Raw genomic sequence first — 57,387 nt, 5'->3', positions numbered from 1 at the left:
CTGCTGCATGCGCCGGTCGCTGCGGCCCGCGCGCGAGTCGGCGGCAGGCGTCGCGCCCGGTTCGTACTTGCCGGTCAGCACGCCGCGCGCAAGCGGGCTGTACGAAATCACGCCGAGCCCATAGCGGTGCGCCGCGCTCAACTGCTCCGCTTCGGCCTGGCGATTGGCGATGTTGTAGAGCGGCTGGCTCGCGACCGGCGCATCGAGCCCGAGCGCCTGCGCGGTATGGCTGAATTCGGCGATCTTCCACGCGCGATGGTTCGATAGCCCGTAGTAACGCAGCTTGCCTGCCCGGATCAGATCGTTGAGCGCACGCACCGTTTCTTCGACCGGCGTCTGATGATCTTCGCGATGAATGTAGAGCAGATCGATGTGATCGGTGTTCAGGCGCTTCAAACTCGCGTCGACCGCACGCACGATATGTTTGCGCGATGCGCCGCTTGCATTCACGTCGCCCTCCTGCAGCGGGTTGGCGAACTTGGTCGCAAGCACCCAGCGTTCACGCTGCGCGGCAATGCTGCGGCCCACCACGCGTTCCGATTCGCCTTTGACGTAGACGTCGGCAGTGTCGATCGAATTGACGCCCTGTTCCTGAGCGAGGTCGATGATGCGGGCCGCGGTGGGCTCGTCGGCGGGGCCGCCGAACATCATCGTGCCGAGCGTCAGTGTCGAGACCTTGATGCCGCTGCGGCCGAGCTGTCTGTATTCCATGTTTATCGGATTCCGTGAAAGTGTAAAGGGTGAGGTGGATCAACGTTGCAGCCAGAGATCGGCGAAACTCGCCGATACGCCATCGGGCGAAATCGTGTGGTTGTGCACCGCGCGCGCGTACACCGTGATGTATTGCGGTGACACCAGGTTGATGTCCGGCAGGTCGCGCTCCAGGATGCGCTGGATTTGCGAGAACAGCTGCTTGCGCGTCGACTCGTCGGTTTCTTCGGCCACGCGCGAAAACAACTGGTCGATCTCCGGATTGCTGTAGTGCGAGCCATTGGTGAACGGCACGCCGCGCCGGAAGTTGCCGGTTGTATAGAGCCGCGCGACGCCGACCACAGGATCGAACAGATTGCTCATGCCGTTGATGCTGAAATCGAAATCGCGGTCGGTATAAATTCGCTTCAGATAGGCCGGCAAATCCTGGCTGCGCACCGTCACGGCAATGCCCACGCGCGCCAGCGCGGACTTGACGTAGGCGGCGGTGCGGGCAGGCAGATCGCCGATCGGCAGCGGATCGACTGTCAGCGCAAAGCGGGTGCCGTCGGCTTTGCGCGGATAGCCAGCTTCGTCGAGCAATGCGTTCGCGTGTTCGACGTTGAACGGATAGGGCGTAGGCGCCGGGTCGTGATAGGGGCTCGACGGAATGATCGGACTGGCGAGCGGTGTTGCGTAACCGTAATAGATGACCTTGCGGAGCACTTCGCGATCGAGGGCCGATGCGATAGCCTGGCGCACCTTCGGATTCTTCAGCACCGGATTGTCGAGATTGAATTCGATGCGCGCCACGCCCGCCTGGAATTCGTAACCGCGCGACTCGATCCCGAGCTTCGGGTTGGCCTTCAGACGCGCAAGGTCGGACAGCGGCACCGGCGTATCGCCGCCCAGATCGACCGAGCCGTCTTCAAAGGCGACGGTGCGCGCAGCCGGATCGTTGATGACCTTGACGACGATCCTGTCGAGCCAGGGCTTGCCTTTGTCCCAGTAGTCGTCATTGCGCACATATTCGATGTAGCTGCCGCGCACCCATTTGACGAACCGGAAGGGGCCCGTGCCGATCGGCGCATTGTTGGCGGGATTGGTGAGGACGTCGGTACCGTCGTAGATATGCTTCGGCACGATCGGCGTTTCCGACGACGAGAACGCTTTGATCAGCCACGGTGCGGGTCTCGACAACGTGATGACGACCGTGTACGGATCGGGCGTCGAGATATCGGTGACATTGGCGAAGGTGGTTTTCGCACGCGGGTGGACTTGCCTGAGCGTCTGGATCGAGTACGCGACGTCCGCTGACGTGAAGGGCTTGCCGTCATGCCATTTCACGCCGTGGCGCAAATGGAAAACGTATTTGCGGCTGTCGTCGCTGATTTCCCATGAGGTCGCGAGCGAGGGTTTCGGTTCGAACTTGAAGTCGTACTCCAGCAGACCTTCGGTGACTTTGCCGCTGACCTTCAGCACGTTGGTCGCGGTGGTCGCCAGATCGACGAGCGCGGTCGGCTCCGGTGTGACGATGAAATTGAGCGTGCCGCCGCGCGTCTGTGCTTGCGCCGTGCGGGCGGCGAGCGCGACGGCGAGTGTCACGGCAAATGTCACTGCAATTGTCACTGCACTTGCGAATACTCCGCTGAAGACCTGCTTGCCGTAGCGACGCAGTGTGGCCTGCGTGGTGACATGTGCCATCTTTTCTTATTGGAGAGGAGGAGGGAAGGAGGATACGCAGACCGGTCAGACTGCCGATGCAGCCAGCGCATTGCGTCGTTCGAGTGCCGCGGCGAGCGGCGCTGGGTCGACCCACGCGTCGAAGTCGAAATCCGTCGCAATGAAGCCCCATTTGAACAGGAACTGTTTGAAATCGGCCAGAGCGGCAAGCGCTTGCGGATCGAGGCCGATCGCCAACTGCCGGTGCAGGCCGCCCGGATACGCGCGTTCGACCCAATGCTCGGCGCTGCGAACCTCGCGGGCGACATAACTCGCTACTTCCGCGGCGTGTGTGTCGGCCCAGTCGCCGGCGGCGAGGGTGCGAGCCAGCACGCGCTCCACGAGATCGGGGCGCTCGCGCAGCAGCTTCGCGTCGACAGTCAACGGACGCGGCGTGCCATTGTTCGCGTGCAGCACGCGATTGGATTGCGCGCCGATCTCCACAAGGATTTTCGCGCCGAGCAGATTCGCGATATCGAGTCCGGTCGCACCTTTGACGAACACGACATCGGCCTCGCCGCGCAGAAGCGCCTCTGCTTCGCGGGCGAATTCATGCGAACGTTGCGCGTCGAGCCACACGCCGAGCGGGGCGTCGCTAGCGGGCTTCGCGTCTTCGAGTCCGCGCGGCGTGTGCGGCAGTTCGACCAGATCGACATCTTCAAACTGCGCGCCGACTACATTGAGCAACGAAGAAAACCCGCGCAGCGCGGTGGCGCGATGAAAATCGACCACGTTCGCGCGCGTATTGCGCGGAAAACCGAAGCGACGTCCGGCGAGCGCGTGCGGTGTGGCGTCCAGTTGCCGGTCGAGCGTAATCAGCGCCTGGAATTCGTCGACCCAGCTCAGACCGATCAGGCGTGTATCGCTGCCCTGAGCGCGCGCCCACAGTGCCGGAATATTGCCGCCCTGGCGAAACGACCACGGCTGGCTATGTGTGAAGTGGGAGCGGCGGATCAGCACGTCGTCGGCATCCTGCAATGCTTTGACGTCGATGCCGTCGGCTGCGAACTCCTGCTGCAGCCAGCCTTTTTGCGCCGCGATGCCGAACGGGGTCGGTGCCGGGCAGCGCGTGTACCAGATTCGGCTCATGCGGATCACCTGCGAGGTTGAGTGCAATATCGTTAGGATGGTTGCCGCGTTCGCCGAACGCGGCGCGCCGACGCGATCAATAGCGCAAGCCGGCTTCGCGCAGTAATGGCAGCACGCGCTCGCCGAAGAATTCGAGGTCGGGTTTGAAATCGAAGAAGCTCAGTTGCACGCCGTCGACACCGGCGCGATGCAGCCGCACGATGTAGTCGGCAATTTGCTGCGGCGAGCCGACGATCGAAATGTTGCCGCCCACCGCGCGCGCTGCCGCCGAATTGCGTTGCTCAGCGCCGCCGCGCCATGCATGCGCGTCGCTGTCGAAGCGATGGAAACTGCCTTCGTCGCCGTGCGCGACGATTGCATCGTGGTAAGCGCGTGCTTCGGCGGGCGTCTCGCGGCAGATCACCATCGGGTTGATCAACGTGCGAATCTTGCGGCCATGCGCCTGCGCGGCGGCTTTCACGCGAGCGGTGTGCGCCGGCAGCGCGGCGAGCGCCGCTTCGATTTCCGAACCGGCCGGGCTCGTGATGAACACCACGTCCGAATAGCGCGCGGCGAAGTCGATGCCGGCGTCCGAGCCGGTCGCGTTGACGAGCAGCGGGCGTCCGTAGCGAGGCTTCGGCGTGACAAAAGCCTTGTCCAGTTTCCAGCTCGACAGTGCGGGCGCGAAACTGAAGTTATCCGGCTGCGACCACAATTGCTGCACGGCGTCGAGAAATTCGGCTGCCAGTTGATAGCGCCGGTCGTGGTCGATGCGATGCCAGCCGAACATCTCGTGTTCGATCGCGCGATGTCCGGTAACCACGTTGATGCCCCAACGACCCTTCGAGATGTGATCGAGCGTCGCGGTGAATTTGGCGAAATGCAGCGGATGCCACGGGCCATATAGCACGTGGCTGGTGGCAACAAGGATGATGCGTTCGGTACGCGCGGTCATCGCCGCGAGCGACATGAACGAATCGAGTGCCTCTCCGTTGAATACGCCGCCGTAGCCGCCCTTGGGCAACCATTGCGACAGGGCGAAGACCAGATCGAAGCCAAACGATTCCGCTTTCTGCACCAGCTCGAGGTTGTACTCGAAGTTCCAGTCCGTCGTGCGCGGCAACGTGGATGCGCTCCAGCCGCCGGCCTGAATCGGCAGGAACAGGCCGAGCAGCAAGGGCTGTTCGAAGGCGCGCGAAACAGGACTATCCGCAAAGGTGACGGGCGAACGGACTGCGACGAAAGGCGATGCATCGCGCGCACCGTCGGCTGGAGGTGTCGATGTGCGTGACGGTGGAGTGACGATTGAGTCGGGCACAGTGGAATTCCTTGCGATGCAAGTGTGAACGTATGCGTTGTCCGCGAGATCGCATGCGACGGGGCAGAACCTGGCGGTGCGAACAGTAGAGCACGTCGCTATCTGGACCTCCAAACAACGAAAACTGCTTTTAATCTGAAGTGCCAGGTGATGCGTGAAAGTGCTGCTCTAGCGCACTGGTTCGACGCATGAGCATGGTTTAAGCGCTATGCTTTCCAGACGATGTCGCGCACGTCGACCTTCTTTGGAATCAGCCCGAGGGTGAAAAGGCGATCTGCTGTCGCCTGCTGGCTGTCGAGCAAGCGCGCGCTGAGGGCAGTCACGTCGAAACTCGCATTGCGGTTCACGGCCGCCATCACATCGGGCGCGATGCCGGTGGCACTCGCCAGTACTTCAGTCACGTCCACCGGGTGTGCTTTGGCCCATTCGGCTGCCTGCTTCGAGCCTTCGATGTACTCGTTGACCAGATCGGGATGTGCCGCAGCAAACGTGCTGTTCGCCAGCAGAAAGCCGGAGCTCGACTCGATGTCGCCGCTATAGGCAAGCACACGTGAAGGCGTGTGTTTTTGCGCGAGCGTGAAGTAAGGGTCCCAGATTACCCACGCGTCGATATTTCCGCCTTCGTAAGCGAACGCGGCATCTGCTGCGCCGAGCGAGAAGGTTTCGATCTCCGACAATTTCACGCCGGCCTTTTCGAGCGCCGCGGCGATCAGATCGTGCGAACTGGAGCCTTTTGCATAGCCGACTTTCTTGCCGCGCAGATCGGCGAGCGTGCGTATGCCGGAGTCTGCCTTAACCAGAATGCCTTCGCTTTTCGCACCTGTCGGTTGCGCGGCGATGTAGTTGACGTGGCCTCCCGACGCCTGCAAAAAAATACAGCCGACGTTGCCGGAATTGCCGAATGCAATCACGCCCATATCGAGCGCCTGCAAAAGCGTCAGTCCCGACGGGAACTCGATCCATTTGACGCGGATGCCGCGTGGCTCGAAGCGCTTTTCGAATACCTTGAGTTGCCGCGCAACGAGGGGAATGCCCGTCTTCTGAAAGCCGAGACTGATCGTATCGGGCGTCGCCGCCGAGGCTTTGCGCGTCGACGTGGCGAATGCCGCGCCGGCGAGTGCGGCAGCGCTGGCGGCGAGAAATTGACGGCGTCCTGGCATGCAGGCATCTCCTGGAGAATGGACGGATAGCGAAACGGTGAAAGCCGCACGGTTAAGGGGCACGGCGTCCGCCTCAGGTCTGCCCGCTAGTAGGTGGCCTTTCGCCGTTGAGATAGAAGTTGCCGACCGCCGCGTATTTCCAGCGCGCGGCGTCATGCAATGTATGCACGCGGGCATTGCGCCAATACCGGTCGAGATTGAACGACGGATGCGTGGACCGCGTGCCTGCGAGTTCGAACAGCTTGTTGCTGGCTTCGATGGCGATTTCAGTCGTCAAGGCTTTGGCTTCGGCGACCGCGATCGACGCCTCGGCGATCGTGTCCGCGCCTGGGTCGGCGAGGCAACTGTCGATCGCGTGGCCGGCGCGGTCCATCATGGCTTCGGCCGCATGCAGACGCGTTTTCAGTTCGCCTAGCTGGTAGATCACATAGGGGTCCGTGCCGAGGGCAGCCGTGGACGGCGCGGAATCGGCGTCACGCTGCCGGATGAACGCGATCGTCGCGTCGATTGCGCCGCGCGCAATACCCGCGTCTATGCCGACGTGACTGATCTGCGAAATGGCGTTTTGCGGCCAGTCTTCGTAGCTGCGGTAGATCGGCAAGACATTCAGCGCAGGCACCCACACGTTGTCGAAGATCACCGTACCGCTCGCGGTGGTTTTCTGGCCAAAACTGTCCCAGTCGTCGGCGATCTTCATGCCCGGATGCCCCGCGGGCACAATGGCCACGACGCGGCGCCCTTGGGCGTCCTGGCCGATGGTCGAGACATAGTCGGCAAACAGCGCACCGGTCGAATAGATCTTGCGGCCGGACAGCCGGAAGCCGCCGTCGTCGGCTGCGATGGTCATGGCGGAGCCGGCCGGGCGCGGTCCGCCGACGTCGACGTTGGCGTTGCCAAAGCGTGCGCCGCACAGAATCTCGCCGAGGAAAAACGCGCGCTGCTGCTCCGTGCCTGTTTTCCAGAGCCAGAATACGGCGCTGTTATGGTTCTGCTGGATCTGCGCGATCGACGGGTCGGCCGCGGCGAGGATCGCGAACACGCGCCCGACGGTCACGTAGGAAACCTGTGCACCCCCATACGCTTTAGGCACGGTCATCGCCCACAGGCCAGCGTCCGACGCGGCATCGAGTTCTTCGTGCGGCAGGCTGCGGTCTCTGTCGCGACGCGCGGCATCGGCGGCGAAGCGGCTTGCGAGGTGCCGCGCGGTGGCGATCGCTTCTGCGTCGGACTCGATGACGTGAGCCGGTTTGCCGGAGCGCCGTGCGGGCGCGGCAGGGTCGGCGAACGCGACGTTCGACGTTTGAGTGGGCATCAAGGGCTCCGGAGCGATCGGTTCGGGATCGTGTTGAACAGAGATATTGGCGCGCATGAAGCGAGACTCGCTGCTTCGAGGTATCGGTAAAACGTCGAAAATTATGCGAAGAAAATGGATGATGGACAACGAACAATAATTGCTATTCTTAGCTGATTCCTGATGCGATCCATTCGACGGCTCCCTGTGCCGAGCGCGTAAGCATCGCGAACTTGCCGTGCTCATAACGTTATGAGTTTCGCTTCGTTGCCATTCGCCGCCTGCACGGCTAACGTCGGCTCCTTCGCTATCCAGATCACCCGCGAGCGCCGCGGCTCCAGGCCGGTCCAGAAGCGCACGCGGTGCGGACACATCGTCAACCCTTCTTCGCGGACCTCCATGAGCAGACGTAGCGGGCACTTGCACCTCGGCGCGTTTCTTTATCCATCGGGACATCACATCGCGGCGTGGCGGCATGCCGAGGCGCAGGCCGATGCCGGCGTCAATTTCCGCCATTACGTCCAGCTTGCCCAGGCGGCCGAAGCCGCGAAGTTCGACCTGGTGTTTCTGGCCGACGGTGTGGGTACGCGCGGCGACAACGTCGACTTTCTGAGCCGTACCGCGCACAGCTATGTCGCACAGTTCGAACCGATCACGCTGCTGTCGGCGCTGGCGGCGGTGACCGAACGCATCGGCCTGGTCGGGACAGCCTCGACGAGCTTCAACGAGCCGTATCACATCGCGCGCAAGTTCGCGTCGCTCGATCACATCAGCGGTGGACGTGCGGGCTGGAATCTGGTCACGTCGTCGAGCGAGCACGAGGCGAAGAACTTCAATCGCGACAAGCATTTCGATCACGCCGAACGCTACGAACGCGCGACCGAGTTTGCGCAAGTCACGCAAGGGCTTTGGGACAGTTGGGAAGACGATGCGTTTGTTCGCGACAAACCCAACGGACGTTTCTTCGACCCGAAAAAGCGGCATGTGCTCGATCATAAGGGACGCTTCTTTCAGGTCCGAGGTCCGCTGAACGTCGCACGCTCTCCGCAAGGGCATCCGGTCGTCGTGCAGGCGGGGTCGTCGGAAGCGGGCAGGGAATTGGCGGCGAGCACGGCCGAGGTGATCTTCACCGCGCAGCAAACGCTCGCGGACGCAGTCGCCTTTTACGCCGACGTGAAGGGACGCATGCAGGCTTATGGCCGCGAGCCCGACGATCTGAAGATCATGCCGGGCGTATTCCCGATTGCCGGACGCACCGCGAGCGAGGCGAACGAAAAGTTCGAGCAGTTGCAGTCGCTCGTCGATCCGAAGGTGGGACTCGCGCTGGTGTCTGGACTCACCGGTGGTGTCGATCTGTCGGACTATCCGCTCGACGGGCCGATTCCCGAGTTGCCGGAAACGAACGCGAGCAAGAGCCGGCAGTCGTTGACGATCGAGTTGGCGCGGCGCGAGAACCTGACGATACGCCAGCTCTATTTGCGGGTAGCGGGTGCGCGGGGTCACTGGCAACTTGTCGGGACTCCGGAGCAGATCGTCGATCAACTCGAAGAGCGCTTCGTGAACTATGGCGCAGACGGTTTCAATGTCATGCCGCCGGTGCTGCCGAACGGCCTGACCGATTTCGTCGAACTCGTGTTACCGGAGTTGCGCAGACGCGGCCTGTTCCGCAGCGAGTACGAAGGGCGCACGTTGCGCGAGAACCTCGGTTTGCGGCGGCCCGCGCATCGCGCTCGATAGGTGGCTTTCGTCGGGCCACGCGCTGTGTTGTGCGTGACGCGCCCACATCAGCGATGCTGCGATCGATATCACAATAGATTGTTTGGCGGGTTTGCGCTCGGTTGTTAGCATCACCGGCTTGCCTACGAGCCCACCAGTACGACAAAGCGCCGCCGCCATCATGAATGCCCGCATCCCGCCGCCGCATCCGTCGCCATCGCGCACTCGCCGCCGCCTGCTCGGGCGTCTCGCCGCAGGCGGCCTCGTCGCCTCGCACGCCGCGGCGGCCGCCGAACTGCTCAAGCCGCTCGACATCGCGCCGTCGAGCCGTGTGCCCGGTGCGCCCATACTCGAGCACCCGTACGGTGTGCCGTCGCCACACGAGGCGGACGTCGTGCGGCGCAGCGCGCGGGCGTGGCCGCTGCCCGGCGCGGCTTCATCGATGACGCCGCTTGCCGATCTGCACGGCACGCTCACGCCGAACGGTCTGGTCTATGAACGGCATCATGGAGGCGTGCCCGAGATCGACCCCGCTCAGCATCGGCTCGCGGTTCACGGACTGGTGCGTACGCCCAAGCTGTTCACGATGGACGACCTGCTGCGCCTGCCGTCCGAATCGCGCATCCATTTTCTCGAATGCTCGGGCAATACCGGCAATGAGTGGAATGGGCCGAGCGGCCTGCCGGTGCAACTCACGCATGGTCTGCTCTCGTGCTGCGAATGGACCGGCGTGCGCTTGTCGACCTTGCTGGAAGAAGTGGGCGGCCTGTCGAATCAGATCGATCCGGCGCGTGGCTGGCTGCTCGCCGAAGGCGCGGATGCCGCCGTGATGACGCGCAGTTTGCCGCTCGAACGGATACTCGAGCGCGCACTCGTCGTGTACGCGCAAAACGGCGAACGCCTGCGTCCGGAGAACGGTTATCCGCTGCGTCTGATCGTCCCCGGCTTCGAAGGCAATACGAACGTCAAGTGGCTGCGCCGTCTGAAGGTAGTCGATGCGCCGTTGCAAACGCGCGAGGAAACCTCGAAGTACACGAGCCTGCTCGCGAACGGCACCGCCCGTCAGTTCGCGTTCGAGATGGATGCGAAGTCGGTCATCACGCGGCCCTCGCCGGGGCATCGCCTCACCACGCACGGCTATTACCCGATCACGGGGCTCGCCTGGTCAGGGCGTGGAACCGTTCGCAAGGTCGAAGTATCGACCGATGGCGGGGCGACCTGGCGTCTTGCACGTCTCGATGGCGCGATTCACGATCGCGCGCTCACGCGCTTTCAGGCGGACTGGCGCTGGGACGGCGGCCCCGCCGCGATTCTCTCTCGCGCGACTGATTCGACCGGCTACGTGCAGCCCACACGCGCGGAACTCGTTGCCGCTCGCGGGCTGAACTCGCAGTACCACTACAACGCGATTCAGCAATGGCGGGTCGACGCGAACGGCGAGGTGCGTAATGCGTGATGCTCATTCGACACGCTGGCGAGTGCGCGCGGCGTTGGCCGCATGGCTCTCGCTATGCACGCTGGCCTCCTGTTCGTCGATCGCACCGGATGCGTCCAACGTTCAGGGCGCGGCGCCCGACCACGGCGTCGGCACGCCGCTCACCGAACGGGAGCTCGCTGCCTGGAACATCGACATCGCGCCGGATGGCCGCGGTTTGCCCGCGGGCAGCGGCGACGTCGCCACGGGCGCGCATCTGTTCGCCGCGAAGTGCGCGGCGTGCCACGGCGCACAGGGCCAGGGCGGGCTCGGCGATCCGCTGGTCGGCGGCCAGGGCACGCTGAGCAGTGCAAAGCCGAAGCGCACCGTGGGCAGCTACTGGCCCTATGCGACGACGCTGTTCGACTATATCCGCCGCGCGATGCCTTACAACGCGCCCGAATCGCTGTCCGCCGACGAGGTCTACGCGCTCAGCGCGTTCCTGCTGAACCAGAACGGCATCGTTGCAGCCGATGCGCGCCTCGACGCGGCGTCGCTGCCACGCGTGGTGATGCCCAACCGGCAGGGTTTCGTGGCCGATCCACGCCCCGGACGGCTATGACGCGCAGGCCCGCCGACGCGAAGGCCGAGGCGGCGCCCGCGAGTAAAGCGCCCGTGCCGCGCCGGAATGCGTTAAAGCATCGGGTTTATCACTCCAGCAGATAAACGTATCGGATTTGCTTCGTTGTCGCCGCGCGCGTGCGCCGGTACATTCGTTGGACTGCGCCCTCGACGGCGTCCTCCGAACAGATCAACGACGAGTTTCCTGTGACGACTGCCTTTGCCCCCATTGCTGCCGGCCATGACGGCCACGCCATTGAAGCCCAGCCCTTCGAGATTCGCGCGTTCGACGGTCCCGTCGGCGCGGAAGTCCTCGGGCTCGATCTCGGCAAGCCGCTGAGCCAGGACGATTTCGCGCGCATTCATCGCGCCCACCTCGATCACCATGTGCTGGTGTTCCGCGACCAACGCATCACGCCGGATCAGCAGATTGCTTTCAGCCGCCGATTCGGCCCGCTGCAGATTCATGTGCTGCATCAATTCCAGTTGCCGGGCTATCCGGAAGTGCTGGTGGTGTCGAACATCGTCGAGAACGGCAAGCCGATCGGTCTCGGCGATGCGGGTCATTACTGGCATTCCGATCTGTCGTACAAGGAAAAGCCGAGTCTCGGTTCGCTGCTGCATGCGCAGGAATTGCCAGCCGAAGGCGGCGACACGCTGTTCGCCAACATGCACCTCGCGTGGGACACCTTGCCCGCGCATTTGCGCACCGCCGTGGAAGCGCGTCAGGCCGAGCACACGTATCTCGCCAAATACGCGGAACTGCAGAAGCGCAGTCCGTGGCGGCCCAATCTGTCCGCTGAACAGATCGCCTCGGTGAAACCGGTCGTGCAGCCGATCGTACGCACGCATCCCGAGACCGGCCGCAAGGCGCTGTTCGTCAGCGAGCATTTCACGACCCGCGTGATCGGTTTGCCGGAAGACGAGAGCAAGGCGCTGCTCGACGAAATATTCGCCCATAGCGTTCGCCCCGAACATCTGTACCGGCATCAGTGGGCCGAGCACGACATGGTGTTCTGGGACAACCGCTCGCTGATGCATCTCGCGGCGGGCACACCGGACCATCTGCGCCGAAAACTATATCGCACGACGATCGAAGGTGACGCGCCGTTCTGACGGCACCGTTGCCCGCCTTGACCACACTACACGCTGACCGGAGTTCCAATGCTTGCCAGGTTTCGCCCGACCGCCGCGCGGCCGTCGTTTGTCCGCCGTTTTTCCGCGACTTTGCTGACCGTATCAATGGGCATCGCGGGCTTCGCGGCCACCGCCCCCGCGCATGCCGAGGGGCAGATTCGCGTCGCCGAACAGTTCGGCATTGTCTATCTGTTACTGAACGTCGCGCGTGACCAGCAATTCGTCGAGAAAGAAGGGCGTAAAGAGGGGCTCGATATCAAGGTCGACTGGGTGAAGCTCTCGGGCGGCGCTGCGGTCAATGACGCGTTGCTGTCCGGTGCGGTGGACATCGCGGGCGCCGGCGTCGGTCCGCTGCTGACGATCTGGGACCGCACGCACGGCAAGCAGAACGTCAAGGGCGTCGCGTCGCTCGGCAATCTGCCGTACTACCTCGTCAGCAACGATCCCAACGTGAAGACGATTGCCGACTTTACCGAGAAGGATCGCATTGCGGTGCCGGCCGTCAACGTGTCGGTGCAATCGCGCGTGCTGCAATATGCGGCCGCCAAGCGCTGGGGCGACAAGGATTACAACCGTCTCGACAAATTCACCCAGGCGTTGCCGCATCCTGACGCGGCCGCGGCGATCATTGCGGGCGGCACGGAAATCACCGGGCACTTCGGTAACCCGCCGTTTCAGGAGCAGGAACTGGCAGGCAATCCAAAAGCGCATATCGTGCTGAACTCATACGACGTGCTCGGTGGACCGAGTTCGGCGACCGTGCTTTACGCCACCGAAAAATTCCGTGACAACAATCCCAAGACGTACCGCGCATTCGTCGATGCATTGGCCGACGCCGCGCGTTTCGTCACGGCCAATCCCGAAGCCGCTGCCGATATCTATATCCGCACGAATCAATCGAAGATCGACCGCAATCTGCTCGTGAAGGTCATCAAGAATCCGCAGGTGCAATTCAAGGTGGCGCCGCAGAACACATTCGGGCTCGCCCAGTTCATGTATCGCGTGGGCGTGATCAAAAACGAGCCGAAGTCGTGGAAGGACTACTTCTTTGACGACCCCGCGACGGCGACGGGGAGCTGAACATGTTCATCATTGCGCGACATTTGCCGGCGCGTTTAGTCCACACACACGGAGCAATCTGATGGTGGCCAATCCCACGCTTCTGTTTCCGAACCGCGACGGGCAGACCGCCACGGCGACCAGCGAAAGACTGCTCGCGGTCGAAAACGTCAACCTCGAATACCGCACGCGCGAGCGCATCGTGCGCGCGACGCACGACGTCAGCTTCGACGTCTACGGCGGCGACCGCTTCGTACTGCTCGGGCCGTCGGGTTGCGGCAAGTCGACGTTGCTCAAGGCGGTGGCGGGTTTCATCCAGCCGACTTCGGGCAGCATTTCGCTCGACGGGCAGACCGTGCGCGGCCCCGGCGCCGATCGCATCGTCGTGTTTCAGGAGTTCGACCAGTTGCCGCCGTGGAAGACGGTGCTGCAGAACGTCGCGTTTCCTCTGCGTGTCGCGAAGAAGCTCTCTCGCGCCGAAGCGAACGGGCGCGCGCTGCACTATCTGGAGAAGGTGGGACTGGCTTCGTTTGCGAATGCTTATCCGCATACGCTGTCGGGCGGCATGAAGCAGCGGGTTGCGATTGCCCGCGCGCTGGCGATGCAGCCACGCGTGCTGCTGATGGACGAACCGTTTGCCGCGCTGGATGCGCTCACGCGCCGCAAGATGCAGGAAGAACTGCTGCGGCTATGGGAAGAGGTGAACTTCACGCTGCTCTTCGTCACGCATTCGATCGAGGAGGCGTTGGTGGTCGGCAACCGGATCCTGCTGCTGTCGCCGCATCCAGGCCGCGTGCGCGCCGAGCTCAACAGCCATCAGTATTCGCAGGATAGCTTCGGACGCAGCGATTTTCAGCGCAGCGTCGCACGTATTCATCACCTGTTGTTCGAGCAGACGGAGACCGTTCAATGAGCTCGCCTGTCACGTTGCTGCCGCCGGTTCGCGAGGAGTACGAACGCCCGCTCGAACCACTCGGCGAACTCGTTCTCGAAGCGCCGTTGCCGCTCGGCAAACGTGTCTTTGCGCAGGGCTGGTTGCGCAAGACGCTGATTGCGCTTGTGCTGATCGCCGGATGGGAGATCGCCGCGCGCCTGGTGGACAACGATTTGCTGCTGCCGACGTTCGGTGCGACGTTCAGCGCGTTCGTGCAAGGCATCTGGTCCGGCGAATTGCTGCAAAAAGCCGCGGTGTCGATGTCGGTGCTGCTGCGCGGTTATCTGCTCGGCGCGGCACTCGCCTTCGTGCTGACCTCGCTTGCCGTGTCGACGCGCGTAGGGCGCGACTTCCTGTCGATGCTGACCGCGATGTTCAACCCGTTGCCGTCGATCGCGCTTTTGCCGCTCGCGTTGTTGTGGTTCGGTCTCGGCACCGGCAGCTTGCTGTTCGTGCTGGTGCATGCGGTGCTGTGGCCGCTCGCGCTCAATACGTACTCCGGTTTTCAGTCGGTGCCCGCGACGCTGCGGATGACCGGGCGCAACTACGGCCTGACGGGCTTGCGCCACGTGCTGCTGATCCTCGTGCCCGCGGCGCTGCCATCGATTCTGGCGGGTTTGCGTGTGGGCTGGGCGTTTGCGTGGCGGACGCTGATCGCGGCTGAATTGGTGTTCGGCGCGAGTTCGGGCAGCGGCGGACTGGGCTGGTACATCTTCCAGAATCGCAATGAGCTGTACACCGACCGGGTTTTCGCCGGGCTAGCGGCGGTGATCGTGATCGGGTTGCTGATTGAACACCTGGTGTTCGATACGCTGGAGCGCGTCACGGTGCGGAGATGGGGTGTTCAGCAGTAGTGGGTTTTGCGGCGTAAGAGATTCATTTTGACGCTTCGCTCGGGTCGTCCAATGACGCTTATCCGACAGCGCAGGGTCGCGCGCAGTGCGAGAACGCATGTGCGGCGAATGGAGTTGCGTCGAAGCGGCAGGCGGAATGGGTTTCAACTTCCGCCTTATTTTTACGCCTTGGCGAATAAAGCAGAATTCGGGACAAATACTGGAACGTCCGAACGATATACGATTCTGTGCGCGACGTGCGGTTGAGGGCGCCAGCGCGTGCGGCATCGGGCGCGTTCGCCACGCAGGGTCTTCACCCGACACGTTCATACTGGCGCCAATCAGCGAACTACTACGCTTTCCTTAACAGTCAAATGTCGTTATTTACTTAAAATGTCACACACTGCATAAAAAAATAGTGGTGTTTTATGGAGCAAATATAAACGCAGAACGCGTAACGATTGGAATACAATCCCAGATTCCTGTGCGACCAGATACGGTCTATCGTGGAAAAATTCCTGCGCGATCAATTGAATTTAGCAAGGTCCAGGCTCGGCTGGAGTGTCCTCATTTTGGCGCTGTTCGGGTGCCGGGTTGCGATCGGCCAGACCAATACGCCCGTACCTGGCATTAACCTGGGCAGTGAAGTCAGCGACATCATCTTCCGGAATGCCGACAATCCGACTCAGGCAATCAGCAATTACATGGCTGGCCTGGCGGCGACAAAGGCCCGCTGGGTTCGCATCGTCATCAACTGGGAGCAAACCCAACCCTCGCCAACGATCATCAACGACAGCGATCCTAATCCGGGCGCCAGCAGTGGGTTGAGTTGGGGAGTGGCGGACACGATTATCCGGGCCGCCCGCAATAACGGCTTAAGAGTGCTGGGCGTGATTTTGCTGACCCCTCCATGGGCGGCGAGTTCGGCCTGTTCCAGCAGCTATCAGCAAGCGAATTACGTTCCATTCTGGCTGTGCGCGCCCGATCCGACTCTCTATACCAATTTCGCGCGGGCCGCTGCCAAGCATTACAGCAGCGATAGTTACGGTGGCCAGGTCGACGCGTGGGAGATCTGGAACGAGCCGAACTGCGGCGGTGATTTCATGCCTCACGATCCCGCTCTTTACACGACGATCCTGAAGAGTGTCTACCCGGCTATCAAGCAGGCAAATCCAGGCGCCTATGTATACGCTGGCGGTAGCGCAGGCTGTCCTACGTGGCCGAATAACGCGACCGGTGCTCTGCCGTCGAATGGCATTGTTGGGCTCGTCAATTCGACCAACCCCAGCTACCCGGCGCCAATGCAGTGGAACCCGCGCGACTGGCTGGCAGTGATGTACGCGAAGGGTGCGCACGGATATTTCGATGCGCTTGCCCATCATCCCTACTGTTATAGCGACGACTGGCAGTCGGCGCCCGACCAGTGCCCGAGCACGACGCTCAACTCGGCGTTCCCGCAATACTCGAATGCATTCAACATGATGTGGCATACGTTTTCGTCGCCATCGTACGGTTGGCCGGAAAGCGATGGAGGAAACACATTTGCGAGCTATACGGGCACGAGCCTGCGCGAACAGATGAACGCGCACGGCGACGGAGCGAAGGCGATCGCCCTCACCGAGTTCGGCGTGCCGACCACGGGTTCGGATGGCGCGACAAATTTCACGGGTTATTTGGGCGACGACCTAACCACGTACACGAACGCCAATTTTAAAGTCTGGACGGACCTCTCGTCTTACCTGACGCAGGCCAACCAGGCACGCGAATACAGTGCACTGATGGCTTGGGTTGGGCGTCAACCGAAGGGATGGTATGGTCCGGTCTACGTGTACAGCTATTCGGACCAGGCACTGTGGTTGCCGAGCAGCACGAACGTCTACGAACCGTACTTCGGCATCATGACGCTCGGCTCGACGACAGGATCGACGGGCAACACGGGTGCGGCGAAGATTGCTGGGAGTTCTCAGGCGCCGTCGAGTCACTACTATCCCGCATGGCCCAATTTTGGCGCCATGGCAGCGGCTGCCGCGACTGGCAGCGGGGGATACGCACCGATAGGTCCAGGCTGGTTCAACGCGCAGGGCAAGTAACTCGTCGTCGTGCCTCCAGATGACCGAATAGAGTCGGTCGCAGCACATCATTGCCGGCCACGCCGAAAGCGTGTGCAAGCGGGCGCGTCCCCACCGGCGTCTGTCGGCGGGCGCAGTGCGCCGAAGCCGCGTTCCTTGAGCGTCGTGATCTTCTCGCGCGGCAACCGATGATTCCGTTCCCGTTCCTCGGCAAGGAAACCTTGACCTTAAAGCTCACTTGAGAATTCTCGTGCGATCTGTTGCTGTGTTTCCTCACAGCGGAGGTGGAGGATCACTCGTGGTGGTTAAAATAATGCGGGTCGTCCCAGTCGGCGTAGAGCGAGCCTGTGCTGTAATACTTTTCGCCATTAAGACGCCAACGGCTATTGTCGGCCGGATCGCGCATCAGGTGACCCAGTTGTGAGTCGAACCCGTGCGTTCGGAAATGGCGGCGCCGAACAGCACACCATTCGCGGCCGGTCTGAGCCAACGTTCGCGCGATGCTTCGTCGCTGGTTTCGAGCCGCGTTTCGATGGAACCGAAATTGAGCCGCAGAATTTGCGGGAGATTCGAATTCGCTTCTCCCAACTTCACGAGCAGTCTGAAAAATTGTGGGAGCGTGATGCCGTCGCCGCCATATCGTTTCGGAACTCGCAGGGCGGTAAAGCCTGCATCGCGCAGCCATTGAATGGCTTCATAAGCGAGTTCGCGGTTCTGCTCACGTTCGACCGCGCCCGCTGCAACGCGCTCGAAGAGTTTGCTAAAGCTCGCTTCGAGAATGGCGTCGAGGTTTAGCGGAGTGTGAGTGTCGGCGGTTCGAGCAAGATCGGCGATCTGGGCCGGGTGCTTCGGCAAAGTGGACATGCTTGCCTGATCGGAGAGTCGTGGTAACCCGATACATTAAGCATCGCGAACCGTTTGAAAAAACAACAAAACGCCATAAGTTTATCGGCGTTTTGCGATGCAATTGTTCGAACGATGAATCACGTGCCATAGCGTGGAAAGCGTTTGATCAAGCGTCTTTGCTGGGTCTTTCCGACAGACCGCAATGTGGCGAGCGAACACGTTCACACCTGCTGCGCGCGCCTTTTGTCTCTCGACAGCTGCCGCACTTCGTCACGCAGTTGCCGCGCCGGGTGATGGTCCGGCAGCAGTGGTCCGCGTCCCGAGATCTTGTTGCGCAGAGTGCCCGGCGCATACTCGGTCTGCATCAAGCCGCGTTTTTGCAGCTCCGGCACGACCTGATCGACGAATTCAGTCCACCAGCCGCGCGTCGTCACCGGCACCACGTTGAAGCCGTCGACCCCCGCGTCCGCATACCGCTGCACTTCATCTGCGATCTGTTCGGGCGTGCCGGCAAAGCGGCCCGAAACGGTTTCCTTCAACAGGTCCGCGAACGTCACCGTGCGATCGGGCGCGGCTTCGATAAACGCGCGGACGTTGCCGCGAACGTGATTGTTCTGGAGCAGTTCGGAGAGCGGCTGGCCCGGATCGATGTTCGATAGATCCACCCCGAGTCCGCCGCTGTAGAACGATTGCAACGCGTCGACACTCAGCCACTCCTTCAACTCACGGCGCCGCGCGTGTGCCTCCGCCTCGGTCGAGCCAATCACCGGCGCGAGCGGCACGATGATTTTCAGCTCGTTGTCGCGGCGGCCGAGCGCGCGGGTTCGCGCGCGCAGATCGGCGACGTGATGCGCCGCGCTTTCGGGCGTGCGCGCGGCGATGAAGGTGGCCTCCGCGTGGCGCGCGGCGAAGCGGCGACCGGCTTCAGACCCGCCAGCCTGAAACAGCAGCGGCGTGCGTTGGGGCGAGGGCTCTGAAAGATGCGGGCCTTCCACCGAATAGCGCGCGCCGCGATGGTGAATCTTGTGCACTCTGGCAGGCTCGGCGAAGACGCCGCGCGTGGCGTCGGTGACAAGCGCGTCGTCTTCCCAGCTGGCCTCCCACAGCTTGTAGACGACGTCCACGTACTCTTCGGCCCAGCGATAGCGTTCGTCATGTTCTTCGAGCGCTGCGTGGCCGAAGTTGCGCGCCGCATTGTCGAGATACGACGTGACGATATTCCACGCGACGCGGCCGTCGGTCAGATGATCGAGCGTGGACAGCTTGCGTGCGAAGTCGAACGGATGGTCCTGAATCACCGAGCTGGTCACTGCGAAGCCGAGGTGCTCGGTCACGGCGCCGAGCGCCGACACGAGGCTCGCCGGATCGAGACTGGGAAACTGCATCGCGGTGCGGATCGACGTGTCGCCGTTGCCGCGAAACTTGTCGTAGACGCCCACTACGTCGGCCAGAAAAACGGTATCGAAGCGGCCGCGCTCGACTGTGCGCGCCAGATCGAGCCACGGTTGCAGACGTTTGTAGTCGAGTTGCCCCTGGCCGTCGGGATGTCGCCAGTAACCATGGCTATGGTGGTTCGGCGTGACGTGCGTGAAAGCGTTGTAGATCAGACGGCGGGTCATGTGAGCAGCTCGGCGGGGTGAGGGGCGGCGAGAAGGGTGCGCGGACGCACGGGCAGGACGGCGTCGAGCAGCCGGCGGGTCGAAGGTTGAACGGCGTTCGCGCTGAGGTCGGCGGCATCGAAGCTTTCGATGATGCGGCCTTGCTCCATCACCGCAACGCGATCGCACAGGAATTCGATCACAGGCAGGCTGTGGCCGATGAACAGATACGTCAGGTCGAGCGTCTCGCGCAACTCCAGCAGCAGATTAAGGATCTGCGCCTGGATCGAAACGTCGAGCGCGGAGGTCGGCTCGTCGAGCACGATGAATTCCGGCTTCACGACGAGCGCTCGCGCGATCCCGATGCGCTGGCGCTGTCCACCGGAAAACGCATGCGGGTAGCGATGCAGGTGACGGGCTTCGAGCCCGACGCGCTCCAGCGCTTGCCGCGCGAGTTCAAGAGCGTGGTCTTTGTCTTCCGCCACGCCGAGCCGCAACGCTGGATCACACAACTGATCGGAAAGCGTGCGGCGCGGATTGAGCGCCGAGGTGCTGTCCTGGAACACAAACTGGAACCGTTGGCGAAAGCGCTTCAGGGCAAGCCGATCGAATTGCGTCACCTCTTCGCCAGCGAAATGGACCGAGCCCTCGGTGGCCGGCGTCAATTGCGCGACGACCCGCGCGAGTGTCGACTTGCCGGAACCCGAGGCGCCGATCAGGCCGAAGATTTCGCCGCGTTTGACCTCGAAAGCGACCTCGCGCACGGCCTCCAGGGTATGGATGCGCGAAGGCCACCACGAGCGCCGTGTCACGAAAGCTTTGGATAAGCCTCGAACCTCGAGGAAAGGTGGCGCAGCATCAGCGTTTTGCGGCGAGGCTCGCTGAACCGGCGGGAAGCGAGCCTCTTTCACGAGGGGCCGGGCAGCGCCGCCCAGCCGCCGAGCCGGAGTCCGATCGGCGCGCCGCAAACCCAGCTCGGGCACGGCGTCGATCAGACGGGCGGTGTATGCATGGCGCGGCGCAGCCAGGACTCGAGCGGTCGCGCCCTGTTCGACGATACGGCCTGACTTCATCACCGCGACGCGGTCGCTCAGCCACGACACCACGCCGAAGTCGTGCGTGATGATGAGAATCGCCGTGCCGAACTCGCGATTCAGCTCCTTCAGTAGCGCGAGAATTTCTTTTTGCAGGACGGTGTCCAGCGCGGTGGTCGGCTCGTCGGCGATCAGCAGACGCGGCCGGTTCATCGCCGCGAGAGCGATCATCACGCGTTGTCGCATCCCGCCGCTCAACTGGTGCGGATAAGCACGCAACACGCGTTCGGTGTCCTGTATGCCGACGCGTTCGAGCCACTGCGCCGCGCTGGCTCGTGCCGAGGCCGCATCGAGATCACGACGGCGCAGGCGCGCCATCTCGATCAGCTGATCGCCGATACGAAACGACGGGTCAAGGGAACTCAGCGGATTCTGGAAGACCATGGCGATACCGCTGCCGCGTATCTGCTGGAGCGAGTCCTCGGTCAGATCGAGCAATGGTTGCCCGTCGAAGTGGATGTCGCCCCGTATCTCCACTTTGTCGTGCGGCAGCAGCCCGGTAATGGCTGCCGCAGTCACGCTCTTTCCCGACCCGGACTCGCCGACCAGCGCGACGATCTCGCCTGGCTCGATGGCGAGGCTGACGCCGCGCACGGCCGGCTCAGCGGCTCGCCGGCCGACGAAGTCGACCTCTAGATGTTCAATAGTGAGCAGCGTCACATTATCTCCTTGCAAGGCCTTAATCGCGCGGGTCGAGCGCATCGCGCAGACCGTCGCCCAACCAGTTGAAGGCGAGCGAGAGCACGACGATCGCGAGAGCCGGCAAAGTCGCGACATGAGCGCCGCCGAGCAGCATCAGGCGGGTACCTTCGCTGACCATGCGTCCCCAGTCGGCGGTCGGCGGCTGGACCCCGAGTCCGAGGAAGCTCAGGCCAGCCACGAACACGATCATCCCGCCAACAAGCGTCGTGCCGTAGACGACCAGGGGCGTCAGCACGTTCGGCAGAATCTCGCGGAGCACGATGTTGAACGACGACGCGCCAAGCGCCTGGGCGGCCTCGATATATTCCTTGTCTCGTTCGGCACGCACGCCGGCATAGACCACGCGCGTCAGATACGGCAGCGCGCTGAGCAGCACCGTAATGCCCACCGTGACGAACCCCGGACCGAGTGTCGTCGCCAGATTGATGGCGAGCAGGATCATCGGAAAAGCAAACAGTATGTCGATGAGCCGCATCACGAGCGCAGCGGCTCGGCCTCGTGCGAAGCCGGCATAAAGACCGATTGCGAGGCTCAGCACGCATGCGGTCGCGACCGCTATCACCACGACGGCGAGTGCGCTGCGTCCACCCCAGATGAGACGGCTGAGCAGATCGCGTCCCTGATCGTCGAGCCCGAGCCAGTGGCCCGGCGTGCCGATGCCCGCGAGCCGCAGAGTGGGATCGCCGAGGTTCGGATCGTAGGGCGCGAGCCATGGCGCCGCGACGGAGATGAACGTGACCAGCACGATCACCACCACGCCAATCGCGGCCAGCCGGTTGGAGCACAGACGCGCGAGCGCATCGTGCCCGCGCGGGGGCACGTCGAGCGCCACTTCGTCATGCGGCTCGGAGTCAGGGACGTGCGCGGCGTCCGCGGTATTGGCATAGGCGTGATACGCGCTTTTATGCAGAGCATCGAGATGAGTCATCTCACGGTCCTCGGTGAAGCGGCTGATAAGCTCGCCATGCTCAGGCCCGCAGGCGCGGATTGAGCAGATCGAGCGCGATATCGGTGAGCAGATTCATACCGACGAAACACGCGGCGATCAGCATGACGCCCGCTTGCGCCATCGGGTAGTCGCGGCCCGCGGCGGCGACGTACAGTTGTGTGCCGAGTCCCGGCCATGCGAACACGTTCTCCACCAGAATCACACCGCTTAGCAGATAGCCGATCTGCAGGCCGGTCACGTTGACGATCGGGCTGAGCAGATTGCGGCCAATATGCCTGCGCACGATGCTCGCCCGCGAAAACCCCAGGGAACGATAGGTACGGATGTAGTCGGTCTGCGCAATTTCGATAACGCTCGCGCGCACCAGCCTCGCGAGCAGCAGCATCGAAATCAGCGCGGCGGACGTTGCCGGTAGAACCAGATGTTTGAGCAGATCGAACGGTCCGCCATCGCCCCGCATGTCGGCAATGCCGGATGACGGCAGCCAGTGCAGCTTGAGCGCGAAAATCCACATCAGCACGAGGCCTAGCCAGAACACCGGCAGGTTGTGGCCGACCTGGATCACGAACATCGAAATCGAATCGATCCGCGATCTGCGATGCAAACCGGACGCTATGCCGATCGTCACGCCGAACAGCACACAGATCAGGACAGCGGCTGCCGTCAGGATCGCGGTGTTGAGGAAGGCGTGGCCAAGTACGCTCATCACCGGTACCTTCAGCACGATCGAGTCGCCCCAATGGCCCGACGCCAGATTCGCGAGCCAGATGAAGTACTGCTCGACGAGCGGACGGTCAAGGCCGTACGCATGTCGAAGCGCGTCGATCGACGCCTGAGGCATCTGTCCGGACAACGCGTTCGAGATTGGATCGCCTGGCGCAAGATGCGCCGACCCGAACACCAGCAACGAGATGGCGAGAAACACCGGAACCGACTGGAGCAGACGGTAAGCGATCGTGCGTATCATGCTGTCAGCCACACTTTGGAGAGGTCGTACCAGTTCTGCGCGGGCACGTTGAAGCCGTTCACTTTCGAGCTACTGGCGAAATAGCGGGTGAACGTCAGCAACGGTACGATACCGGCCTGCTTTTGCAACAGCACGTTCGCTTCTTTCCAGCGTTCGATCGCTCTCTTCTCGTCGGTTTCGAGCGAAGCGGTTTCAACTGCGTTTGCCACTTCAGGGCCCAGCAGATCTTTGCCGCCGCGCGCCACTACATAGCCCTGATACACGATGCGCAACCACAGTGGTGTGATAAAGCCCCACTCCATGCTGGCGAGAGCGATGTCGTCGGAGAGCTTCGGCAGGTTCGCGGTGTAGGTCAGCCACTCCTGCGAAAGAATGTCGACGTGAATGCCGACCTTCGCCAGGTCGCGCTGAATCCATTCAATGGTCGGCTGGTTGGCTTCGTCCGTGGCAATCGTGAAATGAATGTCGCCGTCCTTGAAGCCTGCATCGGCCAGTAGCTTTTGCGCCGCGGGAGGGTCGTAGCTGAAGTCACGCTGCGCGGGGTCGAACGCGACGTGTTCTGATTCAGAATGTTGTACGCCGGATCCGCGTGACCTTTGAACAGTGTCTTTGCCAGTCCTTCGCGATCGATAGCCTGGATGATCGCCTGACGCACCGGCAACTGCTTTGCAAAGCGGTTCTTGAAGTTCCAGCCCAGATAGAGGAGCCCCGCGCCGGCGCTTTCAGGCACAGTGTAGCCGCTGCCGGTCAGGGTATTGACGGCATCCGCCGGCGTACGGGTGAGGATGTCGATCTCGCCGGCCTGCAGTGCGGCGAGCCGGGTCGAGTCGGACACGATCGGCCGGAACACCACGCGCTCCACGTGCGCCGCTTGTCCCCAGTAGTGGTCGTTGCGCACGAGTTCAGTACGCTCGCCGTGAATCCGCTTGACGAGTCTGAATGGGCCCGTGCCGGCCGCGTGCTCCGCGAGTCCGTCCTGACCGTAGGTCTTTAGAGCCAGCGGACTGAAAATGCCTGATACGTAATTGCCTGCGGCAGCATGCGCGGAAAGTCGCGAAACGGCTTGTTGAAGGTGTAGCGCACGGTGTGATCGTCGATCAACTCGAAGCCTTTCAGATCGCCGTAGACCGCTTTCATGAACGCCGCCGCCTTCACGTCGTAGTACTCGAACTGCGGGTCGTGAAAGCGGCGCACGTTGAACTCGACTGCATGGGCGTCGAAATCGCTGCCGTCGTGGAATTTGACGTCCCGGCGCAACTTGAACGTGAACGTGGTGGCGTCGTCGCTGATCTGCCAGCTTTCGGCGAGTGCGGGGATCAGCTCGGGCGGACCTTCGTGCGCCGGCTTGGTCAGGTCCTCGGCAATCAGCGATTCATAGATATGGCGATCGACCCGATATGTTTCCCATGAGTATTGGTGATTCGGATCGTAGACGGTCGGCTCCTGATATTCGCCGATCACCAGCGTGCCACCCTGGCGCGGCGTTCCGCCGCCGGTGGCAGCCGGTCCCGGAACAGCGTCCTGCGCGCCGGGAGTGTGTCTCCCGTACAGGCCGTATGCGATCGCGCCGGCGCCGACGAGCGCTCCACCGATCAGGAAGCCGCGACGGCCGGAGTGAGTGGGAACGGCCGCCTTGGCGGCACGGCGGGTAGGACGCTCTGACATTGGGTATTTCCTGAACGCACGGAGACTGGAAACCAGGGAAGGCTGCCGCGCGGTCATTCCGGACAGCGGCGACAATCAGCAATGGCCTTCGAGGCTAAGGTTTGCATCCGTCTGAAGCAACCAATGAATTACGGAAAACTTATGATATCCGGCTGGTTAAGTCGGATGACTAACAAACGTAAAGCGTGACCGCACGCAGAAGGTAAGGTTGCAATTGCCACTACCTGCAGAGCGGGATCGTATGAGCCGTTAAGTCACGCGAACAACGACACCCCGGCCCGTTGCAGGGCAGGGGCCGGCCTCTTTAGAAGAGATGCTTGATACCCGCCGAGACGGAGACCTGTTTGCTGGTCGCAGACGGTGTCAGGTATCCGATCGCCGCCACCGCCGGACGTCCGAGAGAATCGGTGCCGCTCGCGTGCTGGAATGCACCCGTGAGATATAGGTCAGTCGCCTTGGAAAGCGAATACGCCGCGCCCAGATTAACCTGTTCGTACTTCGCGCCTTCCTTGCCGCTCGTGCTCCCGCCTTGCGTGTAGTCGAACGAAGTGCCGAAGCGCAGGAACGGCGTGGCCTGATAACGCAGGCTCGCGCCAACGGTATAGAAGCTTGCCGTGCCGTGGTATCCGAACGTGTTCAGCGCCGCATTCGTGCCGAGGCCGCGGAACTGTGTGTTCGAATAAGACACGCCGAAAATCGCCTGTCCTGCCGTATAGGTGCTCGCCACGGAAATGGTTTGCTGCGAATTGGCCGATGCGAACCCCGCAATAGCCGGGTTGGATTCGGCCGTCGTCGCGGAACCGGCGGAGCCGAGATTGTTACCCGTGGTGGTCGCGTTAGGATTGGTGCCATAGAGCGACACATTCGGATTGCGCGCGTCGAAGATCGACGCTGCAAGTGCGAACGACCCGCCGGTATAGCTCGCTCCCAGAGACCAGTACTGGTTTTGCGTGACATTGCCCGCTACGCCGCCAAGGCTGTACAAACCACCGAAACGAAAGCCGTTGTAGGTATCCGATAAGTACTTGAGCGCATTGTTGATACGGTGCGTGAAGTTGAGGTTGTCATAGTCCGCGGGATGGATGGCGAGATTGCCCCAGTACCAGCCGTAGATGAGCGGCGAGACGAATTCCACCGACGCGTCGCCCTGGCGGCCCAACGTGAACGTGCCGTAGCGCGGAGCAGAGAAGCCTACGTACGCCTGGCGGCCGAAGATGGCGCCCCCTTGTCCCAGCGCGCCATTATTGACGCTGAAACCATTTTCAAGCTGGAAGATAGCCTTCAATCCGCCACCGAGATCTTCTACGCCTTTCAGGCCCCAGCGGCTCGATGCGAGCCCCGACGAGCCGCTATCGAATTGCGCGACCTGCGCGCCGCCTCTCGGCCTGCCGGACGCTGAGGTGGCGGTGGTTTGTGCATTGTTGGTATAGGTCACATTGCCGGTCACGATCCCGTAGAGCGTGACGCTGCTTTGAGCACTGGCTGTGCCGATCATCAGAGAAGAAACGCTGAAGGCGAAAAGCAGTTTTTTCATAGTTGTATGGATCAATGTTGAGCGTGTATTCGGAGAAGTGATTGACTTGGTAAGACCTCTTGGAGTCGGCGTGAACGATAAGCAAAACGAATCTATCTACCAAACGATCAAATGCGATATTCATATCGAGTTTATGTTTGGAAAATGCGTTTAAACGGCGGTTGTCGAGCGATAGCACCGTCCATCGACGATAGATTTTCGATCGGCGTCCATGTGTCGTTGCTTCATTGACGATTGCTCTGCAACGTGTGATTCCGGACTGCGCAGAGCTTGCGCATAGAAAAGGAATTGGTAAGACGCGCGAGAAGGTTTGGCCGGCTTAATGTCGCGTTCGTGCAACAGGAGCTTGCGCTCACGCGACAGACATTCAAGGCGCCGGCTCAGTTGGAACGTTTGATACGCACGACGGAATCCAATCCACAAAACCTTGTTTGCGCTCCTTTCCGTTGAACGCTAGATTGGCGCACATCGCCAAGCCGGAACGCAAAGTGCCGAACAAACCGATCATTCTTAGCGCCTTCACGATGAACACCGCGTCCCATCTCAACTTTGGGCTATGGCGGCATCCCGCGGATCAGACTCATCGCTATACGGAGATCTCGTATTGGGTTGAACTCGCGAAGCTGCTCGACGGAGGCGGCTTCGATAACCTCTTTATCGCCGATGCACTCGGCCTGCTCGACGTCTATGCGGGCACACCGGAAGCGTCGTTGCGCACCGGCACGCAGTCGCCGGTCAACGATCCGACGCTGCTGGTCTCAGCAATGGCGGCGGCCACGCGTCAGCTGGGATTCGGCATCACCGTGTCGACGACCTATGAGCAGCCATATCTGCTCGCGCGCAAGTTCACCACGCTCGATCATCTGACGAACGGCCGCATTGCGTGGAACGTCGTAACCTCGCTGCTGGACAGCGCAGCGCGCAACCTGGGCCACGAACGCCAGGTGGCTCACGATGAGCGTTACGACATGGCCGACGAATTCCTCGAAGTGGTCTACAAGCTTTGGCAGCACTCGTGGAAGGAAGGGGCCGTGTTGCGCGATCCGGGCGATACGCGTCATTCGGGCGGTGTGTACACGGATCCGTCGCGAGTACGATCGATCAACCACCGTGGCAAGTATTTCACCGTGCCCGACGCGCATCTTTCCGAACCGTCGCCGCAACGTGTGCCCGTGCTCTTTCAGGCGGGCGGCTCGCCGCGCGGCCAGGCGTTTGCCGGCCGGCATGCAGAGGTCGTGTTCGTGGCCGGTGCGGACGCCGCCGGCATCCGCCGCAATGTCGCCCAGCTTCGAGAGGTCGCGCGCAAAAATGGACGCGCGCCGGATTCGATCCGGTTCATCAGCGGCGTGGTGGTCGTGACCGGCGAGAGCGATGCGGTGGCGCAGGCAAAGTTCGACGAATATCGGGCGTACTACAACGTCGAGGGCGCGGTCGCGCATTTCTCGTCGGGTGTGGGAGTCGACTTTTCGACGCAGCCGCTCGATACGCCGCTCAAATATCGCGAAACCGATTCGAGCCGCTCACTGCTGCGCATGTTCGACGATCCGGCATCGAGCAAGACGTGGACCTTGCGCGAAGCGCTGGCGCCCGAGCATGGCCTGGGGCGTAGCAAGACAATCGTCGGCGGTCCTGCGACGGTGGCCGACGGCATCGATCAATGGCTGGCCGATACGAATACCGACGGCATCAATCTTATCTACATGGTGAATCCCGGCAGCTTCGCCGATTTCGTCGAACACGTGGTGCCGGAACTCAGGCGTCGCGGCCGTCTGCATGAGCGCGGCACCGGCACGCTGCGCGAGCGGTTGTTCGAACACGGTTCGCGCTACCTCGCCACGGACCATCCGGCACACCGGTTACAGCTCGATGAAGCCGTAACCGCGTAGTTCGATGGTGGAAGCGCGCGACGCTCATGCCGTCGCCGCCGCGTCCTCCTGTTTCTCGTGAAGGTGACGGCTCACCGGCCGTGGCAAACTGAAGTGGTCGCGCAGCGTCCTGCCTTCGTATTCGGTCCGGAAAAGCCCACGTTTTTGCAACAGCGGCACCACGCCGTCGGCGAAATCCTGCAGACCACCAGGCAATACGTCGGGCATCAGATTGAAGCCGTCGGCGCCGCCGCCCCTGAACCAATGTTCGATGTCATCGGCGATCTGTTCGGGCGTGCCTACCACCACGCGATGGCCGCCGCCTCCCGCCAGGGCGCGGATCAACTGCCGCGCGGTGTATCCGTTGTTGCGCGCCTGCGCGAGCGTCGCGTAAAAGAACGTGTGATTGCCGTTGCCGCCGTTAGGTAGTGAAAGATCGGCGGGCAGGCGTTCGTCGAGTTTCAGATGCTCGACGCTCACGCCCAGAATGCCGGCGAGCCGGGTGAGGCTGTAGCTCCACGGGATCAGGTCGACCAGTTCATCGCGACGGCGCAGCGCTTGTGCTTCGGTCGCGCCGATGATCGTGGTGAGGCCAGGCAATACCCGGATCGCGTTGTCGCCGCGGCCTAGCGCAGCGGCGCGCGCCTTGAGGTCGCGCGCGTAGGCTGCTGCTTCATCAAACGACTGCGACGCGGAGAAAACCGCTTCCGCGTGACGGGCCGCGAGCGCTCTTCCGTCTCCCGAACCGCCCGCCTGGATCAGCACCGGATGCCCCTGGGCGCTACGCGGCAGATTGAAGGGCCCGTCGACGCTGAAATGTTTGCCGCGATGCTCGATCCGATGCACCTTCGCGGGATCGACGAAACGGCCGCTCGCCTTGTCGCCGATCAAAGCGTCGTCCTCCCAGCTATCCCATAGCGCTTTGACGACCTCGGTGAATTCAGCCGCACGCTCGTAGCGCGCCGCGTGACCGGGCACGGCTTCGTGACCGAAATTGCGGGCCGAGCCGAGGTCGGCGGTGGTCACGATGTTCCAGCCGGCGCGGCCCGCGCTCAGGTGATCGAGCGTGGCGAAGCGCCGCGCGATGTTATACGGCTCGTTATAGCTCGTGGACGCGGTGCCGATCACGCCGATATGCGTGGTGGCCGCGGCAATGCCGGCGAGCAGGACCGTCGGTTCGAGCGCCGTGATCGGGCGGAAGTCGATCTGGTCGGCGATCGACGCGTTGTCCGCGAGAAAGACCGCATCGAATTTTGCCGCCTCGGCGATTTGCGCGACACGCACATAGTGGGCGATATCGACGAAGGCGCGCGGATCCGCGTCTTCGGTGCGCCATGCGGAAGGAACGAAGCCGGAATGGAGGACGTTGATGTTCAGATGAAGTTGGCGTGGCGGTGCGATTGTCATAGGTCGTGTCGAATGCAGGATGGGCTGTCATTCTCATTGTCGATAAGTCCACGATTTCAGACAACGAACGAATTCTGACATCGATATGGCGGTCATGACTTGCAAAGCGTGGTGAGCTTCATAACCATATCGGAACTCGCTCTTTCTCAATTCCGACTATCTCTGCCATTCTGTATCGAGGGCATTTGCGCGGCAGCTGCGAGGCGTCGATACATTCTGATGGAGTGAACAATCCCGATGAGCATGGACCCACTGATCGACAGTTTGATGCTGAAGCTGCGGCACAACCGTGTCTACACGGCGAGCACGTTGGCGCGCCTGTTCGGTGTATCGGAGAAAGCGGTCGAGGCCGCGCTCGCCACGCCGCTTGTGCCGCGCCGCTTCGACGGTGCCCTCGCCGGATACGACGGGCGGCTCCGCGAGCATCGCTCACTGGCGATGCTCGTGCGTCGCTGATGTACGCGCTCGTTCTTCGATAGCGCCGGTCGACATCCAGCTGATCTCATTCATTTCGTTACTCCGCTTATCCAGATATCGAAAGCAAATTTGCTTCGTTGTTGTCTGCTCCGATTGAAACGTATTCTCGTGGATCATTTCTTCGAGATGCCATACCTATGACCGCGCATGTATTGGCCGACGCAAACTCGCCGAGGTCGTTCGCTAAATGAAAGCCCTTCACATGTCTCTGGCTGGGCTCGTCGCCGTGGCCTGCGCTTCGATCCTCGGCGGCTGCAATAAATCCGATCCGGTGCCGACCGTCCAGGCGGCGCAGGCAGCGAAGCCTGTGTCTGGTGGCACGCTCACGTGGGGCGTGACGACCGAGCCCGCCTGTTTCGACCCGCACCGCTCGTCGCAACAGAACGCCTTCTGGGTCGAGCGCAATTACATCGACTCGCTCATCAGCAAGAAAGCCGACGGCACCTACGCACCGTGGCTCGCGAAGTCGTGGAGCGTGGCCGACGACGGCAAGAGCTACACCTTCGATCTGCGCGACGACGTTCACTTTACCGATGGCACGCCGTTCAATGCCGCCGCCGTCAAGGCCAATTTCGATTACATCCTGAACAATGTCAGCACCACGTCGGCGTCGGCGTCGCTGCTGGTTCACTATGACCACGCCGAAGTCGTCTCGCCCTATGTCGTGCGTCTCGTCATGAAGCAACCCGACTCGACCACGCTCGAATCGCTGTCCAGCGTGAAGCTCGGCTTTATTTCGCCGGAAGCGTTGGCTGAAAATCGTGACCTGTGTGGCGGCGGCCCCGGCGTGGTGGGCACGGGCCCGTTCGTGTTCAACGCCTATCAACGAGGCCAGTCGGCGGTCTTTACACGCAATGCTGCCTACAATTGGGGGCCGGGCAATGCACAGCATCAAGGCGCGGCGTATCTCGACCGGGTGACCTATCGGTTCCTGCCCGAAGCCGCGGTGCGTACGGGCGCATTGAGTTCGGGTCAGGTCGATCTGATCGAAGGCGTACAGCCCACGGATGCGAGTGTGTTCGACAAGGTCGAAGGCTTCCAGTACTTCACGGGCCCATCGGCTACGACGTCGTTCACGTTGAACGTAAACTACACGGTTGCTCCCGCCAGCGACGTGCGCGTTCGGCGCGCGCTGCGCGACGGCTTCGATCTCGATGCGATCGTGAAGAGCGTGTATCTCGGCACGGTGCAGCGAGCCTGGTCGAACATCGGCCCGGACAACGCGGACTATAACGCCGCGCTCAAGGGTTCGTGGGGCAATGACGTAGCCGCGGCAAACAAGCTGCTGGACGAAGCCGGTTGGACGCAACGCGACAGCGAAGGCTTTCGCACGAAAGACGGTAAGCGTCTGTCGGTCGAAATCGGTTATCCGCAACCGTATGTGCGCGACAGCCGCGATGTTCTGATCCGCGCTGTGCAGTCGGCGTTGCGGCAGAACATCGGCCTCGACCTCGGCTTGCGCATCACCACCGCGGGTGATTTCGCGAATCAGAAGGCCACCGGCAACTGGACGATCTATCCGAACACCGACAATCCGTCCGACGTCGCGATGGAGCTGTGGGACATGCTCGGCGATCAGGGTTTCCTGTATAACGCGATCAGGAATCCGGACCCGACCATCACCAGCGCGATCAACCGCTCGCGCCTGCTACCGGTCGGCGACGAGCGGCGCAAGCTACTCGCCGACATTCAGAAGCGCGCCGTCGATGAGGCCTATATCGTGCCGCTGTTCGCGCCAGCTTATCACCTGGCGGCGAAGTCGTCGGTGCATGGCATTGGTTTCGAACCGGAACTCGACGGTCCGGCCAGCTCGTACGACATCTGGGTCGACAAGCAGGGAGGGTGACGTGCTCAGGAAAATTGCCACACGTCTGCTGACCGGACTGCTCGTGCTGTGGCTTGCCGCCAGTGCGGCCTTCGTTGCGATTCACGCGCTGCCGGGGCGTATCGAAGACGTGCTCGCGGGCGATCTCGCGTACCCGGGACTGCGCGAGTCGATCGCCGCGCAGTGGGGACTCGATCACAGCCTGCCCTGGCAGTACGCGCAGTTCCTGCTGCGCCTTGCTCACGGCGATCTGGGCACCTCGTTTGTGCTGCAGCAACCGGTGCTCGCCGTCCTCGGCAGCCAGCTCTGGCCGACCGTGCAACTCGCGGTGGCGGCTGGGGTGCTGGCTATCTTGCTGGCGCTGGTGGTTGCCACCTCGACGGCCGGATTGCGCGGCGGGGGCGGTGTCTGGGCCAGCCGCGTCGCCTCGACGCTCGAACTCGCCTTTACGTCGACACCCGTGTTCTGGCTCGGCATGTTGCTGCTGATCGCGTTTTCGTTTCACTGGCGTTTTTTTCCAGTCTCCGGTGCGGCGGGCTGGCGCTCGCTGGTTCTGCCCGCAGTGACGCTCGCACTGCCCACGGCGGGCGTGCTGTCGCAAGTCATGCGCGAAGCGTTGGAGGCGACGCTCGACAAGCCGTTCGTGCTCACCGTGCGCTCGCGTGGCGTCTCCGAAGCTGCGTTGCGTGTGCGTCACGTGCTGCGTCATGCGCTGCTGCCCGTCGTGACGCTCGGTGGCTGGTTGATTGGCGGTTTGCTCGGCGGAGCGGTCATTACGGAAAAGATGTTCGGGCGGCCCGGCATCGGCAGCGTCACGCTGGCTGCGGTGACGTCACAGGACGTGCCGGTCGTGCTGGCCGTCGTTCTGCTCGCGGCTTTCGTCCACGTGGCCATGTCGACGTTGCTCGACGTGGCCTATCTCTTCATCGACCCGAGGCTGCGCAACTCATGAGCGACGTGCCGCTTTCTCCTGTTTCGTCGATCGCGCGTGCGGGTTGGGTCCCGCGTATTCCGTTGACGGTTTGGCTCGCCATCGCGTTTCTGCTCGTGCTCGCGTTTTCGATGGCGTTTGCGCGTGTCGTGACGCCATATGACCCACTCGTCAGCGACGTCGCGCACGCGATGCAGCCACCCGACGCGAGGCACTGGTTCGGCACGGACCGAATCGGCCGCGACGTGTTTGCGCGGGTGATTTACGGCGCTCGCTATTCGCTGCTCATCGGTCTGTCGAGCATGATCGTCGCGCTCGTGATCGGTCTCGTGCTGGGCATGACGGCCGGCCTCGGCGGCCGCGCAGTCGATGAAGGCGCGTCGCGCATCTTCGACGTGCTGTCGGCCTTTCCACCCGTCCTGCTGTCGTTGTTCGTCGTCACGTTCCTCGGTCAGGGGATTGTGAACATCGCGATTGCGGTCGGCATCGCGGGGATTCCGAAGTTCGGACGCGTGCTGCGTGCGCAAACCCTCATCGTGAGACGAGCCGATTACGTGACCCATGCGGTGACGTACGGCGTGCCGCGTGCCCGCGTGTTCATGCGGCATATTCTGCCGAACGTGCTTGCCACGGTGCCCGTAATCGCCACGATCGATATCGGCAGCGCGATTATTGCCGTGTCGGCCCTGAGCTTTCTCGGCCTTGGACCTCAACCGCCGACGCCCGAGTGGGGCGTGATGCTTGCCGAAGGACGCGACGTGTTGCGTGTCGCGTGGTGGCCGAGCGTGTTCCCGGGCCTTGCGATTACGCTGTGCGTGATGGCGTTTTCGCTGATCGGCAAGTTTCTGTCTCGCGTCTATGGAGTGCGCACGCGATGAAAACCGATATACGGCACCTGCATCTGAATCCGCAGTTGCTCGTCGATATACGCGGGCTGAACATCCGTTTTCCGCATGCCAATGAAGGTAAGCCCCTGGTATGTGGCGTCGATCTGTCGATACACGCGGGCGAATGCGTCGCGCTGGTCGGTGAGTCCGGTTCTGGCAAAAGCCTGACCGCTCGCAGTCTGATCGGTCTCGCCGGACAAGGTGCGCAGATCGATGCGCAACGCTTCGATATCGAGGGCCGCTCGGCGCTGAGCTTTCGGGAACGCGACTGGCGTGCGCTACGCGGTGCGTTTGCGGGACTCGTCATGCAGGACGCGCTCGTGTCGCTCGATCCATTGAGGACGATTGGCGCGGAGATCGGCGAGTCTGTTGCATTGCACGCTGGGCTACGCTCGCGCGGCGAGCGTTCGGCGCGTTTGCGGGCTGTCATGAGCGACGTGGGGATTGCCGAACCCGAGCGGCGTGTGCATCAATATGCGCATGAATTGTCGGGCGGCTTGCGTCAGCGTGCGTTGATCGCGTCGGCGATTGCGGCGGGGCCGAAACTCGTCATCGCCGACGAGCCCACCACAGCGCTCGATGTGACGGTGCAGATGCAGATCCTCTCGGTTTTGGCGGCCCGTTTGCGCGACGGCATTGGCGTGTTGCTGATCTCGCACGATCTCGCGGTGGTGGCGGATATCGCCGACCGCGTATTGGTGATGCATCGGGGCGAAGTGGTCGATAGCGGCACGACCGAAAACGTACTGAGCCGGCCGTCTCATCCCTATACGCGGCAATTGCTCGCGGCCCAGCCATCTGCGCAGTCGCGCGGGCACAAGCTCGCGTCAGCGCGGATGGTGACCGACGCGCGAGGCGCGAGCGGAGGCCGCGAATCGACTATTTTTCGGGAACCTCTGCCAGCCCGGCCGGCGCCATCGGACGAACTCGTGCTGAAGGTCGATGCGATCGGCAAATACTATGCAAAGCGTGGCGCAGCCAGCCGCAATGTATTCACCGCACTCGACGACGTATCGTTCGACGTACGCAAAGGCGAGGTGGTGGGGATCGTCGGCGAGTCCGGGTCAGGGAAAAGCACTTGTGCGAATATCGTGCTCGGACTCGCCACGCCCTCGGCGGGCACTGTCGATTTCCTCGGCACGCATTGGAACGGCGTGGATTTCAAGGAAGGTGCGCGTCACGCATTACGGACTCGTCTTCAATATATTCCGCAAGACCCACTCAGTTCGTTCGATCCCAGGCACAGTGTGCAGCAATTACTGGAGGAAGCGTTGTTCTCGTCGAAGCTGTCGAAACACGCGGTGATCGAGCGGAGTGTCGAATTGCTCGAACAGGTAGGACTCGACGCAGGCTATCTCGGACGGCAGCCCTCGACGCTCTCCGGAGGACAACGTCAACGCGTGGCCATTGCGCGAGCGATTGCGCCCGAGCCCGCTTTGATCGTGTGCGACGAACCGGTTTCGGCGCTCGACGTGTATGTGCAGGCTCAGGTGCTGGATTTACTGGGCTCGTTGCAGGTGCGGCTCGGTATGTCTCTGCTGTTCATTTCGCACGACCTGGACGTCGTGCGTCATCTCGCCGATCGCGTGCTCGTGTTCAAGGAAGGGAGGGTTGTGGAGGCGGGGAAGACGGAGCGCGTCTTTGTCTGTCCGCAGCATGCGTACACTCGTGAGTTGATGGCCGCGTCGCGCTCGTTGCGAGGGTCGGACCGGCCGCTTGAACTGATGCGGGCTTAAGGGGTTTGCTCTGCGCCGCAGATGAACAAAAGAATAAGCATCAACCAGACTGACGGAGTATCTAAGTTCTGCGTGACGCTATCGAATGTTCACGATCACATCTTTGACGTTCACCTGCTTCGGGATGATCGAACTGCGATAGGCGAGGTCGGCGGTCGCCTGCTGGGCGGCGATGACGTCATTCGTCAACGGGTAGTGCACGCCCCATTCGAGGCGCGGGAGCGCCTTCGTCCACACGTCCGTTGGCACGCCGGTACTGCGCGACAGGAAAGCGATCGTTTGCTCCGGATGCGCGAGCTCGTTTGCCGTTTGCCGGTCCAGCACGTCGAACAGCAGTCGCAAAGCCGCCGGATGCTGCTGCGCGAATTCACGCGTCCCGATATAGAACTGGCCGAAGCTTCAACATCTTCTGCGCGAACGGCCGGAACTGCGCATCGAAATAATTAACGACTACGGCCTGTCCAATATCGTGGAGGAGCGTTTTGATGTGGGCGTACGTTTGGGAGATCAAGTTGAAAAGGACATGATCGCTGTGCGGATTGCACCGGACGAAACGCTGGCGATCGTCGCCACACCCGAGTATCTGAACCGAAGATCTGCGCCGACCGCCCCGCAGGATCTCGTCGCCCATAACTGCATCAACCTGAGGTTGCCGACCAGAGACTCACTCATGCCATGGGAGCTTCACAAAGGCCGGCGTCGCATGGAAATCAAAGTGAGTGGTCAACTTGTTTTTAATAATTCGTATCAGATGCTAGACGCAGCGCTAAAAGGCTTTGGTCTCGCCTACATTCCCAAAGCGCTCGCGGAGCCAGACGTGAAGGCCGGCCGGCTTTGCTGGGTTCTGGAAGAATGGTTTCCGACATTTACAGGTCATCATGCCTACTATGCGACGCGTCGCCAATCTTCGCTCGCCGTCCGCCTGGTTATCGAGGCCCTGCGCGGCGCGCACACCCGATAGCGCGATGAGACGACAGTATTCAACGTTCGCCATTCGCGCTTGAGCCGTCATTCGATTGGCCCTTGCCGAATGTCCCAACGGGTCGAAATTGCCTATCGACTTGACTCCTGGGCCGACTCCGTCCGCTGCCGCGTTCGTTCAGTACGCGGTCTACCGGCGTCGTGCTGACTCCGGCGAGCTTTGCGATCTCGACGATTCGTGCAGTGCGCTTACGCCATCGCGATGGCGTTTCGTGTGCCACGTTGCCCTCCCACTGCCGTCCGTGCTGGGAGATCTCACGACGCTGACGCTTCCTACCCTATAAAAATAACGAATTTCGTCAATCTTCCCTTTGAGGCACCTCGTCCTATCGACTACTTTTCTTGGATGAAGCGCCGCATCGTTCGGAACGGCGCCCAATGAGACAGGAGATGCGGGTGAGCGATACGGACGAAAACACAAAAGCATATGGACCTTCTGCAGCGCGCGACGCTTACCGGCTGGTCGGCGGGGCGGGCGAGCGCGCGCGTGCCGCAGGCCTTGTCAATGCGCAGTGGTACAGGAGTCCGGTGGCCCGGCCGGTGATGAAGCAATTGATGCAGCGCAGCGACGCGCGCGCGATCTGCGACACGTTGCTCTGGTACGCGGCGATCATCGCAAGCGGCGTCCTCGCCGGATGGGCCTGGCACGCGCATTCGTGGTGGGCGATGCCGGCGTTTTTCCTGTACGGCACACTCTATTGCAGTCCCGCCGATTCTCGTTGGCATGAGTCGGGCCACGGTACGGCGTTCAGGACGCGCTGGATGAACGATCTGCTTTACCAGATCGCATCGTTCCAGGTGTTCCGCCGCGCGACGGTCTGGCGTTGGAGCCATGCTCGCCACCACACGGATACGCTTGTTGTCGGGCGTGATCCGGAAATTGCCGCACCCCGGCCCACCGACTGGCTTGCACTCGCGCTCAACGTGTTCGCGCTCAAGCACGTCTTTCACGAACTCCCGAAGATGGTCAGCGCGGCATTCGGCCATGTCGGCGCGGCAGAAGAGACCTTCGTCCCTGCCTGCGAATGGCCGAAAGTGGTCCGTGAGGCTCGCCTCAGTCTGAGCGTCTACGCACTCGTGATGGCTGCGTGCATCGGTTTGCGGTCGGTGTTACCGCTGCTCTATGTCGGCTTGCCGAGCCTGTACGGTGCGTGGCTCTATCTCTACTTCGGTCTTACCCAGCACGCCGGCATGCCGGAGAACGTGCTCGATCATCGGCGCAATTGCCGCACGGTGATGATGAATCCGCTGTTCCGCTTTCTCTACTGGAACATGAACTATCACGTCGAACATCACATGTTTCCGATGGTGCCGTTCCATGCGTTGCCGCAATTGCATGAGGTGGTGAAGGCGGACATGCCGCCGCCGTATCGCAGTAGCCTGGCTGCGTACGCGGAAATCATTCCAGCGCTGATACGGCAGACGCGTGACCCGTCGTATGCGGTCGTGCGGCCGGTGCCCAGTAGTGCGCAAGCTTGACCCGGCGCGAACTCACAACACGAGGGAGACAAGATGACACAGTGGATCGATGCAGCAGCACTGGACGATATAGAAGACGAAGATGTCATGCGCTTTGATCACGCAGGCCATACGTATGCGATCTATCGGATCGACGACGGTGTCTACGCAAGCGATGGATTATGCACCCATGAACAGGTCCACCTGAGCGATGGGCTCGTGATGGGTTTCGTGATCGAGTGTCCGAAGCACAATGGCCGCTTCGACGTCCGCGATGGCCGACCGCTGTGCGCGCCGGTGTGCGAAAAGCTGCAGACCTATCCTGCGAAGGTTGAAGCCGGTCGCATTCTGATCGAAGTCCGACGCGATGGCGGCCGATAGGGTGATGGCCGATAGCATGCGGTGTCACGCCGGTCACGATCTGCGCCAGGCGCTCGCTCAGGCGGATGTCGTGTCGGTGCCCATGCCGAAGTCAGCAGAGGGCCCGTTTTGATGCGCTTCTGACTGCGCTACGCGAGGGCGCAACGATGCCGGTAACTCCAAGGGACGGCCGTCAGGCGTTGCGACTCGCCAACTGCGCGCCAAGAACATTGAATCTCGTCAGGTCCGAAAACATACGGGTGAATCAATCATGCAAGAAATTGGCGTTGGAATCATCGGGACCGGGTTCATGGGAAAGACCCACGCTCTGGCCTATCGCGCGGTGGCGGGCGTGTTTCCGGAATCGCTCCGTCCGAAACTCGTTGCGGTCGCCGATATTGACGAAGACGCCGCGAAACGCGCTGCGGCGCAGTTCGGATTTGCGCGAGCGAGCTCGGACTGGAAGTCACTCGTCACCGATCCCGCCGTTGAGGTGGTATCTATCACGACGCCCAATCGGGTGCACAAGGAGCAGGCGCTCGCGGCGATCGCTGCGGGCAAGCACGTGCATTGCGAGAAGCCTATTGCGCCGCGCGCTGCGGACGCGAAGATCATGATGGAGGCCGCGGAGGCCGCCGGGGTGGTGACACAGGTGGGCTTCAACTACATCAAGAACCCGATTCTGGGTCTCGCACGCTCCATGATCGTGGCAGGCGAACTCGGGGACATCGTGAGTTTTCGCGGCATTCATGCTGAAGACTACATGGCCGACGCCGACGTGCCATACAACTGGCGCGTGGATCCGTCGGGCGGCGGCGGGGCGATTGCCGATATCGGTAGCCATATCATCGGAATGTCGCGCTTCCTGCTGGGGCCGATCGTGGAGGTGATCGCCGATCTGAGGACGGTTGTGGGGAGCCGGCCGGTCAGTCCGGGGGCGGCCGAGCGAAGGAAGGTCGAGGTCGACGACATCGGTCGGGCGATCGTTCGATTCGAACGCGGCTGCAGCGGCAGCATCGAGGCGAACTGGGTCGCGCTCGGCAGGAAGATGCAACTGGGTTTCGAAGTGACGGGCACGAAGGGAACGCTCGTGTTTTCGCAGGAACGCCTGAACGAACTGCATTTCTATCGTGCCGGTGCAAATCCGCGAGAGGCAGGATTTGTCCGCATCGAGGCGGGACCGCAACACGCGCCATACGGGAACTTCATTGTGGCGCCTGGGCACCAGCTCGGTTTCAACGAACTCAAAACGATCGAAGTTGCCGATTTTCTGCGGGCCATTGCGGGCGGTGAGCAGAAGGGGCCTGATTTCCGCGAGGCATGGGAAATTCAGAAAATCATCGACACCGCTATTCAGTCCTCGAAGGAGAGGCGCTGGCTCGCCGTTTCGTAAAGTGCGCCGGTGTGCCCCTCCAGGAAGCGGCTTGAGCCGAGCGAGACCGGCCATGTCAGGTCCGCACTAGCCGCGGTCGTAGGGCGACCTGGCCACCAGATTCTCAAAGCATCAGGTCGACGACAACCCGGATAGACGTGAGGTCATCGGTCAGCGCAGCCAAAGCGGCGACGCCCACCCGGACGCTGAGGCTCAGGCTTGCAGGAGGCGAATACTGGTGGCATCGTTTGCCTGACAGCCCCTAACAGGGACATGCGGCGCACGCGGAACGACGAGCGAAAAGAAACCGAAGACGGCCAAAGAAGCGATTGCCGAGCAGATTGTCCCAGAAGAGAACCAGGAGGGGACCGTCAGCAGGTAGCGCGGTTTTTCACGCAGAATCCCAACGTGGTGGCGCTGGAGCTCGGTGCCGTCGCGCTGATGACGTCACTCAAGCACCCGTTGATGATCCTGTCGACAAGTCTCGCGCCCGCGCTCGCTACGGGCAATAGCGTCGTAATCAAGGCGTCGGAACAGACGCCGCTCACGACGGTGCGGCTCGTGTGTCTGCTGAATGAAGCAGGCGTGCCGAAGTGTGTCGTCCACGGTGAAGGAATCGGCGAAGAACGCGGCTGCATCCGTTCCGGATAGCCGATAAGCCACCGCATTTCGAACGGCGGCGGCTATCACGGCCTGTTCGCGCCGCAAGTCTTCAATGGGCTTGCCGGTGTCCCAATTCTCCGAAAATTTTCGACAGCCCGTTCGGGCGACGCCTGAGCCAGGTGTCTTTCGAACAACACCCGATCGGCTCGATTATTCCCATAAAAAGTCGCGATGCCCGTGGCGCCCTGCCAGCAGGGCGATGTGTCTTGTTGCGGATGGTTGAGCGGCGTTTCGCCAGCCTTGGCCGACAAAGCGCGACCCGGACTTACCCGCCGACAATCGTTATGCGATCGTCCTCCGCTCAGAGATGGTTGTGGTGGATGCGCGGTTTGGCATCGGGGCGAACTGATCGCAATGACACCTTTCCGCGGCTGGCCGGTTTCAGCATGGTCACCGTCGCGGCGTACGCGTGATTGAACGGCGCCGAGAGACCTTCGTCGCGGAACATCACCGGACCCATTTGAAGTTGGCAGTCGGGTACACGCGTATCGCCGCAACTCGAGAGGAATACGCCGCCTTCCGCTTCCGCCGACGGTCGCGGCACTGGTCGCCGCGTGCTGGCCGGGGTATGAGCCGCGCCCACCTTTTTGATCGCGCCCGGCGCCTGGTTCTGCGCATTTCATTGCGCGCGCGACCTGAAGCCGGGCCCGACGGCGTATGGCTGTATTCGCTGGTGCTGGTGGCTGGCGAGGTATCGGCGAAACTCGTCGCCCATGTGCGATGCTTCGCGCGTCGGCGCTCCGGTCGTCGCGCGAAGGCTTCGCTGCCGGCACCGAAGGATGTGCGGCAGCAGGGGCTGTTTTCCTGGGTGGTGAGCAACCGCGGTTTGGCCGCGATGCTTTTGCGCCTTGATTCCAGACTTGAACTGGCCGAAAAGCTGACCGGCACATGCCCAGATCATCGGGCATGGGGCCTGACTTTGGCGCAGGTTGCGCAAGTGCTTGAAAAGCTGCGCGCGACGGAAGATCTAACTGAGGGTCGACGGTGGCGACGATGAGATGCCCGCGTGAGGCGCTCGTCGCTGGGGTCGAGTTGGCGCCGCGTCAGCTAAAAGTATGTCCGTTATCTATCAAGGGCCGGTCGAACATTTACTTCCGAAACGCACTTACCTTCACTTCGTCCGACGTCAGAGTGAATAGAGGGATCGGTTGGCCATGTGGGAGGGAAAGCGGTGAACCGGTCGATGGAAAGGCCCGCCGGCTCCTGGATTGAGTGCGACGACCCCAAGATTTCGGGCATTAAACGCAGTGGTGAGAATTGCAGATATCACTCGCCCCGGAATTCTCCGCGACAGGTCGGGCAACCGGGCATTGTTCGGCTGGAATGCGTAACCGGTGCCCACGATGCGGTGATATCGCGGGTCTGCACAATCACCGCCTATTTCATGCCGACGACCATCGACTTACCCGGCCAAAATAAAGGCTCCTCGCGCACGGTCATACTCCACGAGATGGGCTGAGTCTTCCGCCTCGAGGGTTTTTTCAGCGATCTGCCAAGGAATGATAGTCTCGAAGTGCCCGTCGGCGTCTTCCATTTCGATGTACTCGTTGCGCCTACCGAGCTCATCCATCAGTATGGACGTTGTGCTCATGCCGAGCTTCTTCTTGATAAGCTCTGCCTTTTTCTTTGACGTGAGTGCGTGATGCACGACGGTTTTACTGATGTAAATACGCGTCAGCGGTGTCGCGTTGTTGATACTTAGTATTGCTCCTCCGTCCTTCGGATTCGAACCGTCGATGTACCCAGCCGAGTGTTCGGGTGACGATCCTACGTAGAATGCCTTCCAGTCCGGCTCATAGTCGAGCTGCGGCTGGCGCTGGATGCCTTCCTTGATCGCCTTCGCAGCTGCTGCGGTGCAGCCGTGGTACCCCAGTTGGCCCTTCGGCATCGGTATCTTAACGATCCCTTGCAAGCGCTTGGCTTTGGCTACCAGCTCTTCCCCCAAAGCATGAGCTTCCCGGTAGCGCCGCCAATCATGGTGATCCATATTGGTGAGAAAGCTTCGGAATTGGTTTAGTGACTTCGCCCACTGAAACATTTCGTCGATCTCGGCCCTTGGCCAGTGTTGCGGATTTTGGTCCTTGAGAGTCATCACGTCGACTGCTTCAAATTTTTTCAAACCTTCCATATTCATAACTCGCCTCGCTACACTGAAGAATTCCCACTAACGAGGCCATAACCTTGCTCTCAGGTTGCAATGGACACGCCTTATCAAGATTCGGTTGCGCTTCTGCCCACCGCTCAGCGAGCCGCGCCACCGACAAGATAACAGGGCAGGCGGCCGAATATTCCAACGGCGTTCCCCCACTCTACTCATAACGAAAATGAATGACTGCGTTAGAACCCAATGACGAATATTGCGAGGATGGAGGGTTGCCGCCTGGGTAAAGCGTTCGCGATTCGAGCCGATTTTGCTTGAGCTTTGCCCGAACGGTCCCACGTTTGTGAAGGAGGAGAGCCGTGAGATCTAACACTCGCGCGTCATTGACGTTGAGTCTTGCCGCGCACAACCTGTCAGCATTCTGCGCGGCCGACTGCTGGCTGTTAGCATACCGACCGAGCGTATCGTTCTCGAACGAAAGGCCCGGCGAGCCACAAAGAGCAAGGCCGAAATCGTGAAACTCCTGCCTGCGACACTCGTTGAGACGCCGGATGAAACGTTTTCGGCTCTTGCCGGGAAGCTGGGCGTGACTGCGACAAGGTTGGACCAGTTGTTTCCGGCATTGGTGTTTGAGCTGCGTGAAAGACGCCTTGGCTTGGGTCGACAGTGCAGATGGTTGCGGCTTCTAAGGATCGGGCGCAATCTGCGCGCGCTCAAAGCGCAATTCGAGCACGAGGGGCTCGCGTTCAATCGAGGCAATCTATTCAAGCACGGCAAGATCATTGTTTACAGAGGGGGCCAGAGGAACGACTGTTTCTCTGGATAAAAGAAAGAACGCCCGCTTGAAGTTGTTGCGTGCGTAACCGGCGACAAAGCGATAAATGATCTTGTTCGCAAAGTTAGCCGATAGATGACTTTTCCAAAAGTAAAGCGATAGCCGATCTTATGTGTCAACTATCGCTTTATTCGTCACGCCTTCACACAGCGGAACCCCGCATACACATACTGATAATGCGCTTGAAACCAGTTGCGGAAAGCCGGCCGCAGCATGCACTGCGCGGTGCGTGCCGAGCCACCTTTGAGCACGTAATGCTGCCCATCGAAGAAATTGGCTGAATACCCCGGATAGAACGGAAACGCTTCGAAACCAGGCAGTGCGTCGAATACCGTCGAGGTCCATTCCCAACCATTGCCGAACTGACCTTCGACGCCGAACGCGCTGACGTTCTGCGGATACGCGTCGACTGGCTTTGGGTCCCAGCTGCGAAAATCGAAATTGCCCGACTCGGCGTGCGGCGTGCCTTGCGCCGCGCGTTGCCATTGCGCTTCGGTGGGCAGGGACTTGCCGGCCCAGCGCGCGTAGGCACTGGCTTCGGCATGGCTCACGTAGGCTGGCCAGTCGAGCGGCAGCGGCACGTCGTCGAACATCGTGCGCAGCATCCATTCACTCGCGTTGCCGCCTGTTTCGCCGCTCGCCTCGCGTTGCGACCAGCAGGCAGGATGCTCGATGTGTTCGGCTTGCCGCCATGCCCAATCTTTCTGCGACCACCATTTGGATTCGCGATAGCCGCCGGCCTCGATGAACTCGCGAAACGCGCCGTTCGTCACCATGTATCGATCGATCTCGAAGGCGGGCACGTCCACGCGCATTTCGCCGAACTCGTTGTCCCAACCGAACTGGCCGGCATCGCGCGACATGCCGAGGACAGCCGCGCCGGCCGGCACGCCGACCATCGATGCCAACGCGTCCCGGCGCTCGGGATGCGTGACCACGGACTCGCGCAGTTCGGTGACCTTCTGTGCAAGCGGCAACTGATGAAGCATGTATGCGAGCGTTTCGGCATGCATCAGCCGGTGCTCGATGGCGACGTTCAGCAACTGCCGGCAGGTGTCGGCTTGCGCGCTGTCGCGGGCGAACCTCGCGGCGTCCGCGAGACGTGCGAGCGCGTCGTCGATCTGCTTGCGCGCGCGCGAGGCATACGCGCGTACGGTGTCGAGCGACGGCCAGTCGCCGGGTTGATCGGTGGGAAAGCCGCCGTCGACCGGGTCAATGCCGAAAGCAAAAAGCTGGTCGAGTTCCGGGGCGAAGGCGGGCAGGTCGCACACACGTCGATCGAACAGATTGCGATCGAACGCTTCCAGATGGCCGACGTAAAACACGATCCGGTGGCGTTCACGGATCGGCCGTTCATACAGAAATTCGGGTTTGACGATCGCAAACAGTGCGTCAGTGACCTGACGCGCGTCGATCAGACGCTGGACGAGCGGGTGACGTGGGGCGGGGTCGCGATTCATTTCGCCGGGTCTCCTTGCGGGGGAGGGACTAAAGACTGTACCCGCTCGCAGGAGCCATGCCAAGCCGAAATCGCGCCAAACGAGCGTGGGCGGGGCGCCGGCTGAGCCCAGCGACTGGCTCAGACCTGGCGCAGTCGGGCCAGATCGACGATGCGGATGTGCTTGCCTTGCGTGTCGATCAGGCCGCGCTTTTGAAATCTTGACAAGGTGCGGCTCACGGTTTCGAGCGTCATACCGAGGTAGCTGCCCATGTCGTCGCGCGTCATGCGCAGGTTGAATTCGGCCGACGAATAACCGCGCTGCGCATTGCGCTCCGATACGTCCAGCAGGAAGGCGGCGACCCGTTCGTCCGCGGACAGTGAGCCGAGCATCAACATCTGCGTGGCTTCGCGGACGATTTGCGCGCCCAGCAGTTTGTGCATGCGCTCCTGCATCGAACTGATTTCGCGGCACAGACGTTTGAGCGCGCTGTAGGGGACGATGCAGACGGTGCTGTCCTCGAGCGCCACGGCGCTGCACGCGTGGACGTCTTCGCTAATGCCGTCGAGCCCGAGCGCCTCGCCGGCGAGGCGCAGCCCGGTGACCTGCTCGCGGCCGTCGCGGTGCGCCATCACGGTTTTCATCGAACCGGAACGCACGGCGTAGACGCTGTCGAAACGGTCGCCGCTGCGGTAGAGCGCTTCGCCGCGCTGGACCGGGCGCGCGGAGCAGATGAGCGTTTCAAGTTTCGTGAGTTCCTCGGCCGACAGGCCTTGAGGCATGCAGAGTTGCCGCATCGAGCAACTCGAACAGCGAGCGGTGGTGCGCGCGCTTGCCCGCACCGGTGCCGCGCGGCGGCCGCTGCGCGTGGACGACGAACTTGCGGAGGAACCGTCGATACCGGTGGAGTGCGTTACAGCGGAAGGAGTGAGCATGTCTGCAGGCGATTATCGGAGTAATGACGATTGTCCCATCCGCCCTAAACCCGGCTTGGCGGCAAAGTGACGCGTTCAGCCGGTTAGGCATCTTGAGCGTTGTGGCGCCTGGATAGGTGGTCGGGCGGTCGGACTGCCATGTATTTCTTGAGCGCTTCGCGCGGTGCGGAGCTCATAATGAGCCGCCATCGCTCGACGCCGGTTCACACGGCAAACAGCAGTCGCATGATGCACCGTTACGGGGTGGCCGGTTCCTTGTCCTGGCCCGCGGCGGCCGGAATCAACAACACGGGGATGGTGGCCTGGCGCACGCAGCGCTCGGCGACGCTGCCGAGAATCAGCCGTTGAAAGCCACGCCGGCCATGTGTGCCCATGACGAGGAGGTCGGCGTCGAATTCGGCGGCAGCCTTCAGCACGATGTCCGACACGTCGCCCAGCGACGATGCCTCGCTGACGGCCGGGTCGCCCTTGACGCCTTGCTCGGCCATCGTCTGCGCGAATTCCGCGCGCAATTCCCTGCCTTCTTCGATCAGACGGTTGCGCAGGATCGACGGGTCGTAGCCGGGCGCTTCGAAGTACATGGGCGTGTTTTCGACAACGTAGAAAGGCCGTAGAACGGCGCCGTTGGATTTGGCGAGCGCGAGGGCTGCCTCGAATGCACGGCGGGAAGTGTTGCTGCCGTCGACCGCTACAAGGATGCGTGTGTACATGGCGACTCCGCGTCTGAAAAATCCGTATGCCGTAGCCCTTTTCACGGCCCGGCTCCTTGATCTTTTATACCAACGAAGCTTAGATGATGGCCGAAAAAGATGCACTCAACCAGGATGTAAATCAAACTCTTGTCGAATTCTTGGGTGTGGTGTGCTTACCGCCAGGCGTGACAGCACGGCAGCTGGCGAATCCGGGACTCGATTCAGGACGCATATTTCCATAAAGGACGGCCAAAGTCGGCCTGACAATCAAGTGATGTTCAGACAAGCTGTTTCGCCGATGAACGAGCGCAAAGCCACAGGCCTGCCCGACAAGATCTACGGCGACATCCTCAATCGCATTCTTGAAGGGCAATACAAGGAAGGTGAGCGCTTGCCAACCGAGCACGCGCTGGCGGAACGGTTTGCGACCTCGCGGCCGACCGTGCCCGAAGCACTGGCGCGCCTGCGGGCGGACGGCATCATCATGACGCGGCATGGTTCGGGCACGACGGTCGCGCGGCGGCCCGATCCGGACGTGCGCCGTTTCGCGCCGCTCGAAACGCTGTCCGACATTCGGCGATGCTACGAATTTCGCATCGTGACCGAGGCGGGCGCGGCCGCGCAGGACGACTTTCTGTTTCATCTGGCCGTGGCGCGCGCGTCGAAGAACCCGTTTTTCGTCACGGTCATGTCGTTCATCGAGGAACAGATCCTGTTCAGCATGAACCTGTCGCGCAACCTTTCGCTCGTCAAGACGGTGGAGCGTCAGCGGCTCGTCCAGGCCGAGCACAGGGCGGTGCTCGATGCGATTTGCCACAAAGACGCGGCGGCTGCCGCCGCGGCGATGCGCGCGCATCTCGAGAATGCGCTCGAACGAATGTTCGGCTCCTGAGTTCCGGCGTACCGACCCGACGCAACACAGCCGCGGCACACCGTTTGTCCCGGTCAACCGCATGGCCCGCAACCCAGGTGGACGCGCTTGCGTGAACCGACGCCAGGCGCGAACCCGCCGCCGGACTAAGCCGCAACCGCCACCGGCCCGAACAGGGCCGTGAGGGTCTTCGGGCTCACGGCAACGTTCAGCGCCACCGCGCGCTCCACGCCGATCTGCACCGGCGCGCCAAGCCGGCTGATGTCGATGCCGGTCCTGCGCAGGAGTCGCTCGATCGGCGTGGTGGTCACGGTGACGTACTGCGTGATACCCATTCGCTGCGCGAATTTCATGACTTCCTGAATCGCCTGGATCGTCATGTCCGTGAAGCCGAACGACTGCTCTTCGCCACCGGTTTCGATCGCAAACCGGCTCAACTCCCAGATATGCCGCCCGACCGGAGCCTGCTCGCCGTGCAGTAGCTGGGGGAAAGTGTCTTTCAGCATATTGGGGCCTTCGGTTGGCATCATGCGCCAACAGCCGCGCAACTTCCGGTCTTCGCTCTGAATCAGCATGTAGTACGGCCCGAGGGCGTCATAGCCGTCGATCTCCATGCCCGCTATGGTCGGGACATCCCAGCCGAGCCGCCCGTGAAACACCCGTGCCCGCAGGCGGTACATCTCGTTGATGTCCGAGTTGTCGAAATCCTGGCGCATTCCAATCCGGATTGCTGTTTGCATGCCGTTCTCCTGAACGAGTTGAGAAACCAATATCAGGAAAACTTATGCATATTGAATCGTTCTGCCACCTACCTACCTGGATAGGTGTGCATGCTTATCGGGTAACGCAGAATTCGAGACACGTATCCGCATCCAACCGACGAGGCAACGAAAATGGAACTTCTCGAAAATCACTGGCAACCGCTGACTGGCCTCCAAACGCGCCCCGCGGAGGCCCCCACGGCGGTGGATCGTGTGCTGATCATTGCGTACCGCAAGAAGAAAAAAGAAAGCCAGCGCCGCTTCTGGGCGCGGTTCGGCGTCACTCAGTCGCGTGGAAGCCGGTTCGAATCCGGTGCTGAAATCCCGGCGCCGGTGTCGATCCTGCTGGGCTTGTACTTCACGAAAACCGTTTCCGATGCTGATCTGGGCCGTGCCGAGCGAGTGCTGTATAGCCGCGACGCCGCCGCGTTTCTCAACCCGGGTCAATAAGCCCGAGTTGCGCCGCGATGACGGCAGCTGCACGCCGCGAATTCACACCGAATTTCGTCCTGATATTTTTCATGTGGAAGTTCACCACGGCTTCCGAACAGTTCAGGATATGGGAGATTTCCCAGGTGGATTTGCCGCGTGCGGTCCATTTGAGGCACTCGCGTTCGCGCGGCGTGAGCTTGGGCAATACGGTCTGAGCGTGCGTATCCAGATGGCGCTGGCTGGTATCGATCACCAGGTCGCGCAATAACACCAGATTGGGTAGCGCCGCGTTGACATGGCGCTGGAAATCGTCGATCGAACTGCTGTCGTTGACGAAGCACATCATGCCGGCTTCCTGGTTCGGTCCGTGAATCGGTACCGTCACCCCCGCGCGCAGCCCGTATGAGCGCGCTTCCTCGTACATGGATTGCTGCGCCGCGGTCGAGAAGATTGCCGGCGACCAGATCAGCGGTGCCGCGCGCGCCATGCAATGCTCGACGGTCGGGTCGATGTGAACCAACCCCTCTTTGTCATACGTCTGTCGCCAAGCCGGCGCGTAGGTGCTGCGTATATAGGCATCTTCCAGCCGCATGGTGGGGCGCGGCAGCATGGCGATCAAAATTTTGTCGAAGCCCCATGTCTCGGCAAGGCCCGCAATCGCACGGAACCATTCCGCTTCGTCGGCGGCGTTCAGTAGCGGTGCCATCTGCTCGATAAAATGTAGCGACAATTTTTTTAACTCTCTCAGGCTCGCAAACATCCCGTTGCGGTTCGTCGCGGAACTGTAATTCGTCCGGCTGTATTAATCGTCATAATCTAACACTAAAAAAACCTGCACAGCGCCAAACGCGGTCGAACGGCATGACGGGGCGCGTCTGCGAAGAAAAACGAGCGAATTGTCATCTAAGTGTGTTTCATCCCGCGATTAAGAGTTATAGGCTCTTGGAATAGGTAATTCTCCCGTCGGCGGCATTTTGAAGCCTTTCATTGGCAATATTATTACCCGCTGATTTTAATTAAGCACGAGGCCCAGGTTGCCGGACCCAACCGCGCATTCGTCCACGATAACGCGCGGCTGCGCGTTATCTTGCAAGGGGCAGGCATGGACCCGTCGGGCTCCATTGTCATATAAAAGTGACAGTTCGCAGTAGTTTCGAGACACGACGGCCAAGTTCGCCCGAGCATGTGCGCGAGTTCGGGCTCGCAGCATGGACAACCGGTTCGGGATGCCTCGCGCCGCGCAGGGTCATGGCCTTGGTGCAGGCGGTCCGCAGTGGTGCTCACGAAACGGCGCAACGGCTGTAAGACGCGTTCCTGCCGCTCGAAATCTGCGCGACGCAAGCTCGCTGATCCGCGTGCTGCACCATGCGTCACGTTCGCGCAAATCGCCGACATGGCTCCGACGCTGCCACAGCTCAGTTCGACGCCGCCCGAACATCATGCGAAGATCGACGCTGCCGCGCGAGCACTGCTTGCGCTGGAACGCGAGTTTGCGCGAACCCATTCATCGATCTCCGAACCCCAATCACCAGCATGACCGACAACAGCCGACGCTATCCCGATCCTTCTATCCGCGTAATCGATCCGCGCTTCAAGTCGCTGATTCTTGCCTCTGCTTCCGTCGAGTGTCTGTACCAGGGCGCGCGCTGGTCGGAAGGCCCGGTCTGGTTCGGCGATGGCCGCTATCTGCTGTGGAGCGACATACCCAACGACCGCATCCTGCGCTGGGACGAACCGAGCGGCACCGTCAGCACGTTCCGGCAGTCGTCGAACAATGCGAACGGCCACACGCGCGATCGACAGGGACGCCTCGTCAGTTGCGAGCACCTCACGCGCCGCGTGACGCGCACCGAATACGACGGCTCGATCACCGTGCTCGCCGACCGTTATCAAGGCAAGCGTTTCAATTCGCCGAACGACGTGATCGTGAAGTCGGACGGCTCTATCTGGTTCAGCGACCCGACCTTCGGCATCGACGGCTTCTACGAAGGCGAGCGCCAGGCGTCGGAACTGCCGGCGTGCGTGTACCGCGTCGACGGGCAGTCCGGCGAGGTGTCGATGGTCGCCGACGACGTGCTTGGCCCAAACGGCCTCGCGTTCTCGCCGGACGAGTCGGTGCTGTACATCGTCGAATCGCGTGGCGAGCCGCGCAAGATCCGCGCGTTCGATGTCGGCGGCGACGGCGCTGCACTGTCGAACAACCGCGTGCTGATCGACGCCGGTGCGGGCACGCCGGACGGCTTTCGTGTCGACGTCCATGGCAATCTGTGGTGCGGCTGGGGCATGGGCACCGACGAACTCGACGGCGTGCGTGTCTTCACCGCGCAAGGCGAGCCGCTTGGCCACATTGCATTGCCGGAGCGTTGCGCGAACGTGTGCTTCGGTGGGCGTCATCGCAACCGGCTGTTCATGGCGGCAAGCCATGGTCTGTATTCGCTCTATGTGAATACGCAGGGCGTGCAAGGCGGCTGAAGCGCGAATCGGCGTGAGCAGATGTGGATGGGCGCAGATGAACGCACCAGGCATTCTCCTGTTGCTTGACAACGAATCGTGCGACCACCTCACCGGCTCCGGGTTTGCCCTTGGATGCGGCGCGCTCCGCTTTGATCGATAAGAATTCCCCGCAAAAAACGGCGGTTTTCATGCGCCGCGCGCGCTCGCGAGTATTTGCTTGACATCGGCTGTTCCGCTTCGCTATGTTGCGTTGGTAGAGAGACACCGCCCGCTGCGCACCTGACGGGTGGACTTCCATACCAAGAAGCGAGGAGACGCAATGACTGTTTCGCACAGGTTGTCGCTCAAGCTGGTGTCCGTATGTCTCGCGGCGAGCGCCGCATTTGCATCCGCAGCGCACGCGGCCGATCCGGTCACGATCAACATCGTCGACGTGGCCGGCGATCTCCAACTCACGCAAAAGGGCTTCGAGGCATTCAAGGCGAAGTATCCGAACCTCGTCGCCAGTCTCACGTTCACCAACGCGCCCGCTCCGCAATTGCCCGGCAAGATCAAGGCGATGCAGGGCGCAGGCCGCTCCGACATCGATCTCGTCCTGACCGGCACCGACGCGCTCGCGGCCGGCATCGAACAGAACCTGTGGATCAAACTGCTGCCGGACAACGCGGCGCAGTTTCCCGGCGTGCTCGACAAATACGCGCCGGGTCCGCGCAAGATGCAGGACCTCGCGCAGGGCTATGGCCTCACGGTCGCGTATATGCCGGCCGGTCCGCTGCTCGAATACAACCCCGCCAAAGTCGGCGATCCGCCCAAGACGCCCAAGCAGCTTCTGCAATGGTGCAAGGCGCATCCGGACAAGCTGATCTATGCACGGCCGGCCAACTCGGGTCCGGGCCGTACGTTCCTGATGGGCTTGCCATACGTGCTCGGCGACAAGGATCCGCAGGACCCGATTCACGGCTGGGACAAGACGTGGGCCTTTCTGAAGCAACTGAACGAGTGCATTCCTTACTATCCTGGCGGCACCTCGGCGGTGATGAAGGAACTGGGCGAGGGCACGCGCGACATGACCGTCACGGTAACGGGCTGGGACATCAACCCACGAGCGCTCGGCATCGTGCCGGCTGAATTCCGGGTGCAGGCGTTCGACAACATGACATGGGTGAACGACGCGCACTACATGGTGATTCCAAAGGGCGTGCCGAAGGAAAAGCTCGACGTCATCTACAAGATGATGAACTTCATGCTCGAACCGGCGCAGCAGGCCATGACTTATGACGACGGCTATTTCTATCCCGGCCCGGCGATCAAGGGCGTGAGCGTCGAACAGGCGCCCGCGCACAGCCAGGAGGTGCTGAAGAAGTACGGCCGCCCGGAATACGCGAAACTGCTGGCTGACCGTCCACATGCGTTGCCGTTGAATGCGTCCGCCATGGTCGCGGCGTTCAAGAAGTGGGATGCCGAGGTCGGCGCACAGAAGACCAGGTAGTCCGCGCATCCAGCCATGCATGCCGTCGCGATTCGCGCGTGACAGGTCGGGAGGAGCATTCGTCGACATGTCACGCGTATCAGGAAACCTCCATGAAGCATCACTTTGAGCAGTTGCGGCTCGACTCGGTGAGCCGCAGTTTCACGAATGCGCAAGGCCACGCGATCGCGGCGCTGCAGGAACTCGATCTGACGATCCAGCGGGGCGAGTTCATCGCGTTGCTCGGGCCGTCCGGCTGCGGTAAATCGACGGCGCTCAATTGCATTGCCGGCTTGCAGCCGTTGACGGGCGGCGGCATCTGGCTCGACGACAAACGCATCGACGTGTTGCCGCCGGAAAAGCGCGGCTTCGGCATGGTGTTCCAGAACTACGCGCTGTTCCCGCATATGAGCGTGCTCGACAACGTCGGCTTCGGCTTGAAGATGCGCGGCGTCGGCAGAAGCGAAACGACGCGTCGCGTGCGCGAGGCGCTGCAGCTCGTGCAACTGGTCGGTCATGAACACAAGCTGCCTGGTCAATTGTCCGGCGGTCAGCAACAGCGCGTGGCGATTGCGCGGGCTATCGTGATCGAGCCGCCGCTAATCCTGATGGACGAACCGCTGTCGAACCTCGACACCAAACTGCGCATCGAAATGCGCGCTGAAATTCGCCGTATTCATAGCCAGCTCGACCGCGCGACGCTCTACGTGACGCACGATCAGGATGAAGCGCTGTCGATGGCGGACCGCATCGTCGTCATGAAGGAGGGCGTGGTGCAGCAGGTTGCCACGCCGAAAGAGGTCTACACACGGCCGCACAATCTGCATGTCGCGCGTTTCATGGGTTATCGGAACGTGGCTGAATTCACGCTCGAAGGCACCCACGGCGACGGCGTCGCGGTGAGCGTGAACGGCGTGCGTCTGATCGGCACGCCGATGGCGGGCTTCGACAACAAGCGCGTGAGCGTCGCGCTGCGGCCCGAGGATATGGAGCGCGCCGCGCCCGGCGCGGACAACGCGTTCGACGCGCTGGTCGACGCGGTCGAATACGGCGGCCACGATTCGTTGCTGCGTGTGAAGACTGCATTCGGCGACGTGTGGGCGCGCATCGTCGGCGAATTCGTGGCGGGCGAGCGCATCAGTTTGCGCGTGGCGCCGTCGCGCGTGCTGGTCTACGACGCCGAGGCCGCATGAACACGCCTACATTGTCGCCGCCCGCTTCGCCACCGCTCGCGGCGCGCGACGCCAAGGCATGGCTCGTCACGCCGGCGTTGCTGTTCATCGTCGCGATGTTCATCTATCCGTTCGCGTACGGTCTCGTGCTGTCGTTCCGGCCGATGAACGGCGGCGGCCTATGGGCCAACTACCTGACGTTCTTCACCGACACGTCGATGTGGCCGACGATCCTCGTCACCCTCAAGCTCGCGGTGCCCGCGACGCTGATCAACGTCGGCGTGTCGGTGCCGGTAGCGTTCGCGCTGCGCCGCTACTCGCGCTATCAGAAGATCGTCACGACGCTGCTGGTGATTCCCGTCACGCTCGGCACCGTGCTGATCGCCGACGGCATGCTGACCTACTTTGGCCCCAACGGCTGGTTTCCACAGGCTTTGCAAGGGCTGCATCTGTACACGCGCGAAGTGCGCCTCACGCACAATTTCTGGGGCGTGCTGATCTCGCTGATCGTGTCGGGCTTTCCGTTTGCGTTTCTGCTGACGCTGTCGTACGTGAGCGGCATCGACCCGACGCTCGCGAGCGCGGCGGCGACGCTCGGCGCGAGTCCGTGGCAGCAGTTTCGCCGCATTTATCTGCCGCTGCTGGTGCCGGGGCTGACGATGGCAGCGTGTCTGTCGTTCGTGCAGGCGTTTTCGGTGTTTCCGTCGGCGGTGCTGCTCGGCGCGCCCGCGGGTCCGACGCGCGTGATGTCGATCGCCGCCGCCGAAGCCGCGTTCGAAAGCTACGACTATTCGCTCGCTTCCGCAATCGCGATGGTGATGGGCTTCGTGCAATTGCTGGTGGTCGCCGCGTTGCTCGGTGCGCGCCGCTTCTTCTACAGCGGACCGGCAACCGGAGGCAAAGGCTGATGACGAGCGAACGTCGTGCGGCGCAGCCCGCGTGGTCCGGATCCGCTTCGACAGGCCGCGGCGACGGCGCGCGCGAGCCCGTCAAACGCGCGACGCAGCGCGCCGGCGTGCCCGGCCGCGTATGGCGCGTGCTGGTGTGGGCCGTGATGGTGTTCTTCCTGCTCAACGTGGTGCTGCTGATCGCGACCGTCGCGGTCAATTCGGTGGCGACGCGCTGGTTCGGCACCCTGTTGCCGCAAGGCTTCACGCTGCACTGGTATGCGCAGGCGTGGAGCGATTTCCAGCTCGCGAGCGTGCTGTGGGTGACCGTCGAGGTGGTCGGCGCGGTCGTGCTGCTGTCGGTGCTGCTGGGCGTGCCGGCGGCATACGCGCTCGCCCGCGTGCAGTTTCGCGGCAAGCGCCTCGTGATGCTGATCTTCCTGCTGCCGTTGATGGTGCCGCCCGTCACCTACGGCATTCCGATGGCGACCGTGATGTACAAGACCGGTCTCGCCGGCACGCTGAGCGGCGTGATCCTCGCCAACCTGGTGCCGGCGCTGCCGTTCGTGATTCTGGTGATGACGCCGTTCATCGAGCAGATCGACCCGAATCTCGAAGCGGCGGCGCGCATTTTCGGCGCCAACACGTTCCGTTATTTCCGCTATGTGCTGCTGCCGCTGCTGGTGCCCGGCATGCTCGCGGCGGGGCTGCTGGTGCTCGTGCGCACCATTGGCATGTTCGAGCTGACTTTCTTCACCGCGGGGCCCGCTACGCAAACGCTGGTGGTCGCGTTGTACTACGCTGTATTTTCAACCGGCGTGCGCGCTCCGCAATCGATCGATGCGATGGCGATGATCTATATGGCGATCACGCTGATCTGGGTGCTGATCGCGCTGCAATTCGTCAGCCCGACGCAGATCGTGTCGCGCGTGAAGGAGCAGAAGCGCTGAAGCACTCCCGACGCTATTCGTGGAGCCGACGTTGACGAAGAGAAAGACCCCCGAGGAGCTGCGCAGCCACCGCTGGTACGGCGCGAACGATATGCGTTCGTTCGGCCATCGCTCGCGCACCGCGCAGATGGGCTACAACCGGGAGGAATACTCGGGCAAGCCGGTCATCGCGATTCTCAACACGTGGAGCGAGATCAATGCGTGCCACACGCATTTCAAGCAGCGCGTCGAGGAAGTGAAGCGCGGCATCTGGCAGGCCGGCGGCTTTCCCGTCGAGCTGCCGGTGCAGACACTCTCCGAGCCGTTCCAGAAACCCACCACGATGCTGTACCGCAACTTCCTCGCGATGGAAGCCGAGGAGACCCTGCGCTCGTATCCCGCCGACGGCGTCGTGCTGATGGGCGGCTGCGACAAGACCACACCCGCTTTGCTGATGGGCGCGATCTCGATGGACCTGCCCGCGATCTTTCTGCCCGCCGGCCCGATGCTGCGCGGCAACTGGCATGGCGTGACGCTAGGCTCCGGCTCGGACGTCTGGAAGTACTGGGCCGAGCTTCGTGCCGGGACGATCACGCAGGACGACTGGCAAGGCATCGAAGGCGGCATTGCGCGCTCGCCGGGGCATTGCATGACGATGGGCACCGCCTCGACGATGACGAGCGCGGCCGAGGCGCTCGGCTTCACGCTGCCCGGCTTTGCGTCGATTCCCGCGGCGGATTCGCGCCATGCGCAGATGGCGGTGCAGACCGGCATGCGCATCGTCGACATGGTGTGGGAGGATCTCAAGCCTTCCGACCTCATCACCGCCGGCTCGGTCGATAACGCCGTGACCACCTGCCTCGCGCTGTCCGGCTCGACCAATGCGATCGTCCACATGATTGCGCTCGCGCGCCGCGCAGGCATCGCGCTGACGCTCGATCGCTACGACGACATCTCGCGCCGCACGCCGGTATTGGCCAACGTCCGGCCGACCGGCGTCTACCTGATGGAGGACTTTTTTTACGCGGGCGGCTTGCGGGCGCTGCTTGCGGAGTTGGGCGAGCTGATCGACGGTTCGCAGAGGACCGTGAACGGCCGCACGCTCGGGGAGAACCTCGAAGGCGCGCGAATTTTCAACGACGAAGTGATTCGCCGCCGCGACAAGCCGCTCTTGCCTGACAGCGGCCTCGCGGTGCTGCGCGGCAATATCGCGCCCGACGGCGCGGTGATCAAACCCGGCGCGGCCGAGCCGCATCTGCTCGTGCATACCGGCCGCGCGGTGGTGTTCCAGGACTATAACGATCTCGCCGCGCGCATCGACGATGAAGCGCTCGATATCGACGAGACCTGTGTGATCGTGCTTCAGCATGCGGGGCCGGTGGGCGCGCCGGGCATGCCCGAGTGGGGGCAATTGCCGATCCCCCGCAAGCTGTTGCAAAAGGGCGTGCGCGACATGGTGCGCATCTCGGATGCGCGGATGAGCGGCACGAGTTACGGCGCGTGCGTGTTGCACGTGGCGCCCGAGTCGTTCGTGGGCGGGCCGTTTGCGCTGGTGCAAAGCGGCGACTCGATCGAGCTGGACGTACCGCGGCGCAGGCTCAACCTGCTGGTGCCGGACGAAGAACTGGCGCGGCGCCGAGCCGCGTGGGTCAGGCCGGCGCCGCGTTTCACGCGCGGCTATGGCGCGATGTACCAGGTGCATGTGATGCAGGCGAATCAGGGCTGCGACTTCGACTTCCTGCAACGAGGCGGTGCGCTTGCCGCATCGCAACCGGACAAGCCGGACAAGCCGGGCGAGCCGGAGATTCACTGAGGATCTGGCAGCCCGGGCGCGACGCACCGGGTTTATCGAGGGCCGTCGGCAGAGCAGTGCAGCCGCCATGGCGCGGCGACACAGCGAGACCGCATCGCGTGATTCCCTCGACATTCAATACCCCACGCGATACACCCGTCCCGTCTGCGCGCCTTCCACGCTGCGCACGTAGGCGAGCGCAGCGCGTTGCGCCGTCACCGGCTCGAAGCCGCGGAAGTAGGGCGCATAAGCGTCCATCGCTTCGGTCAG

Annotated in this window: 51 protein-coding genes and 6 pseudogenes (1 of these 57 only partly in view); 30 read left to right on the top strand and 27 right to left on the bottom strand. The window is 62.1% G+C overall.

Translation table 11 applies throughout. The features are described from left to right. From CIC12_RS07890 to CIC12_RS07865, 6 genes are all read right to left on the bottom strand, one after another. A protein-coding gene (locus CIC12_RS07890; RefSeq protein WP_168663581.1) for an aldo/keto reductase crosses the window boundary here: on the bottom strand, positions 1–711 show its 5' portion. Its footprint begins 315 nt before the window's first position; 711 of the gene's 1,026 nt are visible here — the first part of the coding sequence; its start codon is at positions 709–711; its stop codon lies off the left edge, out of view. Between the two features lie 39 nt (positions 712–750). After that, positions 751–2,394 (bottom strand): ABC transporter substrate-binding protein, encoded by a 1,644-nt coding sequence (locus CIC12_RS07885; protein ID WP_168663580.1) that lies wholly within the window; start codon positions 2,392–2,394, stop codon positions 751–753. A gap of 45 nt (positions 2,395–2,439) precedes the next feature. Continuing rightward, a complete protein-coding gene (locus CIC12_RS07880; RefSeq protein WP_168663579.1) occupies positions 2,440–3,501 on the bottom strand; it encodes an ABC transporter substrate-binding protein in 1,062 nt (353 codons plus the stop codon). A 76-nt stretch (positions 3,502–3,577) separates the two neighbouring features. Then, complete coding sequence (locus CIC12_RS07875) at positions 3,578–4,786, bottom strand: LLM class flavin-dependent oxidoreductase (RefSeq protein ID WP_168663605.1); 1,209 nt, start codon at positions 4,784–4,786, stop codon at positions 3,578–3,580. A gap of 218 nt (positions 4,787–5,004) precedes the next feature. Continuing rightward, positions 5,005–5,958, bottom strand: coding sequence for an aliphatic sulfonate ABC transporter substrate-binding protein (locus tag CIC12_RS07870; protein WP_168663578.1), 954 nt, complete (start codon positions 5,956–5,958; stop codon positions 5,005–5,007). Between the two features lie 73 nt (positions 5,959–6,031). Further along, the gene (locus tag CIC12_RS07865) at positions 6,032–7,270 is read right to left on the bottom strand and encodes an SfnB family sulfur acquisition oxidoreductase (RefSeq protein WP_168663577.1); all 1,239 of its coding nucleotides are present in this window, start codon (positions 7,268–7,270) and stop codon (positions 6,032–6,034) included. 378 nt (positions 7,271–7,648) lie between these two features. Here CIC12_RS07865 and CIC12_RS07860 point away from each other — a divergent pair, with 378 nt between their 5' ends. From CIC12_RS07860 to CIC12_RS07825, 8 genes are all read left to right on the top strand, one after another. Continuing rightward, complete coding sequence (locus CIC12_RS07860) at positions 7,649–8,986, top strand: LLM class flavin-dependent oxidoreductase (protein ID WP_168663576.1); 1,338 nt, start codon at positions 7,649–7,651, stop codon at positions 8,984–8,986. Positions 8,987–9,146: 160 nt separating this feature from the next. Further along, positions 9,147–10,421 (top strand): sulfite dehydrogenase, encoded by a 1,275-nt coding sequence (gene soxC, locus CIC12_RS07855; protein ID WP_168663575.1) that lies wholly within the window; start codon positions 9,147–9,149, stop codon positions 10,419–10,421. Further along, positions 10,414–11,001 carry a c-type cytochrome gene (locus CIC12_RS07850; RefSeq protein WP_168663574.1) on the top strand — a complete coding sequence of 196 codons (588 nt, stop codon included), beginning with the start codon at positions 10,414–10,416 and terminating at the stop codon, positions 10,999–11,001. Before soxC ends, CIC12_RS07850 begins: the two co-directional genes overlap by 8 nt. Positions 11,002–11,207: 206 nt before the next feature. Further along, positions 11,208–12,116, top strand: a complete 909-nt coding sequence (locus CIC12_RS07845; protein WP_168663573.1) for a TauD/TfdA family dioxygenase — start codon at positions 11,208–11,210, stop codon at positions 12,114–12,116. 48 nt (positions 12,117–12,164) lie between these two features. Continuing rightward, a complete protein-coding gene (locus tag CIC12_RS07840; RefSeq protein WP_168663572.1) occupies positions 12,165–13,217 on the top strand; it encodes an ABC transporter substrate-binding protein in 1,053 nt (350 codons plus the stop codon). 61 nt (positions 13,218–13,278) lie between these two features. After that, on the top strand, positions 13,279–14,109 hold the full coding sequence (locus CIC12_RS07835; RefSeq protein WP_168663571.1) for an ABC transporter ATP-binding protein: 831 nt from the start codon (positions 13,279–13,281) through the stop codon (positions 14,107–14,109). Beyond that, on the top strand, positions 14,106–14,984 hold the full coding sequence (locus CIC12_RS07830; RefSeq protein WP_168663570.1) for an ABC transporter permease: 879 nt from the start codon (positions 14,106–14,108) through the stop codon (positions 14,982–14,984). The genes CIC12_RS07835 and CIC12_RS07830 overlap by 4 nt, the downstream gene beginning before the upstream one ends. 509 nt (positions 14,985–15,493) lie before the next feature. After that, on the top strand, positions 15,494–17,053 hold the full coding sequence (locus CIC12_RS07825) for a cellulase (protein WP_168663604.1): 1,560 nt from the start codon (positions 15,494–15,496) through the stop codon (positions 17,051–17,053). A gap of 384 nt (positions 17,054–17,437) precedes the next feature. On the opposite strand, the gene CIC12_RS07820 is transcribed toward CIC12_RS07825, so the two are convergent. The 10 genes and pseudogenes from CIC12_RS07820 to CIC12_RS07780 all read right to left on the bottom strand — a co-directional run bounded on the left by CIC12_RS07820 (position 17,438) and on the right by CIC12_RS07780 (position 26,387). Then, positions 17,438–17,896 carry an acyl-CoA dehydrogenase family protein gene (locus CIC12_RS07820; RefSeq protein WP_238812439.1) on the bottom strand — a complete coding sequence of 153 codons (459 nt, stop codon included), beginning with the start codon at positions 17,894–17,896 and terminating at the stop codon, positions 17,438–17,440. 203 nt (positions 17,897–18,099) lie between these two features. Continuing rightward, on the bottom strand, positions 18,100–19,497 hold the full coding sequence (locus CIC12_RS07815; RefSeq protein WP_168663569.1) for an LLM class flavin-dependent oxidoreductase: 1,398 nt from the start codon (positions 19,495–19,497) through the stop codon (positions 18,100–18,102). After that, positions 19,494–21,230, bottom strand: a complete 1,737-nt coding sequence (locus tag CIC12_RS07810; protein ID WP_168663568.1) for a dipeptide ABC transporter ATP-binding protein — start codon at positions 21,228–21,230, stop codon at positions 19,494–19,496. The genes CIC12_RS07815 and CIC12_RS07810 overlap by 4 nt, the downstream gene beginning before the upstream one ends. A gap of 19 nt (positions 21,231–21,249) precedes the next feature. Continuing rightward, positions 21,250–22,200 (bottom strand): ABC transporter permease, encoded by a 951-nt coding sequence (locus CIC12_RS07805; protein WP_168663567.1) that lies wholly within the window; start codon positions 22,198–22,200, stop codon positions 21,250–21,252. A 40-nt stretch (positions 22,201–22,240) separates the two neighbouring features. After that, entirely contained in the window at positions 22,241–23,188 is a 948-nt protein-coding gene (locus CIC12_RS07800) for an ABC transporter permease (protein ID WP_168663566.1), read from the bottom strand. Continuing rightward, positions 23,185–23,490, bottom strand: coding sequence for a hypothetical protein (locus CIC12_RS07795; protein WP_168663565.1), 306 nt, complete (start codon positions 23,488–23,490; stop codon positions 23,185–23,187). The genes CIC12_RS07800 and CIC12_RS07795 overlap by 4 nt, the downstream gene beginning before the upstream one ends. A gap of 42 nt (positions 23,491–23,532) precedes the next feature. Continuing rightward, positions 23,533–23,682, bottom strand: a pseudogene (locus tag CIC12_RS33620) (hypothetical protein); the annotation flags it as partial. Positions 23,683–23,798: 116 nt separating this feature from the next. After that, positions 23,799–24,188 (bottom strand): annotated as a pseudogene (locus CIC12_RS33615) (ABC transporter substrate-binding protein); the annotation flags it as partial. Further along, on the bottom strand, positions 24,179–24,853 hold the full coding sequence (locus CIC12_RS33610) for an ABC transporter substrate-binding protein (protein ID WP_168663564.1): 675 nt from the start codon (positions 24,851–24,853) through the stop codon (positions 24,179–24,181). The pseudogene CIC12_RS33615 and the gene CIC12_RS33610, both read right to left, overlap by 10 nt. Before the next feature lie 304 nt (positions 24,854–25,157). Next, complete coding sequence (locus CIC12_RS07780; protein WP_168663563.1) at positions 25,158–26,387, bottom strand: porin; 1,230 nt, start codon at positions 26,385–26,387, stop codon at positions 25,158–25,160. A gap of 488 nt (positions 26,388–26,875) precedes the next feature. On the opposite strand from CIC12_RS07780, the gene CIC12_RS07775 reads away from it, so the two are divergent. After that, positions 26,876–28,273, top strand: a complete 1,398-nt coding sequence (locus CIC12_RS07775) for an NtaA/DmoA family FMN-dependent monooxygenase (RefSeq protein ID WP_202984861.1) — start codon at positions 26,876–26,878, stop codon at positions 28,271–28,273. Positions 28,274–28,297: 24 nt separating this feature from the next. On the opposite strand, the gene CIC12_RS07770 is transcribed toward CIC12_RS07775, so the two are convergent. Further along, positions 28,298–29,659, bottom strand: a complete 1,362-nt coding sequence (locus CIC12_RS07770) for an LLM class flavin-dependent oxidoreductase (protein ID WP_168663562.1) — start codon at positions 29,657–29,659, stop codon at positions 28,298–28,300. Positions 29,660–29,896: 237 nt separating this feature from the next. Here CIC12_RS07770 and CIC12_RS07765 point away from each other — a divergent pair, with 237 nt between their 5' ends. The 5 genes from CIC12_RS07765 (at position 29,897) to CIC12_RS07745 (ending at position 35,515) form a co-directional block, all read left to right on the top strand. Continuing rightward, positions 29,897–30,115: a hypothetical protein gene (locus tag CIC12_RS07765; protein WP_238812436.1), complete on the top strand. Its 219-nt coding sequence runs from the start codon at positions 29,897–29,899 to the stop codon at positions 30,113–30,115. A gap of 223 nt (positions 30,116–30,338) precedes the next feature. Next, positions 30,339–31,982: an ABC transporter substrate-binding protein gene (locus tag CIC12_RS07760; RefSeq protein ID WP_238812435.1), complete on the top strand. Its 1,644-nt coding sequence runs from the start codon at positions 30,339–30,341 to the stop codon at positions 31,980–31,982. A 1-nt stretch (position 31,983) separates the two neighbouring features. Further along, entirely contained in the window at positions 31,984–32,913 is a 930-nt protein-coding gene (locus tag CIC12_RS07755; protein WP_168663560.1) for an ABC transporter permease subunit, read from the top strand. Next, positions 32,910–33,770 (top strand): ABC transporter permease, encoded by an 861-nt coding sequence (locus CIC12_RS07750; protein ID WP_168663559.1) that lies wholly within the window; start codon positions 32,910–32,912, stop codon positions 33,768–33,770. The genes CIC12_RS07755 and CIC12_RS07750 overlap by 4 nt, the downstream gene beginning before the upstream one ends. Further along, positions 33,767–35,515 (top strand): dipeptide ABC transporter ATP-binding protein, encoded by a 1,749-nt coding sequence (locus CIC12_RS07745; protein ID WP_168663558.1) that lies wholly within the window; start codon positions 33,767–33,769, stop codon positions 35,513–35,515. Before CIC12_RS07750 ends, CIC12_RS07745 begins: the two co-directional genes overlap by 4 nt. A gap of 78 nt (positions 35,516–35,593) precedes the next feature. Here the strand turns inward: CIC12_RS07745 and CIC12_RS07740 are convergent, their stop codons facing one another. After that, on the bottom strand, positions 35,594–35,857 hold the full coding sequence (locus tag CIC12_RS07740; RefSeq protein WP_168663557.1) for a sulfonate ABC transporter substrate-binding protein: 264 nt from the start codon (positions 35,855–35,857) through the stop codon (positions 35,594–35,596). Between the two features lie 46 nt (positions 35,858–35,903). Between CIC12_RS07740 and CIC12_RS07735 the strand changes: the two are divergent. Next, a pseudogene (locus tag CIC12_RS07735) lies at positions 35,904–36,476 on the top strand (LysR substrate-binding domain-containing protein); the annotation flags it as partial. Between the two features lie 73 nt (positions 36,477–36,549). Here the strand turns inward: CIC12_RS07735 and CIC12_RS07730 are convergent. Then, positions 36,550–36,717, bottom strand: a pseudogene (locus tag CIC12_RS07730) (LacI family DNA-binding transcriptional regulator); the annotation flags it as partial. 169 nt (positions 36,718–36,886) lie between these two features. Between CIC12_RS07730 and CIC12_RS07725 the strand changes: the two are divergent. The 4 genes from CIC12_RS07725 (at position 36,887) to CIC12_RS07710 (ending at position 40,337) form a co-directional block, all read left to right on the top strand. Further along, positions 36,887–37,975, top strand: coding sequence for a fatty acid desaturase family protein (locus CIC12_RS07725; RefSeq protein WP_238812443.1), 1,089 nt, complete (start codon positions 36,887–36,889; stop codon positions 37,973–37,975). 33 nt (positions 37,976–38,008) lie between these two features. Then, positions 38,009–38,335 (top strand): MocE family 2Fe-2S type ferredoxin, encoded by a 327-nt coding sequence (locus tag CIC12_RS07720; protein WP_168663555.1) that lies wholly within the window; start codon positions 38,009–38,011, stop codon positions 38,333–38,335. A gap of 250 nt (positions 38,336–38,585) precedes the next feature. After that, positions 38,586–39,707, top strand: coding sequence for a Gfo/Idh/MocA family protein (locus tag CIC12_RS07715; RefSeq protein WP_168663554.1), 1,122 nt, complete (start codon positions 38,586–38,588; stop codon positions 39,705–39,707). A gap of 387 nt (positions 39,708–40,094) precedes the next feature. Then, on the top strand, positions 40,095–40,337 hold the full coding sequence (locus CIC12_RS07710; protein WP_446727993.1) for an aldehyde dehydrogenase family protein: 243 nt from the start codon (positions 40,095–40,097) through the stop codon (positions 40,335–40,337). Between the two features lie 313 nt (positions 40,338–40,650). On the opposite strand, the gene CIC12_RS33000 is transcribed toward CIC12_RS07710, so the two are convergent. Further along, positions 40,651–40,797 (bottom strand): hypothetical protein, encoded by a 147-nt coding sequence (locus CIC12_RS33000; RefSeq protein WP_238812433.1) that lies wholly within the window; start codon positions 40,795–40,797, stop codon positions 40,651–40,653. Positions 40,798–40,917: 120 nt separating this feature from the next. Here CIC12_RS33000 and CIC12_RS32715 point away from each other — a divergent pair, with 120 nt between their 5' ends. Further along, a complete protein-coding gene (locus CIC12_RS32715) occupies positions 40,918–41,346 on the top strand; it encodes a hypothetical protein (RefSeq protein ID WP_174771956.1) in 429 nt (142 codons plus the stop codon). 405 nt (positions 41,347–41,751) lie between these two features. On the opposite strand, the gene CIC12_RS07700 is transcribed toward CIC12_RS32715, so the two are convergent. Then, complete coding sequence (locus CIC12_RS07700; protein WP_238812431.1) at positions 41,752–42,483, bottom strand: hypothetical protein; 732 nt, start codon at positions 42,481–42,483, stop codon at positions 41,752–41,754. A 481-nt stretch (positions 42,484–42,964) separates the two neighbouring features. On the opposite strand from CIC12_RS07700, the gene CIC12_RS32995 reads away from it, so the two are divergent. Next, positions 42,965–43,276, top strand: a complete 312-nt coding sequence (locus tag CIC12_RS32995) for a hypothetical protein (RefSeq protein WP_238812429.1) — start codon at positions 42,965–42,967, stop codon at positions 43,274–43,276. Between the two features lie 143 nt (positions 43,277–43,419). Here the strand turns inward: CIC12_RS32995 and CIC12_RS07695 are convergent, their stop codons facing one another. From CIC12_RS07695 to CIC12_RS07685, 3 genes are all read right to left on the bottom strand, one after another. Further along, positions 43,420–44,745: an SUMF1/EgtB/PvdO family nonheme iron enzyme gene (locus CIC12_RS07695; RefSeq protein WP_168663552.1), complete on the bottom strand. Its 1,326-nt coding sequence runs from the start codon at positions 44,743–44,745 to the stop codon at positions 43,420–43,422. A gap of 119 nt (positions 44,746–44,864) precedes the next feature. Next, complete coding sequence (gene fnr, locus CIC12_RS07690; protein ID WP_168663551.1) at positions 44,865–45,659, bottom strand: fumarate/nitrate reduction transcriptional regulator Fnr; 795 nt, start codon at positions 45,657–45,659, stop codon at positions 44,865–44,867. Between the two features lie 236 nt (positions 45,660–45,895). Then, positions 45,896–46,369 carry a universal stress protein gene (locus CIC12_RS07685; protein ID WP_168663550.1) on the bottom strand — a complete coding sequence of 158 codons (474 nt, stop codon included), beginning with the start codon at positions 46,367–46,369 and terminating at the stop codon, positions 45,896–45,898. A gap of 280 nt (positions 46,370–46,649) precedes the next feature. Here CIC12_RS07685 and CIC12_RS07680 point away from each other — a divergent pair, with 280 nt between their 5' ends. Further along, positions 46,650–47,243, top strand: a complete 594-nt coding sequence (locus tag CIC12_RS07680) for a FadR/GntR family transcriptional regulator (protein WP_168663599.1) — start codon at positions 46,650–46,652, stop codon at positions 47,241–47,243. Positions 47,244–47,368: 125 nt separating this feature from the next. Here CIC12_RS07680 and CIC12_RS07675 read toward each other — a convergent pair whose 3' ends face one another. After that, entirely contained in the window at positions 47,369–47,962 is a 594-nt protein-coding gene (locus CIC12_RS07675; RefSeq protein WP_168663549.1) for an acyl-homoserine-lactone synthase, read from the bottom strand. A 153-nt stretch (positions 47,963–48,115) separates the two neighbouring features. Here CIC12_RS07675 and CIC12_RS07670 point away from each other — a divergent pair, with 153 nt between their 5' ends. Next, complete coding sequence (locus tag CIC12_RS07670; RefSeq protein ID WP_168663548.1) at positions 48,116–48,433, top strand: XRE family transcriptional regulator; 318 nt, start codon at positions 48,116–48,118, stop codon at positions 48,431–48,433. Here the strand turns inward: CIC12_RS07670 and CIC12_RS07665 are convergent. After that, positions 48,417–49,121: a helix-turn-helix transcriptional regulator gene (locus CIC12_RS07665; RefSeq protein ID WP_168663598.1), complete on the bottom strand. Its 705-nt coding sequence runs from the start codon at positions 49,119–49,121 to the stop codon at positions 48,417–48,419. The genes CIC12_RS07670 and CIC12_RS07665 overlap by 17 nt on opposite strands. Positions 49,122–49,597: 476 nt before the next feature. Between CIC12_RS07665 and CIC12_RS32990 the strand changes: the two are divergent. The 7 genes and pseudogenes from CIC12_RS32990 to araD all read left to right on the top strand — a co-directional run. Further along, positions 49,598–49,952: pseudogene (locus CIC12_RS32990) on the top strand (dihydrodipicolinate synthase family protein); the annotation flags it as partial. After that, complete coding sequence (locus CIC12_RS07660; protein WP_168663547.1) at positions 49,949–50,887, top strand: SMP-30/gluconolactonase/LRE family protein; 939 nt, start codon at positions 49,949–49,951, stop codon at positions 50,885–50,887. The pseudogene CIC12_RS32990 and the gene CIC12_RS07660, both read left to right, overlap by 4 nt. A 301-nt stretch (positions 50,888–51,188) precedes the next feature. Next, positions 51,189–52,358 (top strand): extracellular solute-binding protein, encoded by a 1,170-nt coding sequence (locus CIC12_RS07655; RefSeq protein WP_168663546.1) that lies wholly within the window; start codon positions 51,189–51,191, stop codon positions 52,356–52,358. Positions 52,359–52,450: 92 nt separating this feature from the next. Next, positions 52,451–53,530 carry an ABC transporter ATP-binding protein gene (locus CIC12_RS07650; protein ID WP_168663545.1) on the top strand — a complete coding sequence of 360 codons (1,080 nt, stop codon included), beginning with the start codon at positions 52,451–52,453 and terminating at the stop codon, positions 53,528–53,530. Continuing rightward, positions 53,527–54,417, top strand: a complete 891-nt coding sequence (locus CIC12_RS07645; protein WP_168663544.1) for an ABC transporter permease — start codon at positions 53,527–53,529, stop codon at positions 54,415–54,417. Before CIC12_RS07650 ends, CIC12_RS07645 begins: the two co-directional genes overlap by 4 nt. Further along, entirely contained in the window at positions 54,417–55,346 is a 930-nt protein-coding gene (locus CIC12_RS07640) for an ABC transporter permease (protein WP_168663543.1), read from the top strand. Before CIC12_RS07645 ends, CIC12_RS07640 begins: the two co-directional genes overlap by 1 nt. 31 nt (positions 55,347–55,377) lie before the next feature. After that, positions 55,378–57,138 carry an L-arabinonate dehydratase gene (gene araD, locus CIC12_RS07635; protein WP_168663542.1) on the top strand — a complete coding sequence of 587 codons (1,761 nt, stop codon included), beginning with the start codon at positions 55,378–55,380 and terminating at the stop codon, positions 57,136–57,138. 114 nt (positions 57,139–57,252) lie between these two features. Here araD and CIC12_RS07630 read toward each other — a convergent pair. Next, positions 57,253–57,387: pseudogene (locus CIC12_RS07630) on the bottom strand (short chain dehydrogenase); the annotation flags it as partial.

The organism is Paraburkholderia sp. SG-MS1 (assembly GCF_012275575.1).
In the GTDB taxonomy this organism is placed as follows: domain Bacteria; phylum Pseudomonadota; class Gammaproteobacteria; order Burkholderiales; family Burkholderiaceae; genus Paraburkholderia.
Note: the sequence above shows the minus strand (reverse complement) of the source record. Positions and strands in the feature narration are given on the sequence as shown.

Excerpts from the sequence above, each read along its gene's own strand:
- CIC12_RS33000 (WP_238812433.1), bottom strand. The coding sequence starts at position 40,797 with ATGTTCCGCGACGAAGGTCTCTCGGCGCCGTTCAATCACGCGTACGCC.
- CIC12_RS07795 (WP_168663565.1), bottom strand. The coding sequence starts at position 23,490 with ATGGAGTGGGGCTTTATCACACCACTGTGGTTGCGCATCGTGTATCAG.
- soxC (WP_168663575.1), top strand. The coding sequence starts at position 9,147 with ATGAATGCCCGCATCCCGCCGCCGCATCCGTCGCCATCGCGCACTCGC.
- CIC12_RS07820 (WP_238812439.1), bottom strand. The coding sequence starts at position 17,896 with ATGTCCACTTTGCCGAAGCACCCGGCCCAGATCGCCGATCTTGCTCGA.
- CIC12_RS07685 (WP_168663550.1), bottom strand. The coding sequence starts at position 46,369 with ATGTACACACGCATCCTTGTAGCGGTCGACGGCAGCAACACTTCCCGC.
- CIC12_RS07725 (WP_238812443.1), top strand. The coding sequence starts at position 36,887 with ATGCGGGTGAGCGATACGGACGAAAACACAAAAGCATATGGACCTTCT.
- CIC12_RS07815 (WP_168663569.1), bottom strand. The coding sequence starts at position 19,497 with ATGACCCGCCGTCTGATCTACAACGCTTTCACGCACGTCACGCCGAAC.
- CIC12_RS07870 (WP_168663578.1), bottom strand. The coding sequence starts at position 5,958 with ATGCCAGGACGCCGTCAATTTCTCGCCGCCAGCGCTGCCGCACTCGCC.
- CIC12_RS07835 (WP_168663571.1), top strand. The coding sequence starts at position 13,279 with ATGGTGGCCAATCCCACGCTTCTGTTTCCGAACCGCGACGGGCAGACC.
- CIC12_RS07745 (WP_168663558.1), top strand. The coding sequence starts at position 33,767 with ATGAAAACCGATATACGGCACCTGCATCTGAATCCGCAGTTGCTCGTC.
- CIC12_RS07660 (WP_168663547.1), top strand. The coding sequence starts at position 49,949 with ATGACCGACAACAGCCGACGCTATCCCGATCCTTCTATCCGCGTAATC.
- CIC12_RS07715 (WP_168663554.1), top strand. The coding sequence starts at position 38,586 with ATGCAAGAAATTGGCGTTGGAATCATCGGGACCGGGTTCATGGGAAAG.
- CIC12_RS32715 (WP_174771956.1), top strand. The coding sequence starts at position 40,918 with ATGAGCCGCGCCCACCTTTTTGATCGCGCCCGGCGCCTGGTTCTGCGC.
- CIC12_RS07720 (WP_168663555.1), top strand. The coding sequence starts at position 38,009 with ATGACACAGTGGATCGATGCAGCAGCACTGGACGATATAGAAGACGAA.
- CIC12_RS07865 (WP_168663577.1), bottom strand. The coding sequence starts at position 7,270 with ATGCCCACTCAAACGTCGAACGTCGCGTTCGCCGACCCTGCCGCGCCC.
- CIC12_RS07840 (WP_168663572.1), top strand. The coding sequence starts at position 12,165 with ATGCTTGCCAGGTTTCGCCCGACCGCCGCGCGGCCGTCGTTTGTCCGC.
- CIC12_RS07670 (WP_168663548.1), top strand. The coding sequence starts at position 48,116 with ATGGAACTTCTCGAAAATCACTGGCAACCGCTGACTGGCCTCCAAACG.
- CIC12_RS07700 (WP_238812431.1), bottom strand. The coding sequence starts at position 42,483 with ATGAATATGGAAGGTTTGAAAAAATTTGAAGCAGTCGACGTGATGACT.
- CIC12_RS07765 (WP_238812436.1), top strand. The coding sequence starts at position 29,897 with ATGAGCATGGACCCACTGATCGACAGTTTGATGCTGAAGCTGCGGCAC.
- CIC12_RS07770 (WP_168663562.1), bottom strand. The coding sequence starts at position 29,659 with ATGACAATCGCACCGCCACGCCAACTTCATCTGAACATCAACGTCCTC.
- CIC12_RS07800 (WP_168663566.1), bottom strand. The coding sequence starts at position 23,188 with ATGATACGCACGATCGCTTACCGTCTGCTCCAGTCGGTTCCGGTGTTT.
- CIC12_RS07665 (WP_168663598.1), bottom strand. The coding sequence starts at position 49,121 with ATGGCACCGCTACTGAACGCCGCCGACGAAGCGGAATGGTTCCGTGCG.
- CIC12_RS07760 (WP_238812435.1), top strand. The coding sequence starts at position 30,339 with ATGTCTCTGGCTGGGCTCGTCGCCGTGGCCTGCGCTTCGATCCTCGGC.
- CIC12_RS07650 (WP_168663545.1), top strand. The coding sequence starts at position 52,451 with ATGAAGCATCACTTTGAGCAGTTGCGGCTCGACTCGGTGAGCCGCAGT.
- CIC12_RS07750 (WP_168663559.1), top strand. The coding sequence starts at position 32,910 with ATGAGCGACGTGCCGCTTTCTCCTGTTTCGTCGATCGCGCGTGCGGGT.
- fnr (WP_168663551.1), bottom strand. The coding sequence starts at position 45,659 with ATGCTCACTCCTTCCGCTGTAACGCACTCCACCGGTATCGACGGTTCC.
- CIC12_RS07695 (WP_168663552.1), bottom strand. The coding sequence starts at position 44,745 with ATGAATCGCGACCCCGCCCCACGTCACCCGCTCGTCCAGCGTCTGATC.
- CIC12_RS07780 (WP_168663563.1), bottom strand. The coding sequence starts at position 26,387 with ATGAAAAAACTGCTTTTCGCCTTCAGCGTTTCTTCTCTGATGATCGGC.
- CIC12_RS07860 (WP_168663576.1), top strand. The coding sequence starts at position 7,649 with ATGAGCAGACGTAGCGGGCACTTGCACCTCGGCGCGTTTCTTTATCCA.
- CIC12_RS07675 (WP_168663549.1), bottom strand. The coding sequence starts at position 47,962 with ATGCAAACAGCAATCCGGATTGGAATGCGCCAGGATTTCGACAACTCG.
- CIC12_RS07830 (WP_168663570.1), top strand. The coding sequence starts at position 14,106 with ATGAGCTCGCCTGTCACGTTGCTGCCGCCGGTTCGCGAGGAGTACGAA.
- CIC12_RS07880 (WP_168663579.1), bottom strand. The coding sequence starts at position 3,501 with ATGAGCCGAATCTGGTACACGCGCTGCCCGGCACCGACCCCGTTCGGC.
- CIC12_RS07645 (WP_168663544.1), top strand. The coding sequence starts at position 53,527 with ATGAACACGCCTACATTGTCGCCGCCCGCTTCGCCACCGCTCGCGGCG.
- CIC12_RS07885 (WP_168663580.1), bottom strand. The coding sequence starts at position 2,394 with ATGGCACATGTCACCACGCAGGCCACACTGCGTCGCTACGGCAAGCAG.
- CIC12_RS07640 (WP_168663543.1), top strand. The coding sequence starts at position 54,417 with ATGACGAGCGAACGTCGTGCGGCGCAGCCCGCGTGGTCCGGATCCGCT.
- CIC12_RS07680 (WP_168663599.1), top strand. The coding sequence starts at position 46,650 with ATGAACGAGCGCAAAGCCACAGGCCTGCCCGACAAGATCTACGGCGAC.
- CIC12_RS07655 (WP_168663546.1), top strand. The coding sequence starts at position 51,189 with ATGACTGTTTCGCACAGGTTGTCGCTCAAGCTGGTGTCCGTATGTCTC.
- CIC12_RS07850 (WP_168663574.1), top strand. The coding sequence starts at position 10,414 with ATGCGTGATGCTCATTCGACACGCTGGCGAGTGCGCGCGGCGTTGGCC.
- CIC12_RS33610 (WP_168663564.1), bottom strand. The coding sequence starts at position 24,853 with ATGTCAGAGCGTCCTACCCGCCGTGCCGCCAAGGCGGCCGTTCCCACT.
- CIC12_RS07805 (WP_168663567.1), bottom strand. The coding sequence starts at position 22,200 with ATGACTCATCTCGATGCTCTGCATAAAAGCGCGTATCACGCCTATGCC.